Consider the following 41,712-nt stretch of genomic DNA (forward strand, 5'->3'; position numbering starts at 1 on the left):
GGGGGGGGGGGGGGGGGGGGGGGGGGGGGGGGGGGGGGGGGGGGGGGGGGGGGGGGGGGGGGGGGGGGGGGGGGGGGGGGGGCCGCCCCCCCCCCCCCCCCCCCTTCATTGTCCGGCCGGCCCGCTGTGTCCGGCCTTCGTTCCTATGCCCCGGGTGCGTGGTGGACGTGCGCCAGTACCTGTCGGAGCAGGTCGCCGACGTGTGCGTCGTGCAGTTCGTAGACCACGCTGCGGCCGTCGCGGCGGCCCGTGACGAGGTCGAGGTGGCGCAGCAGGCGCAGGTGGTTGGAGACGGTGGGTTGACCGAGGTCGAGGTCGTCGGCCAGGTCCCCGACGGAGCACGGCGCGTGCAGCAGGCGGGCCAGGATGCGGATCCTGACGGGCGAGGCGAGGCCCTGCATGACCTCCGCGGCCGCGGCCGCGGCCGGCTCGGGGAGCAGGTGGGGCGCTGGGGCGGGGTCCATGGCCGGTTCCATGGCGGCCACCCTAGATCAGAAGATCAGGACGTGCACAGGTTCACATATTTAGAACTCTTGATATATTGATGTCATGAAGAACGTCATGCGGAACGTGCTGCAGAACATGACCCGGAAGGCCGGAGAGCGCGCGGAGCTGATCAGCGCCCTGCTCGCCCTCACCGTCTACCTCACCGGACTGACCCTCCACCTGACCGGCAACGCCGGCCCCGCGTCCCGGGCCCTCTTCGTGGCCGCCTACGTGTTCGGTGGATTCTTCACCCTCCGCGAAGCGATGGGCACCCTGCGCCGGGGCAGGTTCCAGGTCGACTTCCTCATGCTCGTCGCCGCCGCCGGCGCCGCCGTGATCGGCCGCTGGGAGGAAGGCGCCGTCCTCCTCGTGCTGTTCAGCCTCGGCCACGCCCTGGAGGAGTACGCGATGGGCCGCGCCCGACGCTCCATCGAGGCCCTCGGCGAACTCGCCCCGCGCACCGCCCTCGTCCGCCGGACCGGCGGCGAGCCCGCCGAGGTGCCCGTGGAGGAACTCGCCGTCGGCGACACCGTCCTGGTCCGCCCGCACACCCGGGTCCCCGCCGACGGATTCGTCGCCGCGGGCCGCGGCAGCGTCGACCAGTCACCCATCACCGGCGAGAGCGTCCCCGCCGACAAGGAGCCCGTCCCCGACCCGGCCGCGGCCCTCGCCGACCCTGCCGCCGTCGACCCCGGCGGCCGCGTGTACGCCGGCACCGTCAACGGCTCCGGCACCCTCGACGTGGTCGTCACCCGCCTCAACCGCGACAACACCCTGGCCCGCGTCGTCCGCATGGTCCAGGACGCCGAGGAGCGCACCTCACCCACCCAACGCTTCACCGACCGCTTCCAGAAGGTGTTCGTACCGGGCGTCCTCGCCCTCGTCGCCGCCCTGTTGGCCTACGGCGCCCTCAGCGGCGAACCGTTCACCGACAGCCTCTACCGGGCCATGGCCGTCCTCGTCGCCGCCAGCCCCTGCGCGCTCGCCATCGCCACGCCCGCCGCCGTGCTCAGCGCCGTCGGCCGCGCAGCCCGCGGGGGAGTCCTCGTCAAGGGCGGCGCGCCCCTGGAGGAGTTCGGCCGGCTGCGCACCATCGCCTTCGACAAGACCGGCACCCTCACCGAGGGCCGCCCCCGCCTCACCGAGGTCGAGACCGCCGACGGCGCCGCCCGCGAGGACCTCCTGCGCACCGCCATCGCCGCCCAGCGACTCAGCGACCACCCGCTCGCCCGTGCCGTCGTCCGCGACGCACCCGCCCTCCTGACCGGCACCGCCCCGGCCACCGAGGCCGTCGACCTGCGCGCCGTCATCGGCCGGGGCGTCTCCGCCGAGGTCGACGGCGAGACCGTCCACATCGGCAGCCTCTCCTACGCCGACACCCTCACCGGCGCCCCCGTCCCCACCGCCCTGCGCGAGCGCACGGAGGCCCTCGCCCGCACCGGCCGCACCACGATGGTCGTCCGCCGCGGGGACCGCTGGCTCGGCACCCTCGGCCTGATGGACGCGCCCCGCGCCGAGGCCGCCGCGACGATGGCCGCCCTGCGCGCCCTCGGCGTCACCCGCACCGTGATGCTCTCCGGCGACGACCAGCGGGTCGCCGACGCCGTCGGCCGGACCCTCGGCATGGACGAGGTCCGCGGCGGCCTGATGCCGCAGGACAAGGCCACCGAGGTGACCCGGCTGCGCCGCACGGCCCGTACGGCCATGATCGGCGACGGGGTGAACGACGCCCCGGCCATGGCCGGGGCCACCGTCGGGGTCGCCATGGGAGCCGCCGGCTCGGCGGTCGCCCTGGAGACCGCGGACATCGCCCTCATGTCCGACGACCTGCGCCGGCTGCCGTTCATCACCGGGCTCAGCCGCCGTGCCGCCCGCGTGATCCGGCAGAACCTGTGGCTCAGCCTGGGCATCGTCGCCGTGCTAGTACCGGCCACCGCCCTGGGCATGGGCATCGGCCCGGCCGTCCTCGTCCACGAGGGCTCCACGCTCGTCGTCGTCGCCAACGCCCTGCGCCTGCTGCGCTACCGCGACGATGCCTGAGGCGGGCGGACCGGGGCGCCGCCCGGGTAGTCAGGCGGCAGACCGTCCGGCGGGAGGCGGCTCAGCGGGGTGGTTCGACCTCCAGGAAACGCCGGCCGCGCGGCCCCCGGTACAGCAGGCACTCCCACCCGTGCCGCTCCAGTTCCGCCGCGCAGGCGGTCAGCCGCTCCTGTTCCTCCTCGGCGGCGCCCGACCCGGCGGGACCGGGCCAGGTCACCGTCACCGGGGCGGGGCCCGGCCCGACGGAGTCGCTGCCGCCCGTGCCGTTGCCGTCCGGGCCGCCGGCCACCCGGTAGCCGGTCCGGCTGCGCCGGCCCCGGGCGTCCAACGCCGACGGAGGGAAGCCGGCCGCCTCCAGCACCAGGGCCACCGCCCGCGGCACGGCCCGCAACTCCCACGGGGCGGGGGCGTGCGTACCGTCGCCCAGCAGGCGGCGGATCTGCAACAGCCCCTCGTACGCGGTGCGCAACTCGCCCGCCCGCGCCTGCGGATCCGTCGGCGGACCGTCACCGTCCGCCGGTTCGAAACCCTCCCCGTGCCCACCGGCCATCGCGCACCCCTTTCCATCCGCGTGCGGATGAGTACCTCACCCGCAACGGCCTGAGTATCCGCCCCGATTCCCCGACGCGCCGCCGTTGATGGAATGACGTCATGACCTCAGCACCCCCTTCGTACGCCACGACCGCCGCACAGCGCCCCCGCATGCGGCACGTGACCACCGCCGGCTCGGCCCTGGCCGTGGCGCTGGTGCCGCTCGTGGTGGGCGTGCTCATCGCCAAAGGGGTCGCCGCCGATCCGCACGCCCCGGTCAACGCCCTGATCAGCGGTGGCGGCCAGCGCGCCGGACTGCCGGGTGTCGAGTGGCGGCGGCGCGGACACGGGGCGCTGCGCCGACTTCGGACCGCCCGCGAGGGAACGGTCCGGCGCTGCGCGTCCGTCCGCGACCGCCGCCGTCCGGTCAGGAGGCCAGCGGTTCCTGAAGCTCGGTGACCCACCGCTCCGGGTCGTCGGGGCAGGCCAGGGTCAGCTCGCGGGCGTACCCGGCGGAGCGGTGACCGTGCGCGTCGATCCACCGGGCCAGGGCCTGCGCGGTGGGCAGTACGCCGTCCATCGGACCCCGGTGCACCACCGTCGCCGCCCGCTCGACCCCGGGCAGTTCCACGATCCGCACCCCGGACCCGAGGTCCTCGACGCGGACGCCCGTCGCCACGGGCAGCCCCGCGCGCACCAGGACGGAGCCGGGCTCGGCGTCCGGAGCATCCTCGTAGCGGGCGAGGCCCGGCCCCGTCGGGGCGACCCCGGCGGCCTCCAGGCGGCGGCACAGTTCCCCGTACAGGGGACCGATGACCGGCCCGATGTCCTGGGGGGCGTAGCTCGCCGAGACGCCGGTCAGTTCGGCCAGCCGGACGGGCGGCAGGCTCTTGACGACGATTTCGTCCGTGGGCATGGTTCCCTCGCTCTCGATGGTCCGGAGCCTCGTCCCGACCCGGTTCAGGCGGGCGGTCGCCTCGGCCACGGCGCTCTCCAGTTCCGCCCGGCGCAACCGCAGCATGCCGCGCAGTTGATCCGGGGTCACCTTCTCGTCGAGGACCGCCCCCACCTGTTCCAGGGTGAAGCCGAGGTCCTTGAGCGCGATGACGCGGTTGAGGCGGGCCAACTGGCCCGCCTCGTAGAAGCGGTAGCCGCTCGTCGGGTCGACACGTGCCGGGCGCAGCAGTCCGAGGGCGTCGTAGTGACGCAGCATGCGGACCGACACCCGGCCGTGCTTGGCGAAGTCTCCGATGGTGAACATGACGTCTCCAAGTGCACGGCCTGACACGGTGTGAGGGTCAAGTCTGCCGGGCGGGCCGCGGAGGCGTCGTGGGCGGGGCGGGGCGGAGTCGCGGCGGGCGCCGGTGTGTCCGGGCGGTCGGTCAGTGGCCGTACTGGCGGACACACAGGTCGACGACCGACGGCGGGACGGTGCCCTCCGCGGCCGCGCACAGTTCCTCGCCCCGGGGCAGGCGCGGCGCCGCCGGGCGGGGAACGCGAGGCGGCGTGGGCTGAGCCGGCCGAACGCGCCGGGGCGCGGTCGGCTTCGCGTGCCGGCGGGCGGGCGGGTCCGCCTTGCGGGTGCGGGGGTCGGGCGCGTGGACCCGTACGTCGTCCCGCACCCCTTGTCGCTGTCGGTCGTCCGACCCGGCCCCGGGTCGCGGGGGATCGGGCTCCGGGTCGGGCAGCGCGCTCAGGGGCAGGGCCAACTCGGGCGGGCCGTCGTCGGAGCGGCGCCCCTCGGGAGCGTCCTGCCGGCCGAGGGGCGGCGTGGAACCGCGTACGGGGCCGGCGGCGCCGGACTCCGGGCCGACGGAGACGCAGCCGGCGCTCGCGAGGAGGGCCAGCAGGGAGAGGGGCAGGGCGGCCCGGCGTAACTGCATCCGACCACCATGCCGTAGTCGGCGGCCCACCGAAGTCGAACCTCACGCGTCCGGGTGACGCGGGGTCGGGTCCGGGTCGGGCGCCGGGGGACCGAGGGTTCGGTGGGGGCCGTTGCTGAATCGATTCTGTACGGCGGGCCCGAACCGGCGGCCACCGCCGCAGAATGGGCCCGAACGCCGGCGGCACGTCACGGCGGCGCGGGAGACGGGGGAGGCGCGACCCCCGGAGCCCGGTGCTGCCGTGCCGCGATCGCCCCGCCGGACCGCCCACCCGTACGGAGCCCCGCACATGCCCTTCGCCGCCGCCGCGCCCGACAGCCCCGATCCCGCGCCCGACAGCCCCGATCCCGCGCCCGACAGCCCCGATCCCGATTCCGGCTCACATTCCTGCTCGGACGTCGACCCGGGAGCCGGCTCCGACGTCCGCCCCGGCGCCGGGGCCCACCGCGTCCAGGGGGCCGGTCCCGGCGCCGACCCGGGCAGCGGCCCCGCTGGAGAGGCGGCCGGCGGGGCGGGGGCCGTGAAGGGGTGGGCGGCCGTGGCGGCCGTGTCCCTCGGGATCTTCGGGCTGATCACCTCCGAGCTGCTGCCCGTCGGCCTCCTCACGCCCGTCGGGGCCGCGCTCGGGGTGTCCGACGGGACCGCCGGGCTGATGGTCACCGTCCCCGGCCTCGTCGCCGGCCTCTGCGCCCCGCTCGTCACCGTCGGCGCCGCCCGCATCGACCGGCGCCACGTGCTGTGCCTGCTCATCGCCCTGATGGCCGTCGCCAACCTGGTCGCCGCCGTCGCCCCGTCCTTCGCCGTGGTGCTGGCCGCCCGGCTGCTCGTCGGCATCAGCGTCGGCGGATTCTGGGCCGTGGCGGGCGGGCTCGCCGTCCGGCTGGTTCCCGCCCGCCACGTCGGCCGGGCCACCGCCGTGATCTTCGGCGGCGTCCCCACGGCCTCGGTGCTCGGCGTGCCCGCGGGGACCCTGCTCGGCGAATTCGGTGGCTGGCGCACCGCCTTCGCGGCCGTCGGCGCCCTCGGCGTCGTCACGCTGGCGGCCCTGCTCCTCCTGCTGCCCGCGCTACCCCCGACCAGGCCGGTCGCCCTGGCCGAACTGCCCGCCCTGCTCCGCCGCAACCGCGGCGTCCGCGCCGGGGTCATCGTCACCTTCCTGTTGGTGACAGGTCAGTTCGCCGCCTACACCTTCGTCACTCCCGTCCTGCGGGACATCTCCGGTGTCGCGCCGGGCTCCGTCAGCACCCTCCTCCTCGGCTACGGGGTCGCCGGCGTCGCGGGCAACTTCCTGGCCGGGTCGCGCGACCCGCGTCGTACGCTGCTCGCCGTCAGCGCCACCCTGGTCGTCGTCCTCACGCTGATCGCCCTGCTGCCCGGAGCCGCCGCCGGAACCGCCCTGTTGCTCGTCTGGGGGCTCGTGTACGGCGGGGTCTCCGTCAGCCTGCAGAGCTGGATGATCAAGGCCGCACCGCAGGCGTCCGAGGCGGCTTCCTCCCTGATGGTGGCCATGTTCAACTTCGCCATCGCGGCGGGTGCGCTCACCGGCGGCCTCGTGGTGGACGGGGTCTCCGTCGCCGCGGCCCCGCTGGCCGGAGCCGCCCTCATGCTGCTCGCGGCGCTCACCGTGGCCGCCGCCTGCCGGTATCCGGCCGCGCCCGTCACCGAAGTGCCCGACCACCGGCCGGGCGGGCAGGTCGAGCCGGCGCGCGAGCGCCCCGGGAGCGCGTCGCCGGCCGACCGTTGAGGAGCCGGCGGACCGTTGAGGAGCCGGCCGACGTCGGGCAACCGCGCGGCCGGGCGGTGGAGTCGGGGCCCCGACGGCCCGCGCGGAGTCGGTCCCCCCGTACAACGGATGAATGGGGTGGATCGGGCATCCGGCTTGACCGGAGTGGTCCCGGAGGGAAAGAGTCCGATCAAGAACCGCCGTAAGGGCTGCCCTCGGAGATACCCCAGATGTCGATGTCCGTCCGTTCCACGCCCACCCACGCCCTCTCCGGCAGGGCACGACTCCACGGAGACGTCATCGACGGTGACGCCCGCCGGGCCCGTGGCGCGGAAGGCGCCGCCGCGATCGGCGGGAACGCGGACGCCCGGGGCGGGTCGAGGGGCAGCGGCACGTACGGCGAGGCACCCGGTGGCGAACCGGCCGACGGTCGCTCGCCCGTCACCCACGCCGCCACGGCCACCGCCCCGCGCCAGGTCTCCGGCGTCGCTCCGACCCGGACGCGCTCGAAGGACCGGGGGACGACGGGATCCCGCGGCTTCCGTCTCACGGACGGGAACCCCGGCGCGGACGCGGATGGCGGCGCCGACGCCGGCGGACCCGCTCCGACCGGCCGGGGCGCGGCGATCCACCTCGCCATCGGCGGGGCCTGGGAACCGGCCCCCGGAACGGGCACGGTCCCGGTCGCCCGGCGGCGCGGGGCCTGACCGGCCGGACGGGGGTCGGTACCGCACCGCCGCACCGACCCCCGTCCTTGTTTCTCCCGCTGCCCGGGCAGCTCCCCCGACCGGCCCCGGCGGTTCCCTCCCGGCGGCCCCCGTCGGCCCGTCGGCAAGACGCCCCCTAGTCCGGAGACCAGCGTGTCGCACCACACCGAGGAGAGCGGAGTCGTTCCCGACGACCGCCTGCTCGTACGCCCGTACGTCACCCCGCCCGCGAATCCGGCCCCCGCCACGACCCCCGCCTGGCCGCTCGACCCGACGGCGGTCCCGGTAGGGGCGCCGGCCCCGGCGGGTGCCCCGGCGGCGCAGGCGTCCCCCGTCGACGGGAGGCGCGGCAACCGGCGGCCGCTGATGGTGCTCGCGCTGCTCGCACTCGCCGCCGCGGGCACCCTCGTGGTGCTGCTCCGTTCCCCCGAACCGGAGCCCGCACGGGCCGTCCCGCCGCCGGAGCTGTCCGTCCCCGCCCTGCCGGCCCGCGGCCCGGGCGCCGACGGCACCACCGATCCGCACGCCCCGACCGGGACCGCCCCCTCCGGATCCGCGTCCGGCACCCCCACCGCCGCACCCACCACCACCCCGACCGGGTCCACGACGGCGACGCCCCCGGCGCCGCCGCCCACCCCCACGCCGCCCCGGACACCGCCCGCCACTGCCGCGAAGCCGTCGCCGGCGACCCCCGGCACCCTCCGCCCCGGAGACCGGGGGCCCGAGGTGCGCGACCTTCAGGAACGGCTCCACGGGCAGGGGTTCACGTACGTCTCGACGACCGGCGTCTACGACAAGCAGACCGAACGCGGCGTGGCCCAACTGCAGCGGGACCGCGACATCAAGGGCGACCCCCACGGCGTCTACGGCCCGGCGACCCGCGCGGCCTTCGGCTGACCGCCGCCGGTACGGGCCCTTCGCGGCGGTACGGGCCGGTCGGGGGCCCTACGGGGCGGGAGCCCCCGCCACGGTACCGGCGCAGGCGGTGATCGCGGCCACGCCGGCGCAGAACGCCGGCAGGATCTTCGAGCGGAGCTTCATGGGTCCGTCTGGTCGCCATGGACCCCGAACTCGAAGCATTCGTACCGCTGTTCCCCCGCACCGACCTCGCCACCCGCGCACCCGGACGTCGAACGAAGGTGCCCGCGTCCGCGGAGCGCCCCGGGACCGACGCGGGCGCCGACGTGGAGACCGGGGCCGGCGCGGCGGCGCGGTGGTCACTGCTCGGCGATGAGGCCGGGCAGTTTGCGCATGTCGTCGAAGACGATGGTGTCGGGGCCTTCGAGCTGCTCCGCGCGGGTCGGCCCGCCCGCGTAGCCGAAGGACCGCATGCCCGCGGCTCGGGCCGCCAGGACGCCCGGCCGACTGTCCTCGACGACCACGCACGCGGCGGGGTCGACACCCATCCGCCGCGCCGCGTAGAGGAACAGGTCCGGTGCCGGCTTGCCGCGGGACACCTCGGAGGCGCTGTGGATGCGGCCGGCGAAACGTTCGTGGAGGCCGGTGCGGCCCAGGGTGTGGCGCATCTTCTCGTGGGAGCCGCTGGAGGCGACACACATCGGCAGGGCGAGCGCGTCGAGCGCGTCGAGCGCCTCCGGCAGCCCGTCGACGGGTGACAACGCCGTGTCCACGGCCTCCCGGTGGAGCTGCTCGAACCGGTCCCACCAGACGAGGGAAGTCTCCTGACCGAGCTCCGCGGCGACCTGCTCCCGGATGGAGACACCGGAACGCCCGATGAACCGGTCGATGACCTCGTCCTCGGTCAGTGCCCAGCCGAGCTCCGCTCCCAGGGCCACCTGCACGCGCACGGCGATGCGTTCGCTGTCGACGAGCACGCCGTCGCAGTCGAATATCACTAGTTCGATCGGCTTGATCATCTGTGCAGCATAGGGGCTGTCCCGGCACCTCCGACCGGGGCGTCGCGGGCCCGCCGGCGGTCATCGGCCGCCGGCCACCCGCAGGACGGCGCCCGTGGTGTAGGAGGCGTCCTCGGACAGCAGCCAGGCGATGGCCCCGGCGATCTCCTCGGGCCGGCCCGCCCGGCCCAGCGGGATCCCGGCGGCGGCACGGGCGGGGCGGTCGGGGTCGCCCATGGCCGCGTGCATGTCGGTCTCGACGATCCCCGGCGAGACCCCGTTCACCCGGATCAGGTCCGGACCCAACTCCTTGGACAGGCCGATGGTCAGCGCGTCGACCGCGGCCTTGGTGGCCGCGTAGTGGACGTAGTCGCCGGGGCTGCCGAGGGTCGCGGCCGCCGAGGACACGTTCACGATGGCCCCGCCCCCGCCGGCCGCCATGTCCCGGGCGGCCCGGCGGCAGCAGAGCAGGTACCCGATGAGGTTCACCTCCACCACGCGCCGCAGGTCCTCCGTCCGGGCGTCCACGAGACGGCCCAGCGGGCCGGTCACCCCGGCGTTGTTCACCAGGCCGGTGACCGCGCCCAGTTCGGCGCCCGCGATGTCGAAGAGCCGTTCCACGGCGCACTCCTCGGACACGTCACCGCGTACCGTCACGCACCGCGCTCCCGCCGCCCGTACGCGCTCGGCCGTGGTTTCCGCCGCGGCCTCGTCGCGGGCGTACCCCAGCACCAGATCGTGGCCTTCGCCCGCGAGCCGGAGGCAGGTCGCCGCACCGATGCCGCGGCTCCCCCCGGTGACGACCGTGACGGGACGACGTGTCATACGAACCTCCTGTGCGAGCCGTGCGGAGCCGATCCCCGGGCGCGGCGCAGGCTAACACCCGGATATCCGCTGGACCAGCGGAAATGGCCGCGTGGAGAGTGGGGTGGCAGCGGGGGACGGACGGGGTCCCGGCGCCCGGCCCGCCCAATTGGCGTCCGCCCGCAACGACTTCACCCCGCACGACCGTGCCACCGCAACCGCCCTGACCCGCCCCTGCCCCCGCCCCCGCCCACGAACCGGACCCGGAACCGAGGAGCCGCCCCATGTCCACTCTGCGTGTCACCGTCGAAGAGCTGACCGTCCACGACCACCCGAACGCCGATGCGCTGGAACTCGCCCAAGTGGGCCTCTACCGCGCCGTCGTCGCCAAGGACTCCTACCGAACGGGCGATTTCGCCCTCTACATACCGGAACAGGCGGTACTGCCCGCCGGGTTGATCGAGGAGCTGGGACTGACCGGCCGGCTCGCCGGCAGTGCCGCCGACCGGGTCAAGGCGGTCCGGCTGCGGGGTGAACTCTCGCAGGGGCTGGTGTGCCGGCCCCGCGCGCTGGACGGAGTGGACCTCGCGTCGGCCGCCGAGGAGGGCACCGACTTCGCCGAACTGCTGGGCATCGTCAAGTGGTCGCCACCCGTTCCCACGACGATGGACGGTGACGTCGAAAGGGCTCCCGACCTGCTGCCCTGGGTGGACATCGAGAACCTCCAGCGCTACCCGCGGATCTTCGAGCCGGGCGAGACCGTGGTCCTGACCGAGAAACTCCACGGCACGGCCTGCCTCATGACGTACGTCGCCGAGGGCGAGCGGGTCATCGTGTCCTCCAAGGGCTTCGGCTCCAAGGCGCTGGCGCTCAAGGAGGACGAGCGCAACCTGTACTGGCGTGCCGTACGCGGTCACGGCGTGCCGGCGGTCGCGGCCCGGCTGGCCGAGCGGCTCGGCGCGACCCGGATCGGCGTCTTCGCGGAGGTCTACGGAACCGGCGTGCAGGACCTCCCGTACGGGGCCCGGGGGAACGCCGCCGACGCGCCGCCCGGATACGCCGTCTTCGACGTGTCGGCGGAGATCGACGGGCAGGTGCACTGGCTGGACCCGGCCCAGGTCCTGGAAGCGGGTGAACTGCCTCTGGTGCCCAGGCTCTTCGAGGGGCCCTACGCCCTGGAGACCGTCCTGGAACTGGCCTCCGGCCGGGAGACGGTCTCGGGCCGGGACCTGCACCTGCGCGAGGGCGTCGTCATCCGCCCCGTCCCGGAGCGCTACAGCCCGGTGGTCGGCGGCCGCGCCATCGCGAAGGCGATCAGCCCCGGCTACCTGACCCGCAAGGGCGGCACCGAGTACGAGTGACGGTACGGGCGGGGTCGTAGGAGTGGCCGGGTCGTTCCGGCCTCCTACCGCCACGCCGCCACGCCCCCCGAGCCGCGGCGAGGTCGGCGGCCCGGGGCCGCTCGGATCCGCGCGCTCCCGGGGCTCGTCACGTCGCGCCGGGGGACGCCGGGGCCCCCTCGGCCCCCTCTCCGCGCAGGAAGGTGCGGGCGCCGCGGATGCGGGTGCGCAACCGGACTTGGGTCGCGCGGCTGTCCAGACGTACGTCGAGGGCGCCCGGCAGGGACGTGTCCGCCCGCCGTCCGACCGGCAGCCGAGCGCCGTCCAGACCGTCCCTCCGCGCGATGAGCAAGCCGAGGTCGTGGCGGCTCAGGGCGTCCGGTCCGGCGATGTGGAACGTTCCGGCCAGTTCGGACAGTGCGATCTCCCACAAGGCCGCGGCCAGGTCCTCGACGTGCACCGGGCAACGAACGTCATCGGTGAACAGGACCCCGTCGCGGGTGCCGGCGATCAGGGCGTGGACGCCGCGTTCGTGCTCCGACCGGCCGTGTCCGATGATCAGTGAGGTGCGGGCGACCGCGGCCCCCGGCAGCAGGATCCGAACCCCCGTCTCGGCGGCGGCCTTCGCCGCGCCGTAGGGGGTCAGTGGAGAGGGCGCGCACGTCTCGTCGTAGTGGACGCGCGCACCGGAGAACACCGCGTCGCTGGAGACGTGCACGAGACGGCACCCCGCCCTGGCGGCGGCCAGCGCCACCCGCAGCGCGCCGTCCGCGGTGACCGCCCAATCGCCTTGTCCGCTTGACGTGTTGACCACGACGGAGGGGGCCACCTCCGCGATCACCGAGGCGACCCGCACGGGGTCGCGCACGTCGAGGTGATGCCAGGCGACCCCTGCCGTCGTGCCGGGTCGGGACGCGAACGTCGCGGCCGTCACGTGCCCCGCCGCCAGGGCTTGGCGGACGAGTTCGGTGCCCAGGAAACCACTGCCGCCGAGGATCAGAACCGTCATGGGTCGACACGGTAGCGGGCGGGCGCCCCGCCGCGGGTCGGGCGCCCGTCGGACAAGCCGTCGAAGGATCGGGGGCCGGCCCCGGCCGGTCGCAAGTGGTTTCCGGGAGCGGGACCCCCGCAGCGGTCGGTTCCGGCCAACCTCGGGGTCCGGGCGGCCCGGCGGCCCGGCGGCCCGCGAACTCGATCAGCGGCAGCGCCTGGGGGGCCGTCGCGGCGAGGTCGGCCAGATCCCGCTGCTCCGACCACCGGCCTGCGCTGTACTCACTCCTCCAGTTCCCGCGACCGCGCAGCCGCCCCTCCGCACCCCTGTGGACACGGGCTTCCCCGGCATGCGCGCGGCCGCCCGAACAGGGCTCCACTGCAAGCCGGTTGAAGGAGATCGCGCATGTCCGAGCAGCAGGCCGCGAAAGAGAAGTCCGCCGTACCACCCCAGTCGCCACCCCCTGCCCCCGCACCCCCCGCACCAGTCGTCCCCGCCCCCGCCCCGCCGGAGTTCACGTACTCCTGGGGCCAGCACAACGACACCATGGAGGCCCTGTCGCTCGGGCAGATGGCCCGTCGCGTGCCCTCCGCCCTCCGGCAGACCGCGCGGCTCGCGCTCGCCGTCAACCGCACCGCGTTCCACGTCCTGGTCGCCGCCCAGATCCTCGGCGGGATCTGCACGGCGGCGGCCCTCGCCGCGATCTCCCGGGCGATGGTCCCGCTCCTGGCCGGTGACGGCGTCCACGAACGGATCTCGGCCGCCGCCTGGCCGCTGGTCATCGCCGCCGCGATGACCGCGCTCGGGGCCCTGGCCTCCATCACGGCGGGCAGCGCCGCCCGCCGGCTCAATCCCGGCATGGCCACCCTCGCCGACCTCGCCATGGTCGACGCCCACATGGACGTCGAACTCGCCGCCTACGACGCCCCCGACTTCACCGAACGCTCCGAAGCCGCCGAGACCGGCTCCGCACGGTCCGCCATGCTGCTCCAGGACGCGCTCGGCTTCACCGGCGGGCTGATCGACATGGTCGCCGTAGCGTCCGTCCTCGCCGTCGTCCACCCCGTGCTGCTGCCGCTGCTCCTGCTGTCCGTGGTGCCCCGCGGTCTCGGCTCGGTGCACGCCGCGCGCCTCGACTACCGCCTCCACAACCAGACCATCGCCTCCCGCAACATCAAGCACATGATGCGCTGGCACCTGACCACCCCGAAGCTCGCCGACGAACTGCGCGGCAACGGCATGCGGCCGTACGCCCACCATTGGTACGCGGCCGTCTGCGAGCGCATCGACTCCCGGATGGTCAGCTCCGCGCCCCGCTACCTCACCGTGTACCTGGTCGCCGCCGCCGCGTCCGGGATCTTCGTCGTCGCGACGTACGGGGCCCTCGCCGGGCTCGTCGTCGGCGGGTACATGGCGATCGCGGCGGCCGGCACGGCGATCGTCGCCATGCGCACCTCGACCGCGGCCCTCTCCCAACTCGTCGTCTACGGGGCGGCCATGTTCCAGCACGCCCTCTACCTCGGCGACTACACCGCCTTCGTGAAGGAGGCCGCCGAGAAGTCCGGTCCGCGCGGACCGCAGGTGATGGAGAACGCCCCCGAGAAGATCCGGCTCGAAGGGGCCACCTACACCTACCCCGGCAAGGACGCGCCCGCGCTCGGTCCGGTCACCCTCACCCTGTCGCGGGGCGAGGTCGTCGCCGTCATCGGGGAGAACGGTGCCGGGAAGTCCACCCTGATCCGGCTGCTGACCTCGCTGACGGCCCCGACCTCCGGCAGCGTCTCCTGGGACGGAGTCCCGACCTCCGACGCGGACCAGCGCACCGCCTGGCAGCACGTCGGCCTCGTGACCCAGTCGTACGGGCACTGGCCCTTCTCCGCCCGGGAGAACATCACCCTCGGACGGCCCGACCCGCGCGGCGAGGAAGCCGTCTGGGACGCGCTGGACGCCGTCGGCATGCGCGCCAACGTCGAGGATTTCCCCGACGGCCTGGACACCCTCCTGGCCCGGTCGGTCTGGGGCGGCCACGAACCCTCCGGCGGCCAGTGGCAACGCCTCGCCTGCGGCCGCGCGTTCCACCGCAGGCCCGGCCTGCTGGTCATGGACGAGCCGACCTCGGCCATGGACCCGCGCGGTGAGCACATGGTCTTCTCGGGCCTGCGCGACATGAAGGACGACCGGATCACCGTGATCGTCACGCACCGGATGGAGAACTGCCGACTCGCCGACCGGATCATCGTCCTCGACGCCGGCCGGATCGCGGAGCAGGGCACCTACGAGGAGCTCGTACGCCTGGACGGTTCCTTCGCGGAACTCGTCCGGCTCTCCCAGGACCGGTAGCCCGGCCGGGGATCGGTCCCTCGGCCTCCCCGGGGCGGATGCGGCCCCCCGCGCCGCCCCGGGTTTCCGCGCCGCCCCGGTGGCCCGTCCGCACGCGCTCCTCGCGCCGCCGCCGCTACGGGAGGACCGAGTCCACGTACCCGCCGTCCACCCGCAGCGCCCCGCCCGTGGTGGCCGACGCGTACGGGGAGGCCAGGTAGACCACCATGTGCGCGATCTCCTCCGGCTCGATCAGCCGCTGGATCAGCGACTGGGGCCGGTGCAGGCGCATGAACTCGCGCTGCGCCTCGTCCCAGGGGAGGTTCCGGTCGACCAACTCGTACACGAAGTCCTCGACGCCACCGGTGTGCGTCGGACCGGCGATGACGGAGTTCACCGTCACCCCCGTACCGGCGGCCTCCTTGGCGAACCCGCGGGCCACGGCGAGCAGGGCCGTCTTGGACATCCCGTAGTGGATCATCTCCGCCGGGATGACCACGGCCGAGTCGCTCGCGATGTTCTGGACGCGTCCCCATCCGCGCTCGATCATTCCCGGCAGGTAGTGGCGGGTCATGCGGACGGCCGTGAGGACGTTCACGTCGAAGTAGCGCCGCCACTCCTCGTCGGGGATCTCCAGCGCGGCCCGCGCACCGAAGATCCCGAGGTTGTTGACGAGGACGTCGGCGTGCGGCACCGCGTCGAAGACGGCCCGGGCCCCCTCTTGCGTCGAGATGTCGCCGGGGGCGGCGACGAACTCGCCGCCCCCGGCGGCAAGGCGTTCCACCGCCTCGTCCACGGACTTCCCGCTGCGGCCGTTGACGGCCACCCGGGCACCCGCGCCGGCCAGTCCGGACGCGATGGCCGCGCCGATTCCCTGCGTCGATCCGGTGACCAGCGCGGTCCTGCCGGAGAGGTCGATGAGCACGCCTGTACCTGCCTTGCCTGCCTTGCCTGCGGTTGCCTGTCGGAATGCGGTTGCCTGCCGGTGTGCGGTTCGGTCGCCGCCGTCCCCTTCCGACTTCCCCGCCCCGCCCGATTCATCACCTCTGTGGCGATCCGCCGGTCCGCCGATCCGCCGACCGGTCGATCCGCCGCCGGTCGATATCAGCCTCCCGGTCGATATCAGCCTCCCGGGCGCAGCCCGGCCAAGAGGACGTCCAGGGCCAGATCCGTGGCCTCGGGCAGCGGGGTGTCGTCGAGGAGGGAGGCGACGGCGAGCGTCGCGAGCCCGTGCACGGTCGAGAACGCGACCTGGGCGAGCCGTACGGGATCACCCGTACGCACCGCTCCCGCCCGCTGCCCCTCCTCCAGCAACCGCGCGACGATCAGCAGGCTCTCCCGGCCGAGCTCGCGGAGCTCCTCGCTGGAGCCGTCGGCGTGCTTGACGGTGAACATCAGGTCCAGCAGCGCCGTGTGCGCGACGGCGAAGTCCACGTAGGCCCTGCCCAGTTCGGTCATGCGCGCCCCGATCGGGCGGGGGTCCCCGGAGTCGGCCGCCGTGCGCATGCGCGTGTTGAGGGTGGTGAAGCCGCTGACCGCCAGGGCGTCCATGAGGGCCTGCCGGTCACGGAAGTGCCGGGAGGGCGCCGCGTGGCTCACGCCCAGGTCCCGGGCCAGGCCGCGCAGGCTGAGGCCCTCCGCCCCGGCCTCGGTGAGGACGGCCTCCGCCCGTTCCAGCAGGGCGGCCCTGAGATTGCCGTGGTGGTACGACCCGTCGGCGGCCAAGTCGGTTTCCCCTCTGTCGAACCCGCAATGTTGTCATTGACTACAATGATGTCGATGCCTACATTGATTATGACGCAAGCCTTCCACGGACCGGAACCGGAGCAACCGACATGTCGATGACGTACAGGGGAACGGTGGCCCTCGTCACCGGGGCGAGCGCGGGACTCGGCGTCGAGTTCGCCCGCCAATGGGCCGAGCGCGGCGCCGACCTGGTGCTGGTCGCCCGGCGCCTGGACCGGCTCGAAGAACTCGCTCGGGACCTGGAGAAGCGTTACGGCATCCGGGCCACGCCCCTGGCCGCCGACCTGGCCCTCCCCGGCGCGGGCGCGGCCCTGCACGCCGAGCTCGAAGCCCGCGGCATCCGGGTGCAGACGCTGATCAACAACGCCGGCTTCGGCAGTCACGGCGCACTCCTGGAGCAGGACCCGGCGCAGGTCGACCGGATGATCCAGCTGAACGTCGCCGCGGTGGCGGGCCTGACCCGGGCCTTCCTGCCCGACCTGGTGGCCGACGGCCGGGGCGCGCTGATCACCCTCGCCAGCACCGCGGCCTACCAGCCGACCCCGGCGATGGCGGTCTACGGAGCGACCAAGGCGTTCGTGCTCAGCTTCACCGAAGCCGTCGCGTACGAGACCCGTCGGTCCCGGTTGCGCGTCCTCGCCGTGTCCCCGGGACCCACGAGCACCGAGTTCTTCGACGTGGTCGGCAGCCGTGACGCCGTGGTCGGCAAGGTCGCCACGCCCGCGCAGGTCGTCACCACCGCCCGCCGCGCCCTGGAGCGGGGTTCGACCCCGCCGAGCGTCGTCGCGGGCCTCGGCAACCGACTGTCCGCCCTGGCCTCCGGACTCGCGCCCCGCCGCCTGGCCCTGACCGTCGCGGGCCGGGCCCTGAAGGCCTGAGCCCCGAAGTCGCCGGGAGCCGTCGAGTCCAGCCGAGGGCCGAGCGCCGACGCCGGGCAGGGCCTCCGGACCGCTGTCCCGCTCCACCGACCCGACGAGATCGGCGACGGAGACCTCCCGCAGCGACGCCCGCCGGGCCTCGTCCGCGGTGGCCATCGCGCGGGCGATGGGGCACGGCTTCGCGCAGTCCTCGGGCGGCGTGCCGAACGGACCCCGTTGGTGGATCTCGGTGCACACGAACGCCGGGCCCGCCCCGTCGACCGGCCGCACCACGTCGAGGACGGTGATTTCCGAAGCCGCTCTGGTCAGGACGTATCCGCCGGTCTTGCCCTGGACGGACTCACCAGGTCGGCCCGGGACAGGGGCTGCGTCTGCTTGGCCAGGTAGCTGGGGAGACGTCGTGCGACAGGGCGAGGCGGGCGGCCGGTACCGGTACCGGTACCGGTACGAACGGAGCGTGCGCCTGCCCGCCACCCCGGTCCGGCCCATCGCGACGGCCGACGTGGTCACGGCCCTCGCCGACGTCACCACCGCCCCGCCCCTGAACGGCACGCTCGACGTCGCCGGCCCGGACGTCTTCCCCCTCGACGAACTCGGCCGCCTGACGCTCGCGCTCCGACGGGACGACCGTACGGTCGTCACCGACGAGCGGGACGGCATGTTCGCCGTCGTCGAGGGTGACGTCCTCACGGCCGGCCCCGGCGCCCGCCCGGCCCCGACCCACTACGAGGAGTGGCCGCGCTCCCGGTGAGTGGCCCGGGGGGCCAGGTGTGCGGCGACGGGGCCGCGGGGCGCCGGATCCGAACCGTGCGCGTCAGCCCAGGGGCAGTTCCAGGTGGGCGGGGTTGCCTCCGGCGGAGGTGATCGTGGTGGCGCTTTCGTCGACGCCGGCGTCGGAGTAGAGCGGGTCCTTGCTGGTGAGGACGAGCATGAGACGGTGGTCCGCCGCCAGGTCGTACCCGGCGGCCTGGAGCCGCCAGGAGACGTCCCGGTCCTGGTCGGGAGTCAGTTCCGGCAGGGTGAGGGGTTCGTGCGTGATGATGCGCGCGGTGTCGTCGGGGGCGAGGTCGAAGAGAAGGGCGACCAAGGTCGCGGAGGCGGCCGAGCTGCGGACCGTCAGGGCGAGTTCGGGAACGCCGCGGATCCGACGCGAGGACTCCAGCGGCGCGCTGGTCCAGACGGCGAGGTGCCGGCGGTCGAACTTGCCGGTCGGGTAGGTCTTCGGACTGCCCTTCCACTCGGCCTGCCCCGTGGTGATGGGGTCGTCGACCGCGGTGGCCTCGGTGAGGTGCCCTGCGGTGAACTCCCGCTGCCACCCGCTCTCCGGCTCCGCGCCGAGTCCGCCGTCGCGGCTGCCCGGGGCGGCGGCGGTCAGGTACCAGCGCTCGGTGGAGGTGGTCACCTCGGCCCAGGACGGCCTCGTCTCGCGGACGGCGGGCTCGGTGATCACCTCCTTCCCGGTCTCCGGATCGGTCCGGGTCAGGTAGGTGAACATGATCTGGGTGCTGACCGCCGGCCAGTCGGGTACGCCGTTGTCGGCGCCGAGCAGGTGGTGGTCGAGCCAGGCGAACGCCTCCTCGACGGGCGCGTTCGGCCCGCTGAACGGAATGGTCAGACCGGCACCCTCGGGGGCGGCGTGGTCGCCGATCCACATGTTCAGCCGCTTGGGCACGGTCAGGCGGTCGAAGTGCTCGACGACCTGGTTGGCGGGGAAGAGCGTCTCGTGCCAGGTGTTGGAGAAGAACGTGGGGACGCCCCGCGTGTTGGTCGCGTCCAGGTAGGACGACGGCGCCCGCACCGTGCCCCAGGCGGCCACCTCCTCAAGGTTGCGCCCGGCGTCGAAGTCCGCCAACAGCTGCCGCGTCGCCGCGTCGAACTTCCGCTCGACCGGGCCGCCGGTGAAGCCGGTCAGGGCCTTCACCGCGGCCAGGTGGCGGGTGTCGTTCTGGTACAGGCTGGTCGCGAGGTTGCCCCAGGTGCTGAGGGCCACGACCGCGCTGACGCGTCGGGCCGGGTCGTTCGCCGCGACGAGCTGACTGATGCCGGAGCCGTACGACTCGCCGAGGAACGCGATCGAGCTCGGTTCGAAGTACTGCTGGGCGTAGTCGATGACGGTGGAGCCGTCCGCCCAGTCCGCGGGGCCGGCCACGTCGATCGTGCCCTCGGACGTGAACGGACCGTCCACGTAGCCGCCGCCGGGGAGGCCCACCGTCGTGCCGATGCCGCGCGGGGTGTACGCGAGCACGTGGTAGCCGCGGAGGGCCAGTTGAAGGTGGGCGTACTCGAACAGGGCCCAACCCAAAGGGGTCCAGCCCGCGGGCACGATCACCACGGGTCGCGGTTCGGCGGTGTTCAGCTTGATCGTGTGGGCCGACAGGCGCACGCCGTCCAGGGCGGAGGTGATCCGGGGGAATCCGATGGTCGCCCTCTGTCGCACCCGCTCGGTCAGTTGCCGCAGATCGGGCGGCAACAGGGGCGTCTCCGCCGAGCCGCCCAGTGCGGCGACCAGGGCTTCGGCCAGGTTGGCGGCGGTCGGATCGAGCGCGGTGGGGCCGGCGTAGACGCCGTCCCGGGCGATTCGGTTCAACTGTGCCGTGGTGACCGCGCTGATCGCGCCGTCCTCCTGCGGATGGCTCATGAACTGTCCTCTCCTCGTGCCGGGCCGGTGGTGTGATGGTCCGCATCGTTCCAGCTCAGGATGGTGCCGAGGCAGCAACTAACAGGACATACGCGATGGTTCGGGAATCAACGGCATGCCGCCCTATCAGGTGGTTTGGATGTACCTCGGCATCGTTTCTCTCAGGAAGCGGTCATTTCCGTGAACCTGTCGAGCCGGGATGGTCGAGAACGCTCGAAACCGACCGGCTTGGAATCGCCGGTGCCCCCAAGCGGACAGCGCCGGTGGTCGGCCTCTCGGCCCCACCCCCGCCCCGACCCGCCCCGCCCGGACCCGCCCCGACCCGGAACGACATCGAGCCGGTGGTCCTCCCCCTCTCGGAGACGGGAACGCTCACGCCGATCGCCGCGCCCCTCCAGCCCGTTGACAGCGCGACCGACGGCTCGGGATCATCAGGGAGAGCGCTCTCCCATCGGCAACAGGCGTGAAGAGGTCGGTACATGCGCGGCAGCGACGCGGAACGACTCGTCGACGGACTGGACCTGCGGCAGCGGGTCCGGCTCCTCACCGGCGCCGACACCTGGCACACCCCGCCCGAACCGGCCGTCGGCCTCGGGACGATCGTGTTCTCCGACGGCCCGGCCGGGGTGCGCGGACCGGGCTGGGACGAGAGGCTCCCCTCGGCCCTGCTGCCCTGCGCGAGCGCGCTCGGCGCGCTGTGGGACGAGGAGCGCGTCCGCGGTCTCGGCCGGCTCCTGGGGGACGAGGCCCGCCACAAGGGGGTCCACGTCCTCCTCGCGCCCAATCTGAACCTGCACCGGAGCCCCCTCGCCGGGCGGCACTTCGAGTGCTTCTCCGAGGATCCGCTGCTCACCGGCCGGACCGGGGCCGCCCTGATCTCCGGCATCCAATCCCGGGGCGTCGCGGCAGCCGCGAAGCACTACGTCGCCAACGACTCCGAGACGGAGCGGCTGACCCTCGACGCCCGGCTCGGCGAACGGGTCCTGCGCGAGCTGTACCTCCCGCCTTTCGAGGCCGCCGTGCGGGCCGGGGTCTGGCTGGTGATGTCCGCGTACAACAAGGTCAACGGGACGACCATGAGCGAGAGTTCACTCCTCGCCGAGCCGCTCAAGGGGGAGTGGGGTTTCGACGGTGTCGTCGTCTCCGACTGGGGCGCCGTCCGCTCCACCGTGTCCGCGGCGGCGTCCGCGCAGGACCTGGCGATGCCCGGCCCCGCCGGCCCGTGGGGGGAGGCCCTGGCGGTCGCCGTCGAGGCCGGCCTGGTACCGGCCGAAGCCGTCGCGGACAAGGCACGCCGCCTGCTGCGGCTGGCCGCCCGCGTCGGAGCCCTGACGGGCGGAGGGCGGGAGGACGGCGGGGGAGCGGTGACGGGAGTGGGGAGGGGAGCGGTTACGGGGGCGGTGCCGGGGGCGGTGACGGGAGCGCAGGCCGGCCCCGGCCTCGACCCCGTCGACCCCGACCTGGGCCCGCGGCGTCGCCTGTTGCGCGAGAGTGCCGCCGCGAGCTTCGTACTGCTGGAGAACCGGGCCGGTGGACTCCCGCTCGATGCGCCCGCGCTCGGCAGCCTCGCCGTGATCGGGGTGCACGCCGTCGAGCCCCGGGTGCAGGGCGGCGGGAGTTCCGAGGTCTTCCCCGTCGGAGTGGTGACGCCCCTGGCCGGGCTGCGGGCGGCCCTGCCCGACCGGGTACGGGTGGTGTACGAGCCGGGCCCGCGGCCCGCCGGAGCCGCCGAGCCCGCGCCGATGGGAGCCCGGTACGCCCGCGACCCGGACACCGGCCTGCCCGGCGTGCGGCTGCGGGTGCTCGATGCCGCCGGGGCGGTCCTCCGCTCGCAGGCGCAGCCCTCCGGCCGCGTCCTGGAGCCCGGGTTGCCCCCCGGCGCGGCCACCGTCGAATTGGAGGCGGTGCTCCACCCCGATGTGACCGGCCCCTGGACGCTGGGGCTCGGCGGTTTCGGGGAGATGACCCTCCATGTGGACGAAGTCACCCTGTTGGAAGGGGAGTTCCCGCCCGAGACCGACGACCCCGCCGTCGTGCACGTCCGCCCGCCCCAGCACACCGCCCGGATCGACCTCGAAGCCGGCCGGCCGGTCCGGGTCGTCGCCCGTCGCGCACTGGCCTCCGGGACCGGCCGGGCCACCGTGCTGACCGCCGCGCCACCTGACCCCGAGCCGGGGCGGGCGCGGGCCGACGCGCTGGCCGCCGCGGGCGCGGCCGACGCCGTCGTGGTGTGCGTCGGCAGCGTCGAGGGCGGCGAATCGGAGGGGCGCGACCGTGACACCCTCGAACTGGACTCCTCTCAGGGGCGGTTCATCAGGGAGATCGCCCGCGCGAACCCTCGTACGATCGTCGTCGTCAACTGCGGAGGGCCGGTCGTGCTCCCGTGGCGGAAGGACCCCGCCGCCGTTCTGCTCACCTGGTTCCCCGGTCAGGAGGGCGGCGCCGCCCTCGCCGACGTCCTCCTCGGTCGCGCCGAGCCGGGCGGCAGGCTCCCCACCAGTTGGCCCGACGCCCTCGCCGACGCCCCCGTCCGCACCACCCGGCCCACCCGCGGGGTCCTCCCGTACGAGGAGGGCCTGCACATCGGCTACCGCGGCTGGCTGCGCTCCGGCCGGGAGCCCGCGTACTGGTTCGGCCACGGACTGGGCTACACCACCTGGGCGTTCGAGCGGATCGGCATGCCCGTCCCGCTCCCCGGGGGCGGGTACGAGGTCCCGGTCGAGGTGCGCAACACCGGGAGCCGGCCGGGTCGTGAGGTCGTCCAGGTCCACCTCGCCCGGCCCGGATCCACGGTCGAGCGCCCCGTGCGCTGGCTCGCGGGTTGGGCGGCCGTACGGGCGGAGCCGGGGGACCGGGCCACGGCCCGGGTACGGATCCCCGTACGCGCCCTCCAGCACTGGTCGCCGCCGGCCGGTGGCTGGGTCACCGAGCCGGGCCGGTTCACCCTCCTGGCCGGCCGCAGCGCCGGGAACCTCCCGCTGCGGGCGGCGCTCGACGCCTGACCCCCGGCGGCTACAGTGCGGCCATGGACACAGGGGGTCGCAGGGGAGCGGGGACCGGGACGGCCCCGACACTGGAGGACGTCGCCCGCGCGGCGGGCGTGTCCCGGGCGACGGTGTCCCGCGTGGTGAACGGCGTCCGGAACGTCGACCCGGGCATCCAGGAGGCGGTGCGGCGGGCCGTCGCCGAGACCGGGTACGTTCCGAACCGCGCGGCCCGCTCGCTCGTCACGCGACGCTCGGGCGCCATCGCGCTGGTGGTCTCCGGGGCGGGCACGGACGCCGCCACGGATGCCGACGTGGACGCGGACGGCGCTCCCGGCGTCCTCCAGGACCCGTTCTTCGGGCGGGTGGTCGGCGCGGTGGTGCGCGCGCTGCGGCCGCACGGGGTGTACCCGGTGTTGATGTTCGCCGACTCGGCACGGGACCGCGCGCAGGTGGTGTCGTACCTGGGGGAGGGCGGGGCCGACGGCGCGCTGCTCGTCACCACGAGCGGCGACGACCCGCTCCCCGGCATGCTCGCGGCGGCCGGGTTGCCCGCCGTCCTGTTCGCCCGCCCGCCGGCGGCCGCGCCGACCCTGGACCGGGTGGACCTGCGGCACCGCGACGGCGGGGCGCTCGCGGCCCGGCACCTCCTGGAGCGGGGCCGCCGCCGCCTCGTGGCGATCGGGGGGCCCCGGGCCGTGACGGCGAGCCGGGAACGGATCGCCGGGTTCGAGGAGGCGGCCGGCAGCGACCTGGGGGCGGTCACGGAGGCCGACTTCACGGTTGACGGGGGCGAGCGGGCGATGCGCCGGCTGCTGGCCGGCCGGCCGGACCTGGACGGGGTGTTCGCGGCGAACGACCTCATGGCCCAGGGGGCCTGCCTGGTGTTGCGGGAGCACGGCCGTCGGGTCCCGGAGGACGTGTCCGTGGTCGGCTTCGACGATTCGAGAGCGGCGACGGCGGGCCGCCCGCGGCTGACGACGGTGCGCCAGCCGGTGGAGGACATGGCGGCGGAGATGGTCCGCCTGCTCCTGGACCGCCTCACGGGCGACGGCCCGCCGGAACCGACCGAGGTCCTCTTCAACCCGAGCCTGGTGATCCGCGAGTCCTCCTGACCCGCGCGACGCCACGACCCGGCGCGGCGATCCGGCGCGGCGATCCGGCGCGACGATCCCGGCACGTCGTCCGGCGCCGCGACAGGCCGTTACGACCCTCGCGGACCCGCCCCCCCTCCTCTGCCCGCCCCGCAGCCGGGCTCGTGCGGATGCCCTCGGGCGTGCGCGGCTCCGGACGGCCCTCGGCGCCGGCCCGTACGGGCCCGTCGGCGGGCTGCCGGCTCGTGCGAGCGGGGCCGCGGCGTGGTGTCCGAGCGGTACCTGCCCGCCGGTACGTGCCGGCGGCGTTGCCGGTTCCGGTGGGGTGCCCGGCGCGGTCGGTGGCGGTGTGTGCGGGGGTGTCGGTGGACTGCCGGGCCCGTGCGGGCGGAGCCGCTACGGGCTCGCCACGTCCCGGGCTCGCCCGCCGCGCCGTCCTGCCGGGTGCGCGTCCGGCCTCAGCCCCGGCCCTGGTTCGCTCCGCCGCGGACTTCCATGGCGGTTTGCCAGCCCGGCTGTTCGGCGGGGGGTTCCGGCAGGGCGCGGCGGCCGCCCGCCGCGAAGAACGCCGACAGGGGGAGCGTCGCCGCGCCCACCGTGACGGCGTCGGGTCCCAGGGAGCCGAGGTCGATGGAGACCCGGGCCGCCGGGTGTCGCAGCGAGTAGCGCGTGGCGTGCTCCCGGACGGCCGGAAGGATGTGCGGGCCCAGCAACAGGCCGGCCCAACCGCCGATCAGGATCCGCTCCGGCCGGAACAGGTTGATCACGTCCGACAGTCCGGCGCCGAGGTACTCCGCCGTCTCCTCCAGCACCGCCAGGGCGAGTGCGTCCCCCGCGCCCGCCGCGTCGAGCAGCGCCGACAGCGCCTCCTCCTCGTCGGGCTCGACGCCCCCGTCGGCCTCGACCGTCCGCCCGCCGCCGCTGCCGAACCCGCCCGCGCCGCCGACCCCGTACGCCGCGTCGCCCCCGCCGCCGACCCCGTTCGCCGTGACCGTCCCGCCCTCCCCACCGCCACCGCCGCCCGCGCCGTCCCCCGGACCCGGTCCGCCGCCCCGTTCCGCCCAGCGGGCGAGGACCGACTCCGCCCCGGCGTACGCCTCCAGGCAGCCCCGCGCCCCGCACCGGCAGCGCCGGCCGCCCACCGACACCGTCAGGTGTCCCCATTCCAGGGCGGTGCCCGAACCGTCGGTGATCAGGCTCGCGCCGACGCCCGACCCGAAGAGGACCACCACGGCCTCCCGCGCGCCCCGACCCGCCCCGAACCACATCTCGGCCTGGCCGAGGGTCCGTGCGCCGTTGTCGATGAGGTACGGGACCTCGTCCGGGACGGCCTTCGTCGCACGCAGCAGAGCCTCCAGCGGTACCGCGTCCCAGCCGATGGTCTGCCCGTGCACGACCGTCCCGCCCGGTGCCTCGCGGTCGACGATCCCGGGGACACCGACACCGACACCCAGCAGCCGCTCGGTACCGACCCCGGCGTCGGCGAGGACGGTGGCGATGCCCGTCCGTACGTGGTCCACGATCGGGCCGACGTCGTAGCATCCGCGCGGCAGCAACGGCAGCTCCGTGCGCGCCAGTTCGGTGAGGGTCAGGTCGAACAGCTCGACCCGGACCCGGGTTTCGCCGACGTCCACGCCGATCATGTGCGCGCTGCCGGGGGCCACCCGCAGCAGGGTGCGCGGCCGGCCGCCGTCGGAATCGACGATCCCGGCCTCCTCCAACAGTCCGTCGGCGACGAGCTCGCCGACGACGTTGCTGACCGATCCGGAACTCAGCCCCGTCGCGGGCCCCAGTTCCTGCCGGCTCATCGGCCCGCCGAAGTACAACCGCTGCAGTACGGCGCTGCGGTTGCCGCGCCGCAGGTCCCGCACCGTACGTCCGCTACGCCCCGTGGTCATCTGGCCCCTTCCGCCGTGACTTCGTTCGCAACATACCCCTGCGCGACCCCTTGACGCGACCCTTTCCCGAGGCTTAACTCACGTCCTAAATTAAGGCCTGGACGCATCAGGTGCTGCCGAGGTCCCGGGCCGACGACACCCGGGGCCCGCGCACCGGCCTTCCCACGACCCTGCCGAAAGGGGCCGATCCGCCATGCGCAGAACCCGAGCCGCTGCCGCCGCCGTGACAGTCTCCCTCCTCGCCGTCGCCGCCACCGCCTGCGGCGGCGGTTCCGCGGACAGCGGGGGCGGTACCAACACCGCGCCCAAGGAGCTCACCTACTGGGCCTCCAACCAGGGCCCCGACATCGCGGCGGACGAGGCGACCCTCGGCCCCGAGCTCAAGAAGTTCGAGCAGCAGACCGGCATCAAGGTCAAGCTCGAAGTCGTCCCCTGGTCGGACCTGCTCAACCGGATCCTCGCCGCCACCGCCTCCGGCCAGGGCCCGGACGTGCTCAACATCGGCAACACCTGGTCCTCCTCCCTCCAGGCCACCGGCGCCCTGCTGCCCTGGGACGCCAAGAACTTCGACGCCATCGGCGGCAGGGACCGCTTCGTCGCCTCCGCCGTCGGATCGGCCGGCGCCGCCGGCAAGGACCCGGCCGCGGTCCCCCTCTACTCCATGTCGTACGCGCTCTACTACAACAAGAAGATGTTCCAGGAGGCCGGCATCGAGAAGCCGCCGGCCACCTGGGACGAGATGGTGAGCACCGGCCAGAAGCTCTCCAAGGACGGCAAGTGGGCGCTGGGCGCGGAGGGGGCCAACCTCTCCAACAACATCCACCAGGCCTTCGTCTTCTCGCAGCAGCACGGCGCATCCTTCTTCGACGCCGCCGGCAAGCCCACGTTCGACAGTCCGGGCAACGTCGACGCCGTCAAGCAGTACGTCGACCTCATGGCCAAGGACAAGATCATCGCGCCGGGGAACGCCGAGTACGACAAGAACCAGTCGCTCCAGGACTTCGCCAACGGCCGTACGGCGATGGTCCTGTGGCAGAGCGCGGCCACCAGCTTCAAGGCCAACGGCATGAAGGAGGGCGACTGGGGCGTGGCGCCCGTCCCCGTCCCGGCGGGCGGCGCCCCCGGCGCCGGCAAGAACACCAACTCGATGGTCGCCGGGATCAACCTGGCCGTCTTCAAGAACACCGACAACATCGACGGCGCGCTGAAGTTCGTGAAGTTCATGACCGGCGACGAACAGCAGAAGGTCCTCAACAAGACCTACGGTTCCATCCCGCCGGTCAAGGCCGCACAGAGCGACCCGGCCTTCGCCACCGACGACCTCACCGTCCTCCGCGACACCCTCGGCACCAGCGCCGCGCCGCTCCCGCAGGTCCCCGAGGAGTCCCAGTTCGAGACCGCCGTCGGCACCGCCGTCAAGGAGCTGTTCGCCGAGGCGGCCGCCGGGCGCCCCGTCACCACCGAGTCGGTCAAGGCCAAGCTCACCAAGGCCCAGCAGCAGATGGCGAATTGAGTCGGCTGCGATGACCGTTTCACCGTCCGCGCCCCCCGCGCCGACCGCGTCCCCGCCCCCTCCCGCGGCCGGACCCGTGCGGCGCACCGCGCACCGGGTCCGCCGGCCGGGCCGCGTCCGCCGCATCGCCCTGCCCTACCTCCTGCTCCTGCCCGCGCTCCTCCTCGAACTGCTCATCCACCTGATCCCCATGGTCATGGGCATCGTGGCGAGCTTCCGCGAACTCACCCAGTTCCACATCCGGGACTGGACCGGCGCTCCCTGGGCGGGCTTCGACAACTACGAACTCGCCGTCGACGTCAACCGGCCCGTCGGCGAGGCACTCCTCGGCTCCTTCCTCACCACCTGTCTGTTCACCCTGCTCTCCGTGGCCCTGTGCTGGTTCCTCGGCACGGCCGCCGCCGTGTTCACGCAGGAGAGCTTCCGCGGCCGGGGCTTCCTGCGGGCCCTGTTCCTGGTCCCGTACGCCCTGCCCGTCTACGCCGCCGTCATCACCTGGTCGTTCATGTTCCAGCGGGACAACGGGATGATCAACCACGTCCTGCACGACCAACTCGGCATCGGCGGCGCCGAGCACACGTTCTGGCTGCTCGGCGACAACAGCTTCTGGGCGCTGCTCATCGTCTCCGTCTGGAAGGGCTGGCCTTTCGCCTTCCTGATCGTGACGGCCGCGCTCCAGAACGTCCCCCGGGAGCTGTACGAGGCGGCGGCCCTCGACGGCGCCGGCGTGTGGCAGCAGATCCGGCGGATCACCCTGCCGTCCGTCGGCGCGGTCAACCAGGTGCTGATCCTGGTCCTGTTCCTGTGGACCTTCAACGACTTCAACACGCCGTTCGTCCTCTTCGGGAAGTCCGCCCCGGAGGCCGCCGACCTGATCTCCATCCACATCTACCAGTCCAGTTTCGTCACCTGGAACTTCGGCACCGGCTCGGCCATGTCCGTCCTGCTGCTGCTCTTCCTGTTGCTGGTCACCGCCGTGTACCTGCTGGTCACCACGCGCGGACGGAGGAAGAAGTCCGATGCCTAGAACCCGCACGCCCGCCAGGGCCCGGAGCCCGCTCGACCCGCCCGCCTCGTTCCGCGCGGTCCGGGCGGTGTTCCTCACCCTGCTCGCCGGTTTCGTACTGGTGCCCGTCTACGTGATGGTCACCAGCTCCCTCAAGCCGCTGAAGGACGTGGCCGGTCAGTTCCGCTGGATCCCCAGCGGCCTCACCTTCCGCCCGTACGTCGACATCTGGCACACCATCCCGCTCGCGAAGTACTTCCTCAACTCCCTGATCGTCGCCGGCTCCGCCACCGTCTGCTCGGTGGTCATCGCCGTCTTCGCGGCCTACGCCGTCAGCCGCTACCGCTTCCGCGGCAAGCGCCTGTTCACGGTCACCGTCCTGTCCACCCAGATGTTCCCCGGGATCCTCTTCCTGCTGCCGCTGTTCCTGATCTTCGTGAACATCGGCAACACCACCGGCGTCGCCCTCTACGGCTCCCGCGGCGGGCTCATCCTCGCCTACCTGACCTTCTCCCTCCCCTTCTCCATCTGGATGCTCATCGGCTACTTCGACTCGGTGCCCCGCGAGCTCGACGAGGCCGCCACCGTGGACGGCTGCGGCCCGCTCGGAGCGCTGTTCCGCGTCGTCGTCCCGGCCGCCGTGCCCGGCATCGTCGCCGTCGCCGTGTACGCCTTCATGACCGCATGGGGAGAGGTGCTGTTCGCCTCCGTCATGACCAACGACACCACCCGCACCCTCGCCGTCGGCCTGCAGGGCTACTCCACGCAGAACGACGTCTACTGGAACCAGATCATGGCCGCCTCGCTCGTCGTCAGCATCCCCGTCGTCGCCGGATTCCTGCTGCTGCAGCGGTACTTGGTGGCCGGACTCACGGCAGGAGCCGTCAAGTGACCCTTTCCGAAACCCGTTTCGCCGCCGCCCACCAGGCCATCGACCTCGCCGCGCTGCCGCGCGACTTCGCCTGGGGCACCGCCACCTCCGCCTACCAGATCGAAGGCGCCGTGGAGGAGGACGGCCGCGCCCCGTCCATCTGGGACACGTTCTCCCACACCGCCGGCGCCGTCGACGGCGGCCACAACGGCGACACCGCCTGCGACCACTACCACCGGTGGCGGGAGGACATCGCCCTGATGAAGGACCTCGGCACCAACGCCTACCGCCTCTCCGTGGCCTGGCCCCGCGTCCTGCCCGGAGGCGACGGCCCCGTCAACGCCAAGGGCCTCGACTTCTACGACCGCCTCATCGACGGACTCCTCGCCGCCGGCATCACCCCCTCCGTCACCCTCTACCACTGGGACCTGCCCCAGGCGCTCCAGGACCGCGGGGGCTGGCCCGAGCGGGCCACCGCCGAGCACTTCGCCGCGTACGCCGGCCTGGTCGCCGGACGCCTCGGCGACCGCGTCACCGAATGGGCCACGCTCAACGAGCCGCTCTGCTCCGCCTGGATCGGCCACCTGGAGGGCCGGATGGCCCCCGGTTGGACCGATCTGACCGCCGCCGTCCGCGCCTCCTACCACCTGCTCCTGGGCCACGGCCTCGCCACGTCGGCCATCCGCGCCGCCGCCCCCGGCGCGCGGATCGGCATCGTCAACAACCTCTCCACCGTCGAGCCCGCCACCGCGAGCGAAGCCGACCGGGCGGCGGCCCACCGCATGGACGGCCACGTCAACCGCTGGTGGCTCGACCCCGTCCACGGCCGCGGCTTCCCCACGGACATGCGCGAGGTCTACGGGGTGGACCTGCCCGAACGTCCCGGCGACCTCGCCACCATCGCCGCGCCCCTCGACTGGATCGGCCTCAACTACTACTTCCCGCAGATCGTCACCGCCGACCCGACCGGCCCGGCCCCCCACGCCCGCCAGGTGGAGCGCCCCGGCGTCCCGCGCACCGGCATGGACTGGGAGGTCGACGCGAGCGGCATCGAGACCCTCCTCATGCGCCTCACCGAGGAGTACGGGGCCCGCCGCATCCACGTCACCGAGAACGGCTCCTCCTACCCCGACACCGTGGCCCCCGACGGCAGCGTCCACGACCCGGAACGCGCCGCGTACCTGACCGGCCACCTGGCCGCCTGCGCCCGAGCCGCCCGCCGCGGCGCGCCCCTGGCCGGCTACTACGCCTGGTCACTGCTCGACAACTTCGAATGGGCCTACGGCTACGACAAGCGCTTCGGCCTGGTCCACGTCGACTACGGGACCCAGCGGCGCACCGTGAAGTCCAGCGGCCGCCACTACGCGGAGGTGATCGCGGCCCACCGGGCCCTGTGACCGCCCTGCCGCGCCCCACCGCGCCGCGCCGTGCCCGCCCCGCCTGCCGGGGCGGGCACGGCCTTTCGTGGTGGGATGCGGAAGGGGTCCTTCCAGCGGAGAGGCGAGGCGCATGTCCGACCACACCCAGGACACCATGCGGGCGATGACGTACGAGACGTACGGCGGGACGGAGGTGCTGTCCGAGACCCGGCTGCCGGTCCCCAAGGTCGGCCCTGGCGAGGTCCTCGTCCGGGTCCGCTGCGCGTCGGTCAACCCGGTCGACTGGAAGATCATGTCGGGCGGCCTCGACGGCCTGATGGACGTCGTGTACCCGGTCGTCCCCGGTTGGGACGTGGCCGGCACCGTCGAGCGCGTCGGCATCGACACTCCCGAGTTCGCGGCGGGCGACGAGGTCATGGCATATGCCCGCAAGGACTGGGTGCACGGCGGCACCTTCGCCGAGTTCGTCACCGTGCCCGTACGGGCCCTCGCGCCGAAGCCGGCCTCCCTGACCTGGCAACAGGCCGCGGGCCTGCCGCTGGCCGGGCTCACCGCCTTCCAACTGCTGACCCGCCTCGGCACCCGGGAGGGCGACACCGTCCTCATCCACGGGGCGGCCGGCGGCGTCGGGTCCCTCGGCGTGCAGATCGCCCGAGCCCTCGGCGCCCGCGTCATCGGCACCGCCTCCCCCCGCAACCACGACCGGCTGCGGGACCTGGGCTGCGAGCCCGTCGCGTACGGGGAAGGCCTCGCGGACCGGGTCCGCGGCCTGGCCCCCGACGGGGTCGACGTCGTCGCGGACTTCGTCGGCGGGGTCCTCGACGTCACCCGCGCCGTCCTCGCCGACGACGGCCGCCACGCCTCCATCGCCGACCAGACGGTCCTCGGCTCCGGCGGCCAGTGGATGTGGGTGCGGCCCGTCGGCTCCGACCTCGCCGCCCTGGGCCGCCTCGCCGACGACGGCCGCCTCACGGTCACCGTCGCCGAGACCTTCCCGCTCTCCGAACTCGCGGCCGCCTTCACCCTCAACCAGGACGGCCACACCGCGGGGAAGATCGTCATCGAACTCTGAACCCGCTTCACGCTTCCCGCTCCCCGCTTCCCGCTCCCCGGACCCCACCCGGACACAGGACCGCGCGCCGCCCGGCAGGGTTCGGGCGGCGCGCGGCGTGTGCGGGAGCGGCGGTCAGGCGTAGACGCCGAAGTGGAACAGCGAGTACCCGTAGCCCGTACCGCGCCCGGTCAGCTCCAACCGCACGTAGCGGCCCGAGGCGGCGATGTCGAAGTCGTCGATACCGCCGTCACCGGAGGACGTGGCGTACGCCGTCCGCCAGTTCAGACCGTCGTCCGACACCTTGATCGCGTACGCCTTCCCGTACGCGGACTCCCACACCAACTGCGCGTGACGCAGCTGCCGCACCGCGCCCAGGTCCACCTGGAGCCACTGCGCATCGGCCCAGGTGCTGGCCCACCGGGTGTCCGCACGGCCGTCCGTGGCCAACCCCGGAGTGCAGGGGCAGCCGCCGTACCCGTCGTTCTGGTAGGTGGAGGCGGTCGTCGGCCGGCCGAGGGCCACGTCGGTTCCCGCCACCGGCGGCGGCACCACCCGTACCGACCGCTGCTCGACGCCCACGTTGCCCCGCCCGTCCTTCACCTTGACGTACAGCTTCCACACTCCGGTCCGCGCCGGAGCCGTGGCCTTCAGCGTGCCACCGCCCAGGTGGGTGGACGGGACGGAGACCAGCCCGCCGCCACCGTCCACGTACGTGCCGCCCCACAGCACCTCGTACGCGAGCGGGTCGCCCTCGGGGTCCGAAGCCGGGGCCTGGATCGTCACTTCCTTGCCCGCGGGGACCGCCCCCGCGTCCGGTACGGACGGCACGGACACCGTCGGGGGCAGGTTGTCCCCGACCGTGCCGCCCCCGTACGCCCGCTTCACGGCGTGGTACATGTGACGGCGCTCCCCGGCGGGAGTCAGGTTGAACCAGTGGCCACCGAAGTCGTACTCGGTGCCGTAGTGGAACACCGTCGCGCCCAGCGCCACCCCCCGGTGGCCCGTGACGCAGTTCCAGGCGTTCGTGTAACCGTCCGCCTTGGCCCGGTCGCCCGGCTCCAGCGGGACCCCGTTCGCATCGTTCGGCACCTCCCACTCACCGGCCGGACCCGTCTCGGTGATCAGGTACGGCTTGGTGTGACCGCCCTGCTCCCAGGCCTGCCGGACCCCGCACACCTCCTTGTAGGCGTTGACGGAGTACAGGTCCAGATCGGGGGAGTTGCGCTTGTAGTAAGGCCACGCGCCCACCCAGGCGTCGGTGGAGGTGACGGGGTGGTTCGCGTCGATGCGGTGGACGGCCTTCGCCACGTCGTTGACGAAGGCGGTGTAGGCGTTGCGCTGGTTCTCCAACTCGGCGCCGGACCAACAGTTCTGCAGGCCGAGGACCGACTCGTTGCCGACGTTCCACATGAGCACGGCCGGGTGGTCGCGGTACGCCTCCACCCAGCGTGAGAACTCGGCGAGCATGCTGTTCTTGTAGCCGGTGTCCGTCACGTAGTCGGTGCAGCCGCCGCTGCCCGGGCCGCCGCCCGGTTGCAGCCAGAACCCGGCGACCACCTTGAGTCCGTTCGCGGCGGCCGCGTCGAACAGCTGACGGCTGCTCGCGTCGGTGCCCCAGGTGCGGATGGTGTTGGCGCCCAGCGACTTCACGTCGGGCAGCAGCCGGCCGGCGTCCGCCGGGGACGGGCCCCAGGTGACGCCCTTGACGAGGTACGGGGAACCGTCCACGGTCAGCTGCCAGTTGCCCTGGGAGCCGGTCACCTTCACCACGCTGCCGGCGGCCTGCGCCGGCGCGGTGGGCAGTACGGTCACGGCGCCCGCCAGGAGCGCGGCCGTGACGAGGGAACGCATGCGGGAGTGCACGCGGGGACCTCCAAGTGTGGGGGAGGGGGCTGGGGGCTGGGGTTAGGGGAGTCGGTGGTCCGGGCCGAGGGCGGCGCCCGCCTCGGGGTGGGTCTCGTCGTAGCCGCGGGAGTCGCACTGGAGTCCGCCCTTGACGCAGTGCTCGACGAGGGCGGCCAGGGTCCGGTCGTCCCAGGCGTTGAAGAAGTCGTAGTGGAAGGAGTGGCCGCTCCCGCTCGACAGCCTGACCTGCGACATGTCCCCGCTGACGGGGAACGCCATCTTGAACTCGACCATGGGGAGCGCCACCGGGTGACTGGTCGGGCAGACGTTGTCGTTGTTGCCGGGCTTCACGACCGGGTAGGCCATGTGCGCCTTGTGGTCGGGGGTGTCCAGGAACTTCCCGTCCCAGCAACTGGGCGACTGCATGCGGATGTTGAGCTGGGTTCCGGTCGGGCAGTTCGCCGGGAACTCCGTGTTCTTGAAGCTGTCCCCGCACTCCCAGCCCTCGACCCAGCCCTTGTGGCCGCGGAACTCGGCCGCCGTCTGGGTCGGACTGCCGACCACGAAGCGCAGCCCCTTCGGGAAGGGCCGCACGCTCTTGTAGTCGGTGACCCCGCTCTTGTAGTAGATCACCTGCGGCCCGGTGGGCAGGACCGGTCGGCCGCCGTTGTGGAGCGTCGGCATCCAGTAGCCCGAGAGGTCGCCGGGGGCGGTGCAGGCGGTGCCGCCCGCGCTGAGCGAGGCGGTGGTGCTGAAGGCGTCGGTCGTGGTGTTGCCCATGAAGGTGTGGTCGTGGGAGGCGCCGGGCCGACCCGCGAAGACGATGGGGTCGTCCGGAGCGGTCCGGCTGACGGAGCAGTTGGCCTGGAACTCGTGGAAGTACCGCTCGGGCGGGTTCGCCCACGACGGGGTGACCCCCGTGACCTGGGGTACGGCCGGAATGTATCCGTCGCCGTCGGGGTCGTCTCCGGTGGCGAGCGGGGCGGCGTTCGCGTGCGCGGAGTGCGGGGACGTGCCGGCGTCGGGGACGGCCTGGGCGGTCAGCGAGAGGCCGCCCAGGCCTGCCGCGGCGGTCGCGGCGAAGGCCGCCGAAACCAGTAGGGCGGAGAGGGTCCGCGATCGGATCTTCATGTGTGCCGCTCCTCGGGTGTGTGCCCTCCGCGCGGTGGGAGAGCGCTCTCTCGGGTGGCCCGGAAAACGCGGGGCGGCCGCCGGGCCGCCCCGCGCTTTCCGGGGGTCGGGGGATGGGTCGGGGATCAGGGGCGGTGGGGGTGGATCAGGGGAACGACACCACCGTCGACGGGACGGTCGAGGTACCGGAGGTGGGGGCGCCGATGCCGTTGATGACGTGCTCGTACTGTCCGTTGCCGCCGAGCGAGACCACCAGCAGGTCGTGGAACCGCACGCCGGGCTTCACCGGTGCCTGGAAACCGTGTTCCTGACGGATCGTCGGATCCACGTTGTAGTAGCAGTAGCTGCCCAGGCCCCATCCCTCGTGGGTGTTCACCGAGTCGGCCACCTTGTAGGCGGCGTAGCCCTTGATCGCACCGTTCTGGATCGCGGCCTGGTTGGGCGCGTCGTACGCCTTCTCGTTCTGGAAGAAGATCGTGCGCCCGCGCTCGCCGTTCCACTCCACGTCGTACTTGTTGAAGTGCTCGACGAACAGCCCGGTGGCCAGGACGTCGTCACCGTTGACGCGGAACCCGTAGTCGGAGCGGTTGGTCTCCCAGCCCACCCCGTCCCCGTGGTCGGCCCGCCAGATCCAGGTGTGGTCGACGATGGTGTCGTGGCTGTTGACCGCCATGCCCAGCGTGGCCTTGCCCGCACCGGCCCCGCCGACCCGGATGAAGACGTCCTGCACGGTGGTCGGGTTCGCGGAGTGGTCGGTGGCGGAGCCCGCCGGGCCGACCTCCAGCAGCGTCGGCGAGTTGACCGGACCCGCGTCGATGAGGAAGCCCGCGAGGCGCACCCCGTCGACGTCGGCGACCTTCATCGCGGTCACCCCGTTGTCCGGGATGATCGTGGCCAGGCCGAGGCCGAGGACGACCGTGTCCGGACGGTTCACCTGGATGGTCCGGTCCACGTGGTAGACGCCGGGGGTGAACAGCAGGTGCAGGCCCTGCGCCAGCGCCTGGTTGATGGTCGCGGCGCTCGCGCCCGGCTTGACCACGTAGAACCGGTTCAGCGGGATCGAGGTGCCCTGCGGCGCCCCGTTGCCCCACGACGTGCCGCGGGCGTTGGTCCGCTTGGCCGGGACGAAGACCTTGTACTCGTTGCCGTCCAGGTACAGGAACGGCTTCTCGCGGGACACGGGGGTGGTGTCGAGGGTGGTGTACGGCGGGTTCGGGTACGACTGCGCCGGCGCGCCCTGGGTGCCGGAGAACACCTGGTTCCACACCGCGTTGGACCAGCCGCCGATGGAGCTGTCCCGGGTGTACCACTGCTGCTGCGAGTAGTTGCCGACCTGGCCGTCGATCCTGGAGTCGGCGATGTAGCCGCCGGAGGCCCAACCGTAGCCGTTCGGAGCCAGGTTGAGCCCGCCCTTCACGTGCATGCGGCGGAACGGCGCGGCCTGCGAGACCGCCCAACGGTTGGTGCCGTTCACCGGGTTGAGCGCGAGGTTCTCGGCCGAACGCCAGAAGTTCTGAGTGGCGTTGCCGCCGAACCAGCCCGCGTCGACGGTGACGTCCCCGTTGATCGTGGTGTCGTCGGGGCTCAGGCCGAGACCCGAGACGGAGGTGTAGAAGCCGATCTGCGCGTTGAGCCCGTTGTAGGTGCCCGGCTTGAAGAGGAACTGGTAGCGGCCGGAGCCGAACTGGGCCGATTCCTGCTGGGCGAAGACCTCGTCCAGCTTGCCCTGGATGTTCGGCGTCGACGGATCGAAGACGATCACGTTGGGGCCGAGGTCACCGCCGCCCGGGATGACCGGTCCGGTGCCGTCGGTGCCGTAGACCTGGAACTCCCAGAGGGAGTAGCCGTAGCCGGTGGTGCGCTCGGTGCCATGCACCCGGACGTACCGGGCCGTGCCGGATATGTCGTGGGTGGTGGTCCCGCCGACTCCGGCGGAGGTCGAGTAGGCCGTGGACCAGGAGCTGCCGTCGTTGGACAGCTCGATCCGGTACGCCTTGGCGGCGGCGGTCTCCCAGCGCAGCACCACCTGACCGAGCTGGGCGGGCGCGCCGAGGTCGACCTGTATCCACTGCGGGTCGGCGAACCCGCTGGACCAGCGGGTGCCGTTGTCGCCGTCCACGGCCGCGGCGGCCGGGGTGCCGGCGTTCTCGATCGAGGAGGCGGTGGTGGGCTTGCCCTGGGAGAGGAGCGTGGGCGCCGCGGTGGCGGCGGTGCCGGGGAGCAGCACGAGCAGGGCCGCGACCAGGGCGGCGGCGAGGGCCGCGACCGTCAGTCGGGGCGGGTGATCGGAGAGGCGTGGCATGGGGGGCACTCCTGACGTCTGGGATCCGGGGGGATCGAAGCGTGAGTGAACTGCCCGCCACGGAGGCCGTCAAGGGGTTCAGCGTTCATGAACCGAAGATCCAACGGTGTGTCAATTGGCCATCAGGCCTGTGAACTTGGAGTTTCTTCAATCCTTGTGAAAAGTGTTGACGAAAAATCCCCGCGAGGCTCTACTGAGGCTCCTGACCGCTCCGTTCCGCCGTGCCCGCTGAGGCGGGACGGAGCTTCGGGCAGACTCGGGCCGCGTTTCTTCCGGCTTCGGGAAGTGTCCGTACGAAGGGGGCGGATGGCGTCGTGCGTTCGCTACTCGTCGCCATCGGCCGTGCCCCGTCAGATCAGGTCCGGCACCTCGCCGCAAGCGGCCCGATCGACCTCGACGCCCGGCAGGGTCGCGCACCACGCGGCGGTGAGCGCTTCCAGCCGGCCCGCGTCGGGCGGCGCGGCCCCCAGGCCGACCGCGTAGCGGGCCAGGGTGCCGGACAGCTCGAAGGGGCGCGGCCAGGCGTGCGCGTCGGCCGCCCCGGCCTCCTCCAGCGCGCCGAGCAGGGACCGCAGCCGGCCCCGGGCCCGTCCCAGGTTGTCCTCGAACTCCCGCGGCCCGTCACCCCGTACGGTCACCACGGCCCACGCCGCGTGCCGACGGTGCAGCGGCGGGGCGGACAGCAACCGTTCGAAGCCGCCCGGCTCCGCGTCGAGGACCTCCCACGCCCGGTACAGCTCCCGCACGAGCAGGTCCCGCAGACCGGCCCCGACCTGAGCCGTGCAACTGCGCACCGGTTCGGACGGGGTCAACACGGTGACCGGCGCGGACCCCTCCCCACGCCGGCCGGTGGGCAGCAGCTCCACCGGTTCGTTCCAGTCCCAGGCGGCCCACGTCCCGAAGAACTCCCGCAGCAGCGCCGTCGGTTCCAGGTCCGGGGCCGTGCGGACGGTCCTGGCCGCCAGCACCGCCCAGGCCAGCCCCGGCAGGCCCCCGAAGGGCGCCGAGTCCAGACCGCGGGCCCGCGCCCAGGACTTCACCGCCAGCGCCAACCCGGAGAAGGCGGCCCGCTCCGCGCCCACGGACTCCCGTACGGCGTCCGCGTCGCTCAGCGCGCTGAGCGCCACCGCGGCCGCCCCGGCGAGCTCCGCCCGCCGCGCGACGGCCGAGGCGGGGTCCGTCCCGCCGGTGGCGACCACCACCAGGTCCACGTCCCGCTGTCCGAGGCGCAGCCGCAACCCCGGCACCCGCGCGCCCGTGACCTCCCGCAGCCGCTCAGCCTCCGGCAGGGCGGCCGCCACCCGCTCCCGCAGCCCGCCGGTGCCGGGGTCGCCCGGCACCAGCGCCACCAGGTCCAGATCGGCCCACGCGGGCGCGCACGCCATCCGCCGCGATCCCGCGACCCGCACCACCGCACCGTCCCCGAGTGCGGCCGTGACACGCTCCACGACCGCCGCGACGGAGAGCTGCCGTTCGTCCTGCGGGGGCCGCTTCGGCAACGGCGGCGCGGCCCGCCCCGGCAACGCCGTGTCCTGCCGGGACAACGCCGCGCCCCGCTCGGGCAACGCCGTGTCCTGCCGGGGCAACGCCGCGCCCCGCTGGGGGAACACGGTGTCCTGCCGGGGCAACGCCGCGCCCCGCTGGGGGAACACGGTGTCTCGCCCCGGCAACGCCGCGCCCTGCCCGGACACCGCCGCGCCCTGCCCGGGCAACGCCGTGTCCCTCTCGGGCAAGGCCGTGTCGCGTTCGGGCGACGCCGTCCGCCGCTCCGGCGGCGCGGTGTCCCGTTCGGGCGGCGAACCGTCCCCCGCCGGGCCCGACGCGGTCCGCCGCTGCAGCGCCCCTCCCCGCCCCGTCGACGCCCCACCCCGTACCGCCGAAGCCCCGTCCCACGGATCCGTCCGGTACGCGGCCAGGGGCGACGGCTCGGGCAGCAGGCACACCTCGCCCGTGCCGAGTTCCACGGTCGCCCGGACCACCATCGGACCGTCGCCGCGCCGCGACAGCACCGAGAGCCGCCCGACCTCCGCACTGCGCCCGCCGGCCAGTCGGGCCCCGAACTCCCGCTCCGCGCGCCGCGGATCAGGGCTGTGCCCCAGGGTCAGGTGCGGGGTGTACCCGGCCCCACGGGAGCGCCCCGCACAGCCCGGGAACCGTTCCACCAGCGCCCGCCGCAGCTCCTGCCAAGGACCCTCACCGGCCGCCGCCGGGTCCAGCCACAGCGTGGCTCCCTCCCGGCCCCCGAAGGAGCGCACGCCCTCAAGCCGCGCGGCGAACGGCTCCGTCGCGGCCGCGACGCCCGCCAGCAGTGGCAGCGCCTCGTCGAAGGAGGACTCCGGCACGAAGCCGAAGAGCAGGTTCACGTGCGCCGGCCACCGCCCGTACGCCGGGTCGTGCCGCTGTCGCAACTCCGCCACCGCCGCGTCCGCGGGAGGCAGCCACGCCACCGCCGTCCGCGCGGTCGCCGCCGCGTCGAGCCGCGCCGGCCCCTCGCCGACGGCGGCGTACTCCAGCGTGGCCTCCACCCCGTAGTGGTCCGAGATGAACAGACCTTCCGGCGCGGGGGAGTCACCGCGCAGGCCGGCCGCCCGCACCCGGGCGGCCGCCGATCGGAGCAGGATCCGGTCCAGCCGGCCCGGCCGGCCCGTCAGGGAACCCACCGCGGCCAGCGGGTTGCCCACCGGATCGAACGTCGGGGTGTCGTCGTCCGCGCCGTGCGCCTCGGTCCACGCGTCCCGCAGGCCCAGCGCGGCCGCCGGCCCCCGCGCCCCGGACCGGCCGTCGTTGAAATCCCCGAGCAGCGCCAGATCCGCGTCGAGGCCGGCCGTCCCCTCGGCGATCCGCGCCAGCTCCTCCTCCCGCCGTCCGGCACCGTTCTCGGTGTGGTCGCTGGTCAGGTGGGTGGCGGCGACGACGAGCGGCCCCACCGCGGTGTCCACGGTGATGGCGGCGACCCCCTTGTGCCTCCGCAACATGTGCAACCCCGCCTCCCGCACCGGCAGCCGGCTCAGCAGGAGCAGCCCGCAACCGGACACGTCCCCGCCGTACGGATCCGTGCCCAGGACGTACCCGTCACGGACCCAGGGCGCGGCCAGCACCAGCTTCAGCAGGGCGGGTTCGACCTCCTGGAGCGCGATCACGTCGGCGTCGGCGGCCGCCAGGTCGGCCAGCAGCAGCGGCCTGCGCAGCGCCGTGGAGATGAGCGGGGCGTCGTAGCGGTCCCACAGGGTGTTCCAGGTCAACAGCCGCACCCGCTCCGGGGCCGCGGTGACGGGCCTCACCGTGACTGGCCCTGCGGCGACGTGCCCCGCCGTGAGGAGACCCGCCGCGACGGTACCCGCCCGCGCCGGCCGCCAGGCACCACCGTCGGCCGGGTCCCACGCGTGCGGGGTCCGGACACCGAAGAAGGGGGCGTCCAGCAGGCGCCGTTCGCGCACCCGCCCCGCCGGGGTCGTGTCGATCAGGTCCACACCGGTCGCACGGTCCCACACCAGCTCGCCGTCCGCCTCCACGAACAAAACCCGGTGCCACGGGATGTCGCCCCCCGGCACGAACGACGGCAACGGCACCCGCTTGGGATCGGCCCCGCGCTGGAGCAGCCCGAGCGTGAACCGCGCCGGATCGAACCGGGGATCCCAGTGGACCTGGTGGTAGAGCTGCTCACTGGTCCGCATCAGACGTACTCCCCCGTGCCGTTGCCTGCCGTGCCGCCGCCGCCGGTGCCGCGGCTTCGGCCTCCCGTGCCGACGCCCTCGGCGTCGTTCCCGCCGGCCCGGCCGCCCGGCCCGACCGCCTCGCCCAGCCCGCCCGCGGTGTCCTCGACGGTGCCGCCCTCGCCGATGTACCAGGTCCGGTGCGCCTGACCCGGGTAGGGCGGGCTGAACCGGCGCAACTGCCCGACCAGCACGGCCGCCGGCACGGGATGCGCCCGTACGCCGTTGCGCCGCAGCAACTCCGCCTCCCCGACGAGCACCACCGCGTGCGTGACCAGCGCGTCCCGGCGCCGCGCCACGCCGCCGGCCAGGCCGCGCTGCTGCTCGGTCAGCGAGGTGGCGTCCCACACCACCGTTCCGCCGGCGGCCAGGGCCCGGTCCAGCCGGTCCAGGCCCTCGCGCAGGACCTCCGGATTGGCCCGCTGGTCGGCGCGAGCGCCCCGGTCGGCGCGCAGGTCGTCGAGGCCGACGTACGCGTCCACCCCCGGCAGGGTGCGCGCGAAGGTGCTCTTGCCGCTGCCCGAGGGCCCGCACAACTGCACCAGCCGCGGCCGGGACGCCGCGTCCCGCCACCGCCAGGTCGCCGCCACCGCCTCCTCCGCGGTGGACACCCCGCCCCGTCCGAAGGCCTCGCGGGCCTCGGCCCAACACCGGTCCGCCGCGTCCCCGTCCAGGCCCGCCAGGGCCCCGCGCAAGCCGGCCCGGAGCTCGCCCAGCGGGTCCACGCCGAGCAGCCCCGCCTCCTCGGCGTACAGCGCGGACCACTCCGCGCACTCCCGCGCCCCGTCCGCGCCCCCGGGCACCGAGAGCGCCAGCGCGTGCAGCACCCCGAGGTCGGCGGCCGCCGCCATGCGTACCAACCCGGCCCGCCGCCGCTCGTCCGGGAACGGCCGGCGCACCGCCGGGTACAGCCCCACCAGGTCGGCGACCCGGCGCGCCGCGGCCATGCCGAGCGGCCCCGCGGCCAGCCGCGCCGCGAG

Annotated in this window: 31 protein-coding genes and 2 pseudogenes; 16 read left to right on the plus strand and 17 right to left on the minus strand. The window is 74.0% G+C overall.

The window, feature by feature from the left end; translation table 11 throughout:
• Positions 1 to 143: 143 nt before the first annotated feature.
• A complete protein-coding gene (locus NOD94_RS22345) occupies positions 144 to 464 on the minus strand; it encodes a metalloregulator ArsR/SmtB family transcription factor (RefSeq protein WP_281207821.1) in 321 nt (106 codons plus the stop codon).
• An 85-nt stretch (positions 465 to 549) separates the two neighbouring features.
• On the opposite strand from NOD94_RS22345, the gene NOD94_RS22350 reads away from it, so the two are divergent.
• Positions 550 to 2,526 carry a heavy metal translocating P-type ATPase gene (locus NOD94_RS22350; protein WP_281207822.1) on the plus strand — a complete coding sequence of 659 codons (1,977 nt, stop codon included), beginning with the start codon at positions 550 to 552 and terminating at the stop codon, positions 2,524 to 2,526.
• A 61-nt stretch (positions 2,527 to 2,587) separates the two neighbouring features.
• Here the strand turns inward: NOD94_RS22350 and NOD94_RS22355 are convergent, their stop codons facing one another.
• On the minus strand, positions 2,588 to 3,076 hold the full coding sequence (locus NOD94_RS22355; RefSeq protein WP_281207823.1) for a hypothetical protein: 489 nt from the start codon (positions 3,074 to 3,076) through the stop codon (positions 2,588 to 2,590).
• A 101-nt stretch (positions 3,077 to 3,177) separates the two neighbouring features.
• Between NOD94_RS22355 and NOD94_RS22360 the strand changes: the two genes are divergently transcribed.
• Positions 3,178 to 3,516, plus strand: coding sequence for a hypothetical protein (locus NOD94_RS22360; RefSeq protein WP_281207824.1), 339 nt, complete (start codon positions 3,178 to 3,180; stop codon positions 3,514 to 3,516).
• Here NOD94_RS22360 and NOD94_RS22365 read toward each other — a convergent pair.
• Together NOD94_RS22365 and NOD94_RS22370 are read right to left on the minus strand one after the other, a co-directional pair.
• Complete coding sequence (locus NOD94_RS22365; RefSeq protein WP_281207825.1) at positions 3,485 to 4,318, minus strand: MerR family transcriptional regulator; 834 nt, start codon at positions 4,316 to 4,318, stop codon at positions 3,485 to 3,487. The genes NOD94_RS22360 and NOD94_RS22365 overlap by 32 nt on opposite strands.
• Before the next feature lie 121 nt (positions 4,319 to 4,439).
• Positions 4,440 to 4,940: a hypothetical protein gene (locus tag NOD94_RS22370; RefSeq protein WP_281207826.1), complete on the minus strand. Its 501-nt coding sequence runs from the start codon at positions 4,938 to 4,940 to the stop codon at positions 4,440 to 4,442.
• A 289-nt stretch (positions 4,941 to 5,229) separates the two neighbouring features.
• On the opposite strand from NOD94_RS22370, the gene NOD94_RS22375 reads away from it, so the two are divergent.
• The 3 genes from NOD94_RS22375 (at position 5,230) to NOD94_RS22385 (ending at position 8,267) form a co-directional block, all read left to right on the plus strand.
• On the plus strand, positions 5,230 to 6,684 hold the full coding sequence (locus NOD94_RS22375; protein WP_281207827.1) for an MFS transporter: 1,455 nt from the start codon (positions 5,230 to 5,232) through the stop codon (positions 6,682 to 6,684).
• A gap of 209 nt (positions 6,685 to 6,893) precedes the next feature.
• Complete coding sequence (locus NOD94_RS22380; RefSeq protein WP_281207828.1) at positions 6,894 to 7,370, plus strand: hypothetical protein; 477 nt, start codon at positions 6,894 to 6,896, stop codon at positions 7,368 to 7,370.
• Positions 7,371 to 7,523: 153 nt separating this feature from the next.
• Positions 7,524 to 8,267 (plus strand): peptidoglycan-binding domain-containing protein, encoded by a 744-nt coding sequence (locus NOD94_RS22385; protein WP_281207829.1) that lies wholly within the window; start codon positions 7,524 to 7,526, stop codon positions 8,265 to 8,267.
• A gap of 320 nt (positions 8,268 to 8,587) precedes the next feature.
• On the opposite strand, the gene NOD94_RS22390 is transcribed toward NOD94_RS22385, so the two are convergent.
• Positions 8,588 to 9,247, minus strand: a complete 660-nt coding sequence (locus tag NOD94_RS22390; RefSeq protein ID WP_281207830.1) for an HAD family hydrolase — start codon at positions 9,245 to 9,247, stop codon at positions 8,588 to 8,590.
• 60 nt (positions 9,248 to 9,307) lie between these two features.
• Entirely contained in the window at positions 9,308 to 10,051 is a 744-nt protein-coding gene (locus NOD94_RS22395) for an SDR family oxidoreductase (protein WP_281207831.1), read from the minus strand.
• Positions 10,052 to 10,314: 263 nt separating this feature from the next.
• On the opposite strand from NOD94_RS22395, the gene NOD94_RS22400 reads away from it, so the two are divergent.
• A complete protein-coding gene (locus tag NOD94_RS22400; RefSeq protein WP_281207832.1) occupies positions 10,315 to 11,391 on the plus strand; it encodes an RNA ligase (ATP) in 1,077 nt (358 codons plus the stop codon).
• 127 nt (positions 11,392 to 11,518) lie between these two features.
• Here NOD94_RS22400 and NOD94_RS22405 read toward each other — a convergent pair whose 3' ends face one another.
• On the minus strand, positions 11,519 to 12,379 hold the full coding sequence (locus NOD94_RS22405) for a sugar nucleotide-binding protein (protein ID WP_281207833.1): 861 nt from the start codon (positions 12,377 to 12,379) through the stop codon (positions 11,519 to 11,521).
• A 387-nt stretch (positions 12,380 to 12,766) separates the two neighbouring features.
• Here NOD94_RS22405 and NOD94_RS22410 point away from each other — a divergent pair, with 387 nt between their 5' ends.
• On the plus strand, positions 12,767 to 14,701 hold the full coding sequence (locus NOD94_RS22410; protein WP_281207834.1) for an ATP-binding cassette domain-containing protein: 1,935 nt from the start codon (positions 12,767 to 12,769) through the stop codon (positions 14,699 to 14,701).
• 115 nt (positions 14,702 to 14,816) lie between these two features.
• Here NOD94_RS22410 and NOD94_RS22415 read toward each other — a convergent pair whose 3' ends face one another.
• The gene (locus NOD94_RS22415; RefSeq protein WP_281207835.1) at positions 14,817 to 15,605 is read right to left on the minus strand and encodes an SDR family oxidoreductase; all 789 of its coding nucleotides are present in this window, start codon (positions 15,603 to 15,605) and stop codon (positions 14,817 to 14,819) included.
• A gap of 197 nt (positions 15,606 to 15,802) precedes the next feature.
• The gene (locus NOD94_RS22420) at positions 15,803 to 16,405 is read right to left on the minus strand and encodes a TetR/AcrR family transcriptional regulator (RefSeq protein ID WP_281207836.1); all 603 of its coding nucleotides are present in this window, start codon (positions 16,403 to 16,405) and stop codon (positions 15,803 to 15,805) included.
• A 110-nt stretch (positions 16,406 to 16,515) separates the two neighbouring features.
• Here NOD94_RS22420 and NOD94_RS22425 point away from each other — a divergent pair, with 110 nt between their 5' ends.
• Positions 16,516 to 17,304 (plus strand): SDR family oxidoreductase, encoded by a 789-nt coding sequence (locus tag NOD94_RS22425; protein WP_281207837.1) that lies wholly within the window; start codon positions 16,516 to 16,518, stop codon positions 17,302 to 17,304.
• A gap of 45 nt (positions 17,305 to 17,349) precedes the next feature.
• Here the strand turns inward: NOD94_RS22425 and NOD94_RS22430 are convergent.
• Positions 17,350 to 17,737: pseudogene (locus NOD94_RS22430) on the minus strand (Rrf2 family transcriptional regulator); the annotation flags it as partial.
• A 15-nt stretch (positions 17,738 to 17,752) separates the two neighbouring features.
• On the opposite strand from NOD94_RS22430, the pseudogene NOD94_RS22435 reads away from it, so the two are divergent.
• Positions 17,753 to 18,055: pseudogene (locus tag NOD94_RS22435) on the plus strand (LysR family transcriptional regulator); the annotation flags it as partial.
• A 63-nt stretch (positions 18,056 to 18,118) separates the two neighbouring features.
• Here NOD94_RS22435 and NOD94_RS22440 read toward each other — a convergent pair.
• The gene (locus NOD94_RS22440) at positions 18,119 to 19,942 is read right to left on the minus strand and encodes a CocE/NonD family hydrolase C-terminal non-catalytic domain-containing protein (protein WP_281207838.1); all 1,824 of its coding nucleotides are present in this window, start codon (positions 19,940 to 19,942) and stop codon (positions 18,119 to 18,121) included.
• Positions 19,943 to 20,421: 479 nt separating this feature from the next.
• Here NOD94_RS22440 and NOD94_RS22445 point away from each other — a divergent pair, with 479 nt between their 5' ends.
• Positions 20,422 to 22,944 (plus strand): glycoside hydrolase family 3 C-terminal domain-containing protein, encoded by a 2,523-nt coding sequence (locus NOD94_RS22445; protein WP_281207839.1) that lies wholly within the window; start codon positions 20,422 to 20,424, stop codon positions 22,942 to 22,944.
• Positions 22,945 to 22,967: 23 nt separating this feature from the next.
• Positions 22,968 to 24,041, plus strand: coding sequence for a LacI family DNA-binding transcriptional regulator (locus NOD94_RS22450; protein WP_281207840.1), 1,074 nt, complete (start codon positions 22,968 to 22,970; stop codon positions 24,039 to 24,041).
• 437 nt (positions 24,042 to 24,478) lie between these two features.
• Here NOD94_RS22450 and NOD94_RS22455 read toward each other — a convergent pair whose 3' ends face one another.
• Positions 24,479 to 25,918: an ROK family transcriptional regulator gene (locus tag NOD94_RS22455; RefSeq protein ID WP_281207841.1), complete on the minus strand. Its 1,440-nt coding sequence runs from the start codon at positions 25,916 to 25,918 to the stop codon at positions 24,479 to 24,481.
• A gap of 193 nt (positions 25,919 to 26,111) precedes the next feature.
• On the opposite strand from NOD94_RS22455, the gene NOD94_RS22460 reads away from it, so the two are divergent.
• The 5 genes from NOD94_RS22460 (at position 26,112) to NOD94_RS22480 (ending at position 31,759) form a co-directional block, all read left to right on the plus strand.
• Complete coding sequence (locus tag NOD94_RS22460; protein ID WP_281207842.1) at positions 26,112 to 27,431, plus strand: sugar ABC transporter substrate-binding protein; 1,320 nt, start codon at positions 26,112 to 26,114, stop codon at positions 27,429 to 27,431.
• A gap of 10 nt (positions 27,432 to 27,441) precedes the next feature.
• The gene (locus NOD94_RS22465) at positions 27,442 to 28,458 is read left to right on the plus strand and encodes a sugar ABC transporter permease (protein ID WP_281207843.1); all 1,017 of its coding nucleotides are present in this window, start codon (positions 27,442 to 27,444) and stop codon (positions 28,456 to 28,458) included.
• Complete coding sequence (locus NOD94_RS22470; RefSeq protein ID WP_281207844.1) at positions 28,451 to 29,329, plus strand: carbohydrate ABC transporter permease; 879 nt, start codon at positions 28,451 to 28,453, stop codon at positions 29,327 to 29,329. Before NOD94_RS22465 ends, NOD94_RS22470 begins: the two co-directional genes overlap by 8 nt.
• Entirely contained in the window at positions 29,326 to 30,705 is a 1,380-nt protein-coding gene (locus tag NOD94_RS22475) for a GH1 family beta-glucosidase (RefSeq protein WP_281207845.1), read from the plus strand. The genes NOD94_RS22470 and NOD94_RS22475 overlap by 4 nt, the downstream gene beginning before the upstream one ends.
• 136 nt (positions 30,706 to 30,841) lie before the next feature.
• Positions 30,842 to 31,759, plus strand: a complete 918-nt coding sequence (locus tag NOD94_RS22480; RefSeq protein ID WP_281207850.1) for an NADP-dependent oxidoreductase — start codon at positions 30,842 to 30,844, stop codon at positions 31,757 to 31,759.
• Positions 31,760 to 31,873: 114 nt separating this feature from the next.
• On the opposite strand, the gene NOD94_RS22485 is transcribed toward NOD94_RS22480, so the two are convergent.
• The 5 genes from NOD94_RS22485 to NOD94_RS22505 form a co-directional block, all read right to left on the minus strand.
• On the minus strand, positions 31,874 to 33,592 hold the full coding sequence (locus NOD94_RS22485; protein WP_281207851.1) for a discoidin domain-containing protein: 1,719 nt from the start codon (positions 33,590 to 33,592) through the stop codon (positions 31,874 to 31,876).
• Positions 33,593 to 33,646: 54 nt separating this feature from the next.
• Positions 33,647 to 34,717: a DUF1996 domain-containing protein gene (locus tag NOD94_RS22490; RefSeq protein WP_281207846.1), complete on the minus strand. Its 1,071-nt coding sequence runs from the start codon at positions 34,715 to 34,717 to the stop codon at positions 33,647 to 33,649.
• A gap of 145 nt (positions 34,718 to 34,862) precedes the next feature.
• A complete protein-coding gene (locus NOD94_RS22495; RefSeq protein ID WP_281207847.1) occupies positions 34,863 to 37,019 on the minus strand; it encodes a discoidin domain-containing protein in 2,157 nt (718 codons plus the stop codon).
• Between the two features lie 350 nt (positions 37,020 to 37,369).
• Positions 37,370 to 40,693, minus strand: coding sequence for a poly(A) polymerase (locus NOD94_RS22500; RefSeq protein WP_281207848.1), 3,324 nt, complete (start codon positions 40,691 to 40,693; stop codon positions 37,370 to 37,372).
• Positions 40,693 to 41,712 (minus strand): ATP-binding protein (locus NOD94_RS22505; protein WP_281207849.1); only part of this gene is annotated, 1,020 nt, incomplete at its 5' end. The genes NOD94_RS22500 and NOD94_RS22505, both read right to left, overlap by 1 nt.

Origin of the sequence: Streptomyces sp. Isolate_45 (genome assembly GCF_024721315.2) — a bacterium.
Lineage (GTDB): Bacteria > Actinomycetota > Actinomycetes > Streptomycetales > Streptomycetaceae > Streptomyces.

What these genes read in the sequence shown, in the direction of transcription:
- NOD94_RS22355 (WP_281207823.1), bottom strand. Translation starts at nt 3,076, where the DNA reads ATGGCCGGTGGGCACGGGGAGGGTTTCGAACCGGCGGACGGTGACGGT.
- NOD94_RS22365 (WP_281207825.1), bottom strand. Translation starts at nt 4,318, where the DNA reads ATGTTCACCATCGGAGACTTCGCCAAGCACGGCCGGGTGTCGGTCCGC.
- NOD94_RS22400 (WP_281207832.1), top strand. Translation starts at nt 10,315, where the DNA reads ATGTCCACTCTGCGTGTCACCGTCGAAGAGCTGACCGTCCACGACCAC.
- NOD94_RS22460 (WP_281207842.1), top strand. Translation starts at nt 26,112, where the DNA reads ATGCGCAGAACCCGAGCCGCTGCCGCCGCCGTGACAGTCTCCCTCCTC.
- NOD94_RS22480 (WP_281207850.1), top strand. Translation starts at nt 30,842, where the DNA reads ATGCGGGCGATGACGTACGAGACGTACGGCGGGACGGAGGTGCTGTCC.
- NOD94_RS22425 (WP_281207837.1), top strand. Translation starts at nt 16,516, where the DNA reads ATGTCGATGACGTACAGGGGAACGGTGGCCCTCGTCACCGGGGCGAGC.
- NOD94_RS22465 (WP_281207843.1), top strand. Translation starts at nt 27,442, where the DNA reads ATGACCGTTTCACCGTCCGCGCCCCCCGCGCCGACCGCGTCCCCGCCC.
- NOD94_RS22410 (WP_281207834.1), top strand. Translation starts at nt 12,767, where the DNA reads ATGTCCGAGCAGCAGGCCGCGAAAGAGAAGTCCGCCGTACCACCCCAG.
- NOD94_RS22395 (WP_281207831.1), bottom strand. Translation starts at nt 10,051, where the DNA reads ATGACACGTCGTCCCGTCACGGTCGTCACCGGGGGGAGCCGCGGCATC.
- NOD94_RS22485 (WP_281207851.1), bottom strand. Translation starts at nt 33,592, where the DNA reads ATGCGTTCCCTCGTCACGGCCGCGCTCCTGGCGGGCGCCGTGACCGTA.
- NOD94_RS22380 (WP_281207828.1), top strand. Translation starts at nt 6,894, where the DNA reads ATGTCGATGTCCGTCCGTTCCACGCCCACCCACGCCCTCTCCGGCAGG.
- NOD94_RS22405 (WP_281207833.1), bottom strand. Translation starts at nt 12,379, where the DNA reads ATGACGGTTCTGATCCTCGGCGGCAGTGGTTTCCTGGGCACCGAACTC.
- NOD94_RS22350 (WP_281207822.1), top strand. Translation starts at nt 550, where the DNA reads ATGAAGAACGTCATGCGGAACGTGCTGCAGAACATGACCCGGAAGGCC.
- NOD94_RS22445 (WP_281207839.1), top strand. Translation starts at nt 20,422, where the DNA reads ATGCGCGGCAGCGACGCGGAACGACTCGTCGACGGACTGGACCTGCGG.
- NOD94_RS22360 (WP_281207824.1), top strand. Translation starts at nt 3,178, where the DNA reads ATGACCTCAGCACCCCCTTCGTACGCCACGACCGCCGCACAGCGCCCC.
- NOD94_RS22495 (WP_281207847.1), bottom strand. Translation starts at nt 37,019, where the DNA reads ATGCCACGCCTCTCCGATCACCCGCCCCGACTGACGGTCGCGGCCCTC.
- NOD94_RS22500 (WP_281207848.1), bottom strand. Translation starts at nt 40,693, where the DNA reads ATGCGGACCAGTGAGCAGCTCTACCACCAGGTCCACTGGGATCCCCGG.
- NOD94_RS22470 (WP_281207844.1), top strand. Translation starts at nt 28,451, where the DNA reads ATGCCTAGAACCCGCACGCCCGCCAGGGCCCGGAGCCCGCTCGACCCG.
- NOD94_RS22375 (WP_281207827.1), top strand. Translation starts at nt 5,230, where the DNA reads ATGCCCTTCGCCGCCGCCGCGCCCGACAGCCCCGATCCCGCGCCCGAC.
- NOD94_RS22390 (WP_281207830.1), bottom strand. Translation starts at nt 9,247, where the DNA reads ATGATCAAGCCGATCGAACTAGTGATATTCGACTGCGACGGCGTGCTC.
- NOD94_RS22455 (WP_281207841.1), bottom strand. Translation starts at nt 25,918, where the DNA reads ATGACCACGGGGCGTAGCGGACGTACGGTGCGGGACCTGCGGCGCGGC.
- NOD94_RS22440 (WP_281207838.1), bottom strand. Translation starts at nt 19,942, where the DNA reads ATGAGCCATCCGCAGGAGGACGGCGCGATCAGCGCGGTCACCACGGCA.
- NOD94_RS22345 (WP_281207821.1), bottom strand. Translation starts at nt 464, where the DNA reads ATGGACCCCGCCCCAGCGCCCCACCTGCTCCCCGAGCCGGCCGCGGCC.
- NOD94_RS22370 (WP_281207826.1), bottom strand. Translation starts at nt 4,940, where the DNA reads ATGCAGTTACGCCGGGCCGCCCTGCCCCTCTCCCTGCTGGCCCTCCTC.
- NOD94_RS22490 (WP_281207846.1), bottom strand. Translation starts at nt 34,717, where the DNA reads ATGAAGATCCGATCGCGGACCCTCTCCGCCCTACTGGTTTCGGCGGCC.
- NOD94_RS22450 (WP_281207840.1), top strand. Translation starts at nt 22,968, where the DNA reads ATGGACACAGGGGGTCGCAGGGGAGCGGGGACCGGGACGGCCCCGACA.